This window comes from Yersinia nurmii (assembly GCF_001112925.1).
Lineage (GTDB): Bacteria > Pseudomonadota > Gammaproteobacteria > Enterobacterales > Enterobacteriaceae > Yersinia > Yersinia nurmii.
In genome coordinates this window covers 288358-343604 of the sequence record NZ_CPYD01000004.1, presented here as the reverse complement: position 1 = coordinate 343604, position 55247 = coordinate 288358, and the positions used below count along the sequence as shown (strand labels likewise).

Here is a 55247-nt window from a genome sequence, read left to right as displayed (position 1 = left end):
ACCTTGATTGGGTACTGCTCGTTATCGGCGGCATCATCGCCTACTGGTGGCTGTTCTGCTGGAAGGAGTGAATGTGTGACTCCTGAGGCCAACAACGCAGTACGCTAAATAGCTAAAAAACTACTCTCCGAACTCCGCAGTAAAGACAACAAATCAACCCTACGTCAGCTACTCGACAAATACGCATCTCAAGTTAAGCCATTCTGCCCGGGCAAGCATGAGCCTTGGATGTGGCTAAATGTGATTGTTCATCGAGTGACTGAGTGGAAATAGCAGAGGTAAGCATGGATAACGTTATTCAAATGAACCCAAGCAAATGGGTTTCAGAAGACCTGCTCATGTCTCTGAATGGCATGACAAAACACATGATCCAACACGCCCGCCGAAAGTCATGGATGGAAGGCCGTGAATACAGACACGTTGCACCTGACCTAAACCCAAAAGAGAACAGCCCAATAATGTACAACAGGCAGGAAATTGATAATTGGGTTGAAAGACAGCGACCGGCGATCCGCAGGAGGATTGGCGAGAGGATTTCTGCTTAAATACCCTCTCCTATCAACAAACGAGGAAAGAAGGATGGGTGATTATCCTACAGGGGTAGAAAACCACTGCGGATTGCTTCGCGTGTGGTTCATCTACCAGGGGCAAAGGGTTAGGGAAAACCTCGGCGTTCCGGACACGGCGAAAAACAGGAGGATGGCTGGCGAGTTGAGGGAATCTGTTCGCTACACCATCAAGATAGGCAACTTCAATTATGCGGCACAATTCCCAAACTCAAAGCAGTTGCACAAGTTTGGGGTAGCTCAACTCAACGTTACGGTTTCCCAACTCGCTGATAAATGGCTCGCATTGAAGGAGATGGAAATAACCAAAAATGGCATTAGCCGATATCGGTCATACATCAAAATCTGTGCAGGGATCATTGGGGAGGAAAGGCTTGTTTCATCTATTACCAATGAAATGGTTCTCAGCCTGCGGAAGGAATTGCTGACTGGGTTTCAGATTGCAGGTATCCACCAGAAAACTCGGCAACTGAAAAAAGGCCGGTCTGTCAGAACGGTAAACGTCTATCTTTCTTGTTTTGCCGCGATGATGGAGTTCGCTGTTGCGAATGGGTACATAGAGCGATCGCCTTTCGTCGGTGTTTCACCGTTGAAAAAGAGCAAATCTGAGCCTGACCCGTTAACGCGAGATGAGTACGCAAGACTTATGGAAGTTGCACCGTCACTTCAAGTGAAAAATATCTGGAAGCTGGCGGTAAGCACAGGGATGCGGCACGGAGAAATTTGCGCGCTGGCATGGGAGGATATTGATCTGAAGGAATGGACAATTACGATCAGCAGGAATATGGCCGTTGTTCACCACTTCACCCCGCCGAAAACTGAAAGCGGAAATCGCACTATTAAGCTGACGAATTCCGCAATCGAAGCACTGAAGGAGCAAATGGCACTTACGAAGATGGGGAAAAAAATAAAGGTAGATGTCCACCTTCGCGAATTTGGCAAAATCCGCAAAGATGATTGTACCTTCGTGTTCTCCCCTCGCCTTTCAGCTCGCAATGGGAAAGGAGGAGACTGGTACTCTCCTGGTGTCTTTAGCGGAACGTGGAACTTTGCATTGAAGAAAGCAGGTATTCGCCATCGGAAGGCATACGAGACCCGGCACACTTTTGCATGTTGGGCGCTTAGTGCAGGAGCCAATCCGAATTTTGTCGCCAACCAGATGGGGCACACATCTTCACAGATGGTGTACAGCGTTTACGGGAAGTGGATGAGTGAAAACAACAGTAATCAGATGGACATTTTAAACGCAAGATTTACGGGTGATGCCCCGTATATGCCCCGCGTCATATCACAGTGATGAGATTCTCTATTAACTTCAATCAGTTATCTCGCCCAGCTCGGCTTATTTAAAATATGGTCCTGCCAGTCGATAACTTCGCTTTCACGTACGGCAATATGGCGTACGGAAATACGCTCACCGTGCATCGCGGCTTTAGAGCCGGTTAATAGCGGATGCCAATCGGGTAATGCTTTACCCTCACCCACCAATCGATAGGCGCAGGTATGGGGAAGCCAATCAAAGGTCACCAGATTTTCACGGGTTAATTTGATGCAGTCTTCTTCATATTCAAAGCGACGCTCATAGTTGCGGCATTGACAGGTTTTAATATTTAGCTGATTACAGGCAACGTTAGTGAAATAAATTTCGTCGGTGTCTTCGTCAATCAGTTTGTTTAAACAACATTGACCGCAGCCGTCGCACAGAGATTCCCATTCTGCGTCTGACATTTCGGCCAGCGTTTTTTGTTGCCAAAAAGGAAGTTGTGACATATCGGTATCCGGTGTAAGTAAGTGGTGGCGGGTCGTTATAGACGCTTTAGAGCGAAGATGCAAGCCTCGCCACCCCGAGCTAACCGGAGCGACGAGTAAATCATTAGATAATACGAGTGTTTAACATTTTATCATTCAGAGCAATTTGTAACATATCCCCTGAATTTAACGGCCCTACGCCCTGTGGCGTTCCCGTCAGCACAATATCTCCGGCTCGCAGGGTAAAGAAACGCGTAATATAACTAATCAGAGGCAGAATTGGCGTGATCATATCCTCGGTATTGCCCCGTTGGCGAACTTCACCGTTGATCATTAGAGACAGTTCGGCATGTTGCGCATCACCAAATTCTGCCACGGGAATAAAACCGGATATGGGGCAAGAACCGTCAAAAGCTTTGGCTTTCTCCCACGGTTGACCGGCTTTTTTAAAACCCATTTGCAAGTCACGCAGCGTTAAATCCAGCGCTACGCCGTAACCGGCTATTGCGCGAGCGACCCGATCTTCATTGGCCTGCTTTAGTGGGGTTCCGATTAATACCGCCAATTCCACTTCGTGATGAACACCGCCCAACCCTTTGGGAATAGCAACCGGTTGGCGAATATCGCACAACGCGGTTTCAGGTTTAATAAACAACACTGGGTCAACGGGTACTTCGCTGCCCATTTCTTTAATATGATCTGCATAATTGCTGCCGACGCACACTACTTTATTTACTGGGAAATCTAGTAAGGCTCCCTGCCAGTCTCTATGTTGATACATGTTGCTTCTCCTGAAATCATCGACAGATAAACTCTAGAGCACATCGACAGTGAATCCCAATCGGGTCATCAATATTTCACTCTGCTACTGTACAATACCGTCAGCCATCATACCGATACTGAGTGCGAAATAGTAAGAGCGATTCCAATGCATGATAGTTCTAAAGTTATCATAAACTAGGAATGTTCGGCCTTGCATATCATCTGGTGTAATAACCCAGGCTCGTAATGCAGGATAACTGAACGCCTTTTTATTCAGTGGTAACACGCCCATTCGCTGCCACTCAGCCAAAGTGTGCACTTGCTCATTTTTCAAACCCACATATTGCGATTTGAAATTCGCCGGCAACAGAACCTCCTGCCCCCAACTTTCTCCAGTTTTCCAGCCTTCTTTAGCCAGATAATTGGCCGTTGAGGCAAAAACATCATCAACGTTGGTCCAGATATCAATCTTTCCGTCGTCGTCACCATCAACCGCATAATTCAGGAAAGAGGATGGCATAAACTGACTCTGCCCCATTGCTCCGGCCCAGGAACCTTTTAGCTTTTGGTTACCAACATGTCCTTGCTGAATAATATTTAAGGCAGCCATGAGTTCCTTGGTAAAAAAGGCTTCGCGCCGCCCTTCAAAGGCGAGTGTAGCTAGCGCCGAAATGACATCCTCTTTACCCTGAATTTTGCCGAAGCCACTCTCCATTCCCCATAGCGCTACAATATAGCGCTCAGGCACGCCGTAGCGTGCGCTAGCTCGGGCTAACTGAGGTTTATAACGGCGATGAAACAGTTTTCCCTGTTTGATTTTCCTCGCGGGCAATGTTCGCTGTAGATAATCATCCAACGTCACTTTCTTTTCTAACTGATTGCGATCGGATTTGATCACTCGGTCAACAAAATGAATGTCAGTAAACGCCTGATCTAACGTCCCCTGAGTGATTCCCTGTGAGCGAGCCAGGATTTTAAGTTGTTCGACATAAGCAGGAAATTCAGCGGGATCGCGACCTTGCTCCGCCAGCGTGGTGACGACTACCGACTGATCTGCAACCTTCGGCGAATCTGACGTCACTGTCGGAGCGGCTATAGCCGAATGGAACCCGCCACTCAAAACGGTCGAAGCGAACAACATTGTCAGTAACGACACCCTCATCATCCATTTCCTTTGGTTATTTACTGGCAATACACTGAGACAGCAAATCAATTTAATCCAATAGGAAAAATAAGAAGATCTGCGGAATACCCGGCGCAGCAAAGGCTGGCATCCGGGCGGCTCATCGGGGGATTAAGCTTTATCCGTCCCTAAATGCATTTTTAGCAGACTTTCTGGCGGTGGCGGAACTTGCAGATAGAAACCCTGCTCAATCAACGCAGTTTTTACTTTCTCAATATCTGCGGTAGCCAATTTTTTTCGCTCTGAAAGAGACAACATCATGGAGAACTGTGGTTGACCAAAGCTGGCCAGTAATTCAGGGGGAACCCGGGAAAAATCGTCTTTTTTTTCAATATAGAGGTAGGTTTGATCCCGTTTAGGGCTTCGATAAATCACACAATGCATGTTTTTAGCTCAACTCAAGTGGTCAATAACGTCCTGTATAAGCAGTGGACTATACCACGCCTGTATCAGAAAAAGTGACTTTAGCCCTTGAGCCAGCGGCCGTCAAATCAGGGTTATCCTTGCCCTCCTACACGGCGGCTAAGCACATTGGGTTGCTGGAAATATGCAGTATTCCCAAATAATTAAATGTCACCGAGCTCTGTCTATTGCTAGATAGACGGATTTCGATAGTTATAAGAAACGATTTTTCTGTTCCAATATGTTGTCGTGGCAATCCCGCATCCACCGTGCAACCGTCTTCAATGAAGGGAGAGTCATCGCAGAGAAAGTTCCGATATCATTTTCTCTGTCATCCCCCCATTCACTCAAGTGTTGTAATCCCCGTTCATAGTTTGCCAAATCAGTCACATTGGCATTCACAGGGATATAAGCGACTCCGCTGAACAGAATTAAGTAAAGATAGATTCCTTTCATTATTCTCTCCTAATCCAACGCGTGGTAGTAACGCCAAGACTACCACTCCCTATCACCGGCTATTACTCACTAATCCTTAAATAATAGGGATCTCGCCGCTATCTTTAGTGGGAGCTTGCTTCATCTAAAGTGGGAAAGGCAAAGAAGTACCATCCCAGCCAGGACTAAACTCACCATCACTCACCGCAGTTTCATTTGCCAAAACCAGAACCATCACCACATCCGAGATCTACAGCGGCGAACTGTGATCTTTATCTCAGATAATCCGTCAAATTAACTCGCTATTTGACTCAAGGCTGACAATAAATGCTCAGATTGATCTGAAATTATATGAATTGAAGATTTTATTATCACTAAAATACAACCGGAGAAACTTCTATTGAAAAAAACATCAATGGGATAAATAGACAAAATTGACTCAGTCACATTACTTTCTGTCTATTTTACATACAAGACAAACACAGATGAATTTGATTTGGCACTGGATCAATTATCACATAAAACGACCAGTAACAGCGATATAAAGCCGAGGTGGGCTAGCGAATACGCCAAAGTTGTGCTGTAATTTCCAATCGAATTTTAATAATTGTTGCTGAAGGGTTTCAATATATTGATACGGATAGATTTATCTTTATATTACCTATAACATGGATAGGTACATCGGAATATCGTACCCCGAATGGTATTCCGGGGATTTAACGTAGCTGAAACTGAGTCAGGATAGATGTCACAATCGCCAATTGAGTTAAAAGGCAGTAGTTTTACCCTATCGGTAGTGCATTTACATCATGCGCAGCCGGAGGTAATTCGTCAGGCTTTACAGGAAAAAGTGGAACAAGCTCCCGCTTTCCTGAAAAACGCCCCTGTTGTTCTTAATGTTGCTACGTTACCTAACGATGCTAACTTCAGAGATGTTCAGCAGGCTGTCACTTCAGCGGGCCTTCGTATTGTTGGCGTCAGCGGCTGTCGGGATGAACGACAAAAACGTGCGATTACCCGTGCGGGTTTGCCGTTACTGAATGAAGGTAAAGGCCAAAAGATGGCTCCCGAGCCAGTAAGCCCACCGGAAAATGCCCCCGTTAAGACGCGTATCATTAATACTCCTGTCCGTTCCGGCCAACAGATTTATGCCCGTAATTGTGATTTGATTGTTATCAGCAGTGTCAGTGCCGGTGCAGAACTTATTGCAGACGGCAATATTCATATCTATGGAATGATGCGAGGGCGTGCTTTAGCTGGCGCTTCTGGCGATGCTCAGTGTCAGATTTTTTGCACACATCTGAGCGCTGAGCTAGTCTCTATTGCAGGGCAATATTGGTTAAGTGACCAGATTCCAAGCGATTATTTTGGCCAGGCCGCACGTCTTCATCTGTTGGATAATGCTTTAACCATACAACCTCTAAATTAAGCCCTTTTAACAAGGAATCCATTTCATGGCACGCATTATTGTTGTTACATCGGGTAAAGGGGGCGTTGGCAAGACCACTTCAAGTGCGGCCATTGCGACCGGCTTGGCCCAAAAAGGTAAGAAAACCGTGGTCATCGATTTCGATATCGGCCTGCGTAACCTTGATTTGATTATGGGATGTGAGCGTCGAGTTGTTTATGATTTTGTTAACGTCATTCAAGGTGATGCCACCCTGAATCAGGCGCTGATAAAAGATAAACGCACGGATAATCTCTATATTCTACCCGCTTCACAAACTCGTGATAAAGATGCTCTGACCGTTGAAGGCGTTGAGAAAATCCTGAACGACCTTGGCGATATGAATTTTGACTTTGTGGTTTGTGACTCGCCTGCCGGTATCGAAAGTGGAGCGCTAATGGCCCTTTACTTTGCCGATGAAGCAGTGATTACCACTAACCCGGAAGTCTCTTCCGTTCGCGACTCCGACCGTATTTTGGGTATTTTGTCCTCAAAATCTCGTCGTGCCGAACGTGGCGAAGAGCCGATTAAAGAACACCTGCTGCTGACCCGTTATAACCCAGGCCGGGTGAGTCGCGGTGACATGCTGAGCATGGAAGACGTCCTGGAAATCCTTAGGATCCCACTGGTTGGCGTTATCCCGGAAGACCAATCCGTATTGCGCGCCTCTAACCAGGGCGAGCCGGTTATTCTGGATAAAGAGTCAGATGCGGGTAAAGCATATGACGATACCGTTGATCGTTTACTAGGAGAAGAACGCCCATTCCGCTTCATTGAAGAAGAGAAGAAGGGCTTCCTGAAACGCCTTTTTGGGGGATAAACCATGGCCTTGTTAGACTTTTTTCTGTCCCGCAAAAAACCGACAGCCAATATAGCCAAGGAACGGCTGCAAATTATCGTCGCTGAGCGTCGTCGTGGGGACAGTGAGCCCCATTATTTGCCCGATCTTAAGCGCGATATATTGGCGGTGATTTGTAAATATATTCAGATCGATCCTGAAATGCTACACGTTCAGTTTGAGCAGAAAGGTGACGATATTTCGGTATTAGAACTTAACGTGACATTACCGGAAACGGAAGAAACACCTAAATGACTTCGGCGCATTAATTACCCCCTGTATTTATTTACAGGGGGTATTTGAGTTCTCCTGGCTGTATATAAACACAGTGACAAGTAGTTACTGTGGAAATGTGTTTCGTCATTTCTGGCAAGAAAAGTCTTAATAGCTTGATGGGTTATTGATACCGATAAATAAATGGAATCCTAACGCATAAAAATATGTAGAGCAGAAGAAAGCTCCCCTGCCCTTAAATAGGATTAATACTGTTTAAGTATTTCTTCCAATTCACTACCTAACAAATCACCGCGCCATCCGGCTAATAACTCAGGACGATTTTCAATTGGCTTAAGTTTCCAATGCCAATTCAATAACTGATTAATTTGCCGACGTGAAGCCAAAAGCTCACTGCTTAATCCGCTGCGCTCACTCACTGCCTGAATCAATGCTTTAATATCTTTAAAGACTTTTTTGTAACCCGGCTGGTCGATAAGGTTGACGACCAAAGGTGGCAACTGATCTTCCGGTATTGCATTACCTTCAGCAACCAGCGCCAGCAAAGTGCGCCCGTGGTAGCGAATTTCCTGACCGCTTAAGCCTAGAGAGTCCAGTTCACCGAGTGATGTAGGCTGATAGCGAGCAACCTGCCACAGATTTTCCTCTCTGACCACAAAGTTGACCGCCAAATCACGCTCGCGCGCCTGACGTAAACGCCATGACGCCAGTTTTTGCAGACATGCCAACTGATGGCCCCGTAACTGCCAGGCGTTAGTGATCTCACGATAAGCCAGCTCAGGGTCTACCGTTTCACTGCGACGGCGACACAGTAGCAAGCATTCGTCCTGCGCGGCATCCATACGCCCTGCCGCCAACGTGGCATCCACCAGCTTTTTTGCCATAGGCAATAAATAGAAAACATCGGCCGCCGCATAATCGCACTGTTTTTCAGTCAAAGGACGAGCCAACCAATCGGTGCGGGACTCACTTTTATCCAATTCGACGCCTTCCAGCTCTGCCACCAGCGTAGCAAAACCACAGGAAAGCGTTTTACCCGTAAAGGCAGCTAATATCTGAGTATCAATCATTGGCGTAGGTAGTTGCTGAAATGCATTGAGAAAGACTTCAAGATCTTCACTGCCCGCGTGCAGAAACTTCACTACAGACTCGTCTTTCAGCAACTCGCGAAAAGGTTGCCATTCGGTGATCGGCAAAGGGTCGATCAGTGAAAGTTGTTCACCGTCAAACAGTTGAATCAGGCCCAACTGAGGATAGTAGGTACGCGTTCTGACAAATTCCGTATCCAAAGCCACCTGGGTATGGTTACGAGCTTGCTCGCAGACTTGCTGCAACGCAGCGTCGGTAGTGATCAACTGATAATTCAAAACATCATTCTCTTGGTCGTTAGCCTATGACAGACACAACAACGCCGGTATTGACCGGCGTTGTTGATGATGAGCCTGTAACGAAGCCTGTTAAGCAGCGTTTTTGCTACTCTCCTTAACAGTTTCATCACGCAGTTCTCTGCGCAATATTTTGCCTACGTTTGATTTCGGCAATTCGTCACGGAACTCGACAATTTTCGGTACTTTATAACCGGTAAGATAGCGGCGGCAATGGGTCAGTAGTTCGTCTCGGGTCAGAGACGGATCTTTTCTTACCACGAAAACTTTCACCGTTTCGCCGGAAACCTCGTTAGGCACACCGATCACCGCAGACTCCAGCACTTTAGGGTGCAACGCTACCACATCTTCGATTTCATTAGGATAAACGTTGAATCCAGAAACCAGAATCATATCTTTTTTACGATCAACAATACGTAAGAAGCCCATATCATCGATAGTGGCAATATCTCCGGTGGCCAACCACCCGTCTTTTAAGACTTCGTCAGTGGCTTCCGGGCGCTGCCAGTAGCCTAACATAACTTGCGGCCCGCGCACCCATAGTTCCCCCGGCTTGCCGGTTTCAACATCCTGCCCGTTATCATCAATCAGGCGAACATCGGTAGAAGGCACCGGCAGACCAATACTGCCACTGTAATGTTTTAAATCATAGGGATTACCTGTGACCAAAGGTGAACACTCCGTCAGCCCGTAGCCTTCCAGCAAGTGCCGGCCCGTCAGTTTTTCCCATTTTTCCGCAACGGCTTTCTGTACCGGCATTCCCCCACCGACGGACAGTCGCAAAGTGGAAAAATCGAGTTTGTTGAATTCTTCGTTATTCAGTAACGCATTAAACAAGGTATTCACCCCGGTCATCGCGGTAAAAGGATAACGGCTGAGCTCTTTCACCGTTCCCGGAATATCTCGAGGGTTGGTGATTAATAGGCTGCGGCCACCCAGCTCGATAAATAGCAGGCAGTTCATCGTCAGAGCAAAAATGTGGTACAGCGGCAACGCCGTTACCACTAAATCTTGCCCTGGCTGTAACAACGGCGCATAGGCCGCTTTAGCCTGTTCAAGGTTAGATTGCATATTCCGATGAGTTAGCATCGCGCCTTTGGCCACGCCGGTAGTGCCACCCGTGTATTGCAAGAAAGCCAGATCGGTATTGAGCACGTCCGGTTTGACATATTGCAGGCGACGACCTTTTTGCAATACCGTTCGGAAAGAAATGGCGTCAGGTAAGTGATATTTCGGCACCAAACGCTTGATATATTTCACCACAAAGTTGACCAATGTGCCTTTCGCTGCGGAAAGCTGATCGCCCATTCGGGTCAAAATAACGTGTTTAATCTGTGTGTTGAAAACAACTTTTTCCAATGTATGAGCAAAATTGGAAACAATCACGATTGCTGCTGCGCCGCTGTCATTCAGTTGATGTTCCAGCTCGCGGGGCGTATACAGCGGATTGACGTTAACCACCACCATCCCAGCCCGTAAAATGCCAAACAAAGCTATGGGATACTGCAACAGGTTCGGCATCATCAGTGCCACGCGGTCGCCCTTTTTCAACCCTAAACCATTTTGCAAATAGGCAGCAAAAGCGCGGCTACGCTCTTCCAGTTTACGGAAAGTCATGACTTCACCCATGTTGATAAATGCTGGCTGATCCGCATAACGTAGCGCCGCATTCTCAAACATTTCCACCAGAGAAGAGTAACGATCCGGATCAATTTCCGCTGGGACATCCGCCGGGTAACGTTTTAGCCATGCTTTTTCCAAGGTAGCACTCCTGAAATCATTGTTGATTATCATATCTTCACCCAAATCCACCCCAGGACTTTAACAATATTTTAACTCAGCGTACCAGTTTGCTTTTAAACAATTTTGAGGTTGAGAAGTACATCACTAATTTTTTTCATGTATCTCAACAAAAAAACAAGGCGGCCATCGCCGCCTCATTAATATAATGTAAATCAATATGTTACATAGATTCATGATTATGATAATTGTAACTCATTGATTATACATCGTTTTAGTCTGTTTATAATCTAAAGCTGAGGCGGGAATGATTATCCGGTGATAATTTCAACAAATCGGTTGAAGAATACCCATAATTTTTACTCATTTAGCGAATGAACCTTATACAACTCTTCATTGGCGGTTAAGCTGTCACCCTAATGTTAACGAGTGAATACCATGACCGAATATCGGATTGAGTTTGCTAAAAAGCAACATCTACCGTTTTTGGCAAGCATTGAGCAACAAGCAGCCAAACTTTTCCCTGCGCACTTGTTGCCTGATGATCTAAAAACAGAAACGCTGCCACTGATTGAATTTGTGGTAGCGCAGAGAGAAAAACGCCTGTGGGTAGCGAAAGATAGCCGCGGAATTCCCGTAGGTTTCGCTTTGGTGTACTGGTTGGAGCAGAAGGCTTTACTGGGGGAAATTGATGTTTTACCTCAGCACGGTGGACAAGGTATTGGCAGCCAATTATTGGCAGCGGTAATTGACCACCTGCGAAATCGCGGCGCTACCGCGTTGTATCTGACGACTTTTAGCCGTTTTGCTCCCAGCGTCGCGCTCTATGCCAAATTTGGTTTTATTCGCCTGAATTCACGTAATACACCGCCGTGGTTGGCGAAAATCCTGACGGATGAAGTAGCAAGTGGCATGACTGAGCGGGTGGCAATGGTGCGCCATCTCCCCTGATTTATTGTCATTTTTTTGAGCCTAATAGCGTTAATTCTCGCGAGATTACGGTCAAATGTATCGGCCAGTAACGGGCTAGATGACCCGAGCAGAAGATGATTTAGCGCCCTGACTGTCGAATTAAAACAATAAAAAAGGGTGTCGATCGCTCAACACCCTTCTCTATATTATTTTATTGGCAACGGCGTACCGTTTCAGCAACGCTATTCGGTTACGATAGTCTGAATTTGCGCTGGCCCGGTATCATACCACCCCCAGCCTGGCCCCCATCCCGGATGACCGCGGAAGCCCCAAGGCCCCATTGGCGCAGGCGGCATCATCACCTGCTGGGTAATATTCCAGCGTTTGTAACCGGTGGCGTTAATTACCACGAAGTTATAGGGCGTCATGCCTATTTTGCTTGCCTCGCTGCCGACAATTGGCCCGACGACTGTTACTAGATGGCCTCGGAAATCTACCGGATCGAGAAAACCATCCACATAGGCGATCACTCGCCCTTGAGAAGGTTCACCGAGAATAGGTCGGGCGCCTGAATCCAGCGGCACGCTGGCAATCTCCAGACGAGTGCGCTGTTTTTCGTTAACCACATTGACTACCGTGCCGCCAAAACGTGCCTCCTGACCAGCAAAAACCTGCGGTGCATTACGTACCGCGTTAAGGTTTTGCTGTGGCGTAGCCGTGGTGCCTTTTATAGCATCAGGAATAGTTACGCAGCCAGTCAATAGTAAGGCACTCAGTCCTACTAGCCCGAAAAGCCATTTACGCCTTAATTCACTGGGTGTCATCGCCGTTATCTCCTTAATGAATCTTTAACTTTAAGACCAGTAATTCAGAGACAAGTTGCCATATTTTATCGTCCGGGTAACTTTTTCCAAGTCACTTCATTACGCAGGTAAACCGGTTCAGCCTGTTCAACCGGTAAAGCCGCACCGTTGTTCCACTGTTGAATAGCCAGAGGCAGCATATCTTCCGCCTGCGGCAACAACATTTGCCCATCAGTCAATGTAGCCGTACTGCCCGCGACCAGATCGGGATAAGTCTGCCAACCGGTGCCGACAAAAGCCCAATCGCCACTCAAATCCTGTGTCATCTCTTGTACTTGCACCGGTGTCAGAACCGCTTCAGTTTCTTCGCCTAACCAGCTACCGTCAGTCTGGCGTTCAAACTGCCCCCAATACACTTCGCCCATACGCGCATCAATTGCCGCTAATACGCGAGTTGCCCCGATTAAACGAAATGCACCTTGCGCCATGGTTTGCAGCGTGGAAACGCCAATCATCGGCAGATTGGCACCCAACGCCAATCCTTGCCCGATACCGATGCCAATACGCACACCGGTAAAACTGCCCGGCCCGCGCCCAAAGGCGAGCGCGTCCAACTGAGTTAACGCTACATTGGATTCGGTTAAAACTTGCTGCACCAGCGGAAGAATTCGCTGAGTGTGTTCTCTGGCACAAAGTTCAAAATGGGCGTGGATCGCGCCGTCGTTCCAGAGTGCAACAGAACAGGCTTCTGTTGCGGTATCGATCGCTAAAATTCGCGTGGACATGCCAACCTCGGCAGGAAAAAGAATCTATATTCAACACAGGGCGCGCATAATACCACACCCCACAAGGCTTTACCCTCACTCCTGCCGTTTCAGGAAAGCGATGGCTTTGGTTAAATCACGTGTACGCGGCGTGGGCGGCAGGCTATTGAGGAATACCGCGCCATAAGGCCGCATCACCAGACGGTTATCACAGATCACCAACACGCCGCGATCGTCAATATCCCTAATCAAACGCCCAACGCCCTGTTTCAGAGTAATCACCGCATCGGGTAACTGCACGTCGTTGAATGGATCACCGCCGCGCAAACGGCAGTCTTCAATCCGCGCTTTCAATAGCGGATCGTCCGGTGAAGTAAAGGGCAATTTGTCGATAATCACGCAGGAGAGCGCATCGCCGCGCACGTCTACCCCTTCCCAGAAACTGCTGGTTGCAACCAGTAACGCATTACCGGCAGCAACAAACTGGGCCAATAACTGGCCTTTACTGGTTTCCCCCTGTACCAGCACTGGCAACGTCATGCTGGCGCGAAACTCTTCCGCTAGACCACGCATCATCTGATGAGAAGTACAGAGGAAAAAACAGCGCCCCTGATTAGCATCAATCAAGGGTTTAAGCATTTGCGCCAATTTACGTGCCCCACCCGGCTCATTGGCATTGGGCAAATTTCGCGGTACGCACAACAATGCCTGATTGGCGTAGTCAAACGGGCTGGGTAGCAGTAGGGTTTTGGCATCGGTTAAACCGAGACGTTGAGTAAAATGCCCGAGCTGATCGTTCACCGATAAGGTGGCCGAAGTGAAAATCCAGGTACCGGCTTTTTCTTCTATTAACTCGCGGAAACGATCGGAAACCGACAGGGGCGTGAGAGCCAGCACGAAATGACGCGCATTACATTCATACCAATAGCTATAACCCGGAGTGGTAACTTCTTTCAGTCGTTTCAAACGGTTGCGATACAACGTGGCTCGCTCGAAGGCCGCATCCAGCATGGCGGAGCGACCTAGCGACAGCTTCATCACGTCATAGCACAGCTCTAAAGCATCGTCTAACAGCAGCAAAGCCCGCTGGATCGCCGGTTGCTGGAGCACGTCTCGCAGATTGCCACGGAATCCAGGATCGCCAAGCACCAATCGGAAATCCTGCGCACTTTGGCTTAGTCGGTCGGCGCTTTTTTGTAGCTGTACCGAATCTCGCACCTCGGTGCGATAGGCAATGGTGATATCTTTAGCCAAGTCCATCAACTGGCGGCTAGTGAGCTGCTGGCCGAAATACTGGCTGGCGATATCAGGAATCTGATGGGCCTCATCGAAAATCATTACGTCAGCGCTGGGGATCAGCTCGGCAAAACCGCTTTCTTTCACCACCATATCCGCCAGGAATAAGTGATGGTTAACCACCACCACATCCGCATCCATCGCGCGGCGGCGCGCTTTCACCACAAAGCAGTCCTGATAAGCCGGGCAATCACTGCCCAGACAGTTATCATTGGTACTCGTGACTAACGGCCAGACGAAACTGTCTTCCGCCACATCGCCGCAGGTGCTGATATCTCCGTCTACCGTTTGCGATGACCAGCCGCGCAAATGGACTAAATCCACCAGCGTTTCTCCCGCCAGCTCACCGCCAGCCAGAGTTTGCTGTTCCAACCGTTCCAGACACAAATAGTTGGAGCGTCCTTTCAGCAACGCCAGTTTGCCTTTATATTTCAACGCTGTGGCGACCGTAGGCAGATCGCGAGAATACAGCTGATCCTGCAAGGCTTTAGAACCAGTAGAAATGATGACTTTGCAGTCTGCACGCAGCGCCGGTGCCAGATAAGCATAGGTTTTGCCAGTACCGGTACCGGCTTCCACCACCAATTGTTGTTTGGCCGTAATGGCTTCGCCGATCGCCTGCGCCATCTGACGCTGTGACTCTCGTGGGTTAAAACCGGTTATCGCCTGCGCTAAAGCGCCGTCTATTGCAAAATCGTCTGTCACACTTTCTCTCTACCGAATCAAATCAGCGCTGATTATGCCAAGCATGAGGCTGAGGCACCACACACATTATCGCGATCACTTATGTTACCCTTATAGAGATAGCAGATAATGATATTCACACAGAGGAGTGAGAATGAGCATTGAACGAATTAACCCAGAAAAACGCTGGTCAGATGCGGTGGTGCATAACGACACTATTTATTACACCGGCGTGCCGGAAAATCTGGACGCTGACATTACCGCGCAAACGGCCAATACGCTGGCCGCTATCGATATGCTGCTGAATCATCTGGGTTCAAGCAAGAGCAAAATCCTCGATGCAACCATTTTTCTGGCCGACGCCGCAGATTTTGCCGGTATGAACGCCGCCTGGGATGCTTGGGTGGTTGACGGCAGCGCACCGGTACGCTGCACCGTGCAGGCTAAGTTGATGAATCCTCAGTATAAAGTTGAAATTAAAATTATCGCCGCGCGTTAAATCGTAAAAAGGGTAGCCCGCATTCACCGGCTACCCTTTTGTTTTTATGTCATTTCTATGTGACTTTTTTGTAGTTTATCTCTGAATCAATGAGTTTCTCGGTGTTACGCCATTTTAATCATCACCATACCAGCCAGCAGCAGAATCAGACCAATCCAGCCTTTATAATTCAATCGCTGGTTAAACAAAATCCAACCGGCCGCGACGGTAGCGGCAATACCAAAACCGCCCCATAACGCGTAAGCCACCGAAAGATCGATACCTTTTACCGCCTGCGCTAAAGCGCTGAACGCCCCGAGCACCGACAGCAGGGAGAGAATCCCTAACCAAACCCGACGGAAGCCGTCTGACATTTTCAACAGAATGTTAGCAAGAATTTCTAAAATCACCGCCAGAATCAAAAAGCCAATGTGGTAAAACTCAAGCTGTTGCATGATCCCCACCTGACTTAACCGTTAATGTCGGCTGGCCAGTGACTTTGGCTTTTAGCGCTCCGGGGAGCTTGATACCACCGCCCTGACCCGATTTTTTTGGCTTACGGGTACCGGATTTAACCAGCATAATTCCCCCGACCAAGGTCACCAAACCGGCGATTTTCAACGGAGACAGCGTTTCACCAAACCACAGCACGCTAAACAGGGTAATAATCAGAATCCCGATCCCTTCCCACAGCGCGTAAGCCACACCCAGTGCCACTTTCTTAATCGCCATCGCCAATAAAATGTACGAACCCGTGATCATCACATACATCACCAAATGGCCGGTTAATTCGCCGCTGACGCTGGCGTATTTCATTGAAAGGGTACCAATAATTTCTGCAACAATAGCTAAGCCTAAAAAAATCCAATAAATCATAAAATCTCTCCTAACACGCGAAAACGCACGCTAAGGTCTATTTGTTACGGTTATCCTCATGCACAAGCTGAAATCACAGATCGCAGACGTGTACAGGCCGTAAGAAATAGATACTCACTTGGCGTATAAAAAATGCTATGCCCGGATTATGCGGAGTTAAATGCCGCGCCGGTTAAGGGAGAGTGACGCTAAAGCTCGCTGCACCAGTGATGCTCACTGGCCAGAATGGCAGACAGGAAGAGTTGGCAGGTAGAAGTTTTGAGAGTAATTCCGTTAGTTTTAATCATAATGTTTTCTCTTTTTTAGCCGCACATATTTCGTGAAACCGAGTGCGATTTGCCTCAAATCCTCATCAAATTAGAATAATTAACTGAGCTATTTGTACCATAGGCAAAAATAGAAAGCAAACCGCCAATTTGAAAAAATTAGAGAGAAAAAAGTTTAAAAAAGAGTAATTTAGTTATTTCAAAAATACAAAACCCCCAAATTATGGGGGTTTTCGATTCTAGCAAAAAGCAGAAATTATCTCGCCGGTTCAGGGGCTTAGACAGCTTATGCCGCTGCGCCTTCTACGGCCTGTTTCGCCAGCTCGGTTATGCGAGCATAATCACCTGTTTCCAGCGCATCGGCCGGAACTAACCAAGAGCCGCCGATACATAAGACACTCTTCAGCGCTAAATAATCACGGTAATTATTTGGCGTGATACCACCGGTTGGGCAGAAGCGAACCTGAGAGAACGGGCCGCCGATAGCCTGTAGCGCCTTCACGCCACCGTTGGCTTCCGCTGGGAAGAATTTGAACTCTTTCAGACCGTAACTCATGCCTAGCATCAATTCTGAAACAGTACTAATACCTGGAATCAATGGAATCGTACCTGCGGTGGCCGCCTGCAACAGATCGGCGGTTAAGCCAGGGCTAATAGCAAACTGGGCGCCCGCTTCGGTCACGGCTGCCAATTGCTCAGGATTCAGCACGGTACCGGCGCCAATAATCGCTTCAGGTACTTCCCGCGCAATGGCGCGAATCGCTTCAACTGCACATGGGGTACGTAAAGTCACCTCCAGTACGCGCACACCACCGGCAACCAACGCTTTAGCCAAAGGCACCGCCTGTTCAAGTTTATTGATGACAATCACCGGGACCACCGGACCTGCGGTCATAATCTGTTCTGCGCTCGTTTTCCAGCTTTTCATCGGTCGTTATCTCCACTTATGCCGTCTGCTGTAGGCTTGATGCCTATCCATTCAGGGCTATGTTGGTTGCCGTCAAGGCATCGGTTAAAAAATGGCACCCAGCCGAAGACCCACGGAAAGTGACCCGCCTCTTCAATACTGCCTACCATGAAACAAAATCAGAACTAAGCCTTTGAATGGCCCTTATAATCGCGCAGGTGCTCCGTCCGTGAGTTCATCCAGGCATTCCCTGATGGATGCACTACCCCGCCGGTCAGCGGCCGGCGGTGCCTGTGGCACCGGGGTAGTGAGGTTACTGATAGTTATGCTGTTAAGCGATTACTCGAATTCGTTCCATGAACGACCATCGCGAGTAATCATGGCTACTGAGGCGACAGGCCCCCAAGTACCGGATTGGTAAGGCTTCGGCGCTTCATTATCCGCCGCCCAAGCTTCCATGATGGAATCAACCCATTTCCAAGCTTCTTCCACTTCATCACGACGCACAAACAACGCCTGAATACCGCGCATGGTTTCCAGCAACAAACGTTCATAGGCATCAGCGATATGCTCTTCGTTGAAAGTCTCGGAGAAACTCAAGTCCAGCTTAGTCGTTTGCAAGCGGTGCTTATGATCCAGACCCGGCACTTTATTCAACACCTGAATCTCAATGCCTTCGTCCGGCTGTAAACGAATGGTCAGCTTGTTCTGCGGCAACTGTTGGTAAGATTCGCGGAACAGGTTCAGCGCGGGGTTTTTAAAGTACACCACTACTTCCGAACATTTGGTCGGCAAACGTTTACCGGTACGCAGGTAGAACGGCACGCCGGCCCAACGCCAGTCATCAATATCCACGCGGATAGACACGAAGGTTTCGGTATTACTACTCTTATTCGCCCCTTCCTCTTCCAGATAGCCCGGTACTTTATGACCCTGAACGAAACCGGCGGTGTACTGACCGCGAACCGTGGTCTCACGCACGTTGGTCTGATCGATACGGCGCAGTGAACGCAGCACTTTCACTTTTTCATCGCGAATACGGTCGGTGGTCAAATCTGCCGGTGGCGACATAGCGATCATGGTCAAAATTTGCAGCAAATGGTTTTGAATCATATCTCGCATCTGACCAGCCTGATCGAAGTAACCCCAACGGCCTTCGATACCCACTTCTTCCGCAACGGTAATCTGCACGTGATCGATAGTGCGGTTATCCCAGTTGGAAGCAAACAGTGAGTTGGCAAAACGCAGCGCCAACAGGTTTAGAACCGTTTCTTTACCTAAATAGTGGTCGATACGGTAAACCTGACACTCGTTAAAGTATTCAGCAACCTGATCATTAATGACCCGTGAGGACGCCAAATCGGTTCCCAAAGGTTTTTCCATCACTACGCGCGCCGGTTCTTTATTCAGCTTGGCTTCGCCTAAACCTTTGCAAATGGCACCGAAAGTACTTGGCGGCATGGCAAAGTAGTTAATGGTAGTGCGGTTTTTTTGATCGAGCATTTTGCCCAATTTAGCAAAGTGCTTGCTGTCGTTGACATCCAGATTACAGAAATCCAGTCGGCTGCTGAGCTTCTGCCAAAGTTCGTCATCCAGCTTTTCTTTCATGAAGGTGTCGAGGGCTTCCTTCACCACGCTGATATACGCGTCTTTATCCCAGTCAGCCCGACCTACACCGATAATGCGTGTATCAGGATGGATATGACCCGCTTTCTCTAACTGGTAAAGGGAAGGCAGCAGCTTTCGGCGTGCCAGATCACCTTTAGCGCCGAAAATAACCAGGTCGCATGCCTGGGCTGTATTAGTTACCGCCATGTGTTTCTCCTCGTTGCAGGATATTTGTAATTTTCTTACATCTATAATGTACTCTCTTTGACTATAGCCAGTAAACCCGGATAAAAAGGCGATAAAAACGGTTACAAAACATCCTGTCAGGCGCTAAGCCCCGTCAAATAAGGCGGCGTCAGATGAAAATGTAATTTTATGACTTTTTTGATCGTCTTTTACCATTCTGAAAATTAGACACAGGTCATATTCTGATGAAAAAGGGCTGCTTCCTCATCAATGCCTCTGCCAACGGGTCCCGGCTCGTAGTATATTTCCATTAAACCGGCATAGATTTCTCCTTTGAATGAAATCGACAAAACCCATGGGTGACTCTCGTTATATGAATACGCTGGAAAAGATCCAAAATAATCTGGACCTCCTGAGCAAATCTGAAAGGAAAGTCGCCGAGGTGATCCTTGCCTCCCCACAAACTGCCATTCACTCTAGTATCGCCACGCTGGCGAAAATGGCCAACGTTAGCGAACCAACGGTTAATCGTTTCTGTCGCCGTCTGGATACCAAAGGCTTCCCTGATTTTAAACTGCATTTAGCCCAAAGTCTGGCAAATGGCACACCTTATGTGAACCGTAACGTCGAAGAAGATGATAGTGTTGCTGCCTATACAGGTAAGATTTTCGAATCGACGATGGCCAGTCTAGATATGGTGAAAACCAATCTGGATATTGCAGCGATAAATCGGGCGGTGGACTTACTGACTCAAGCCAAGAAAATTTCCTTCTTTGGCCTGGGCGCTTCCGCCGCCGTCGCCCATGATGCAATGAATAAATTTTTCCGCTTCAATATCCCGGTCATTTATTTCGATGATATCGTCATGCAGCGCATGAGTTGCATGAACTCCGGTGAAGGTGACGTCGTGGTGCTGATCTCCCACACTGGCCGTACCAAGAACTTGGTAGAAATGGCCCGCTTGGCACGCGAGAACGATGCGACCGTTATTGCCATTACCTCGCGAGACACGCCGCTGGCACACGAGGCAACGCTGCCATTGCTGCTGGACGTCCCGGAAGATACCGATGTTTATATGCCGATGGTGTCACGAATTGCTCAACTGACGCTGATTGACGTACTGGCAACCGGATTTACTTTACGCCGCGGCGACAAATTCAGGGATAACTTGAAGCGGGTCAAAGAAGCGTTGAAAGAATCGCGCTTTGATAAAGGCGCGTCTTTACAGGGCCTGATTGAATAAACGCCCGACGCTAAAAATATCGCTTAAGACTGATTTATTTCAGTTTTGCGCCGATAACCTATGACACAGCTATCGTTTCTACATTCGCATGCGGTTAATTTGGATGACACAATTTCAGAGTAAAACTCATCACTCAGTGACATTTTGCTCTAGGGTTAATTATCCGCAGTTTTAACAACACCAATGCTTCACAAGTCAACGGAGTAATGCATGTCCAGACGGCTCAGAAGGACCAAGATTGTTACCACACTGGGGCCGGCTACCGACCGCGATAATAACCTGGAAAAGGTTATTGCTGCGGGTGCAAACGTAGTCCGCCTGAATTTTTCCCACGGCACCGCTGAAGACCACATGTTACGCGCCAATAAAGTGCGCGAAATCGCCGCTCGTTTGGGGCGTCACGTGGCAATTCTTGGCGACTTACAAGGGCCAAAAATCCGTGTATCCACCTTCAAGGAAGGTAAAGTCTTCCTGAATATTGGCGATAAATTCTTGTTAGACGCCAATCTGGGTAAAGGCGAAGGCGACAAAGATAAAGTCGGTATCGATTACAAAGGATTACCTGCAGACGTGGTGCCGGGCGATATTCTATTGCTCGATGACGGCCGCGTTCAGCTCAAAGTGCTGGAAGTTCAGGGCATGAAAGTGTTCACCGAAGTCACCGTCGGCGGCCCTCTCTCCAACAATAAAGGCATCAACAAACTGGGCGGTGGTTTATCCGCTGAAGCGCTGACCGAGAAAGACAAAGCCGATATTGTGACTGCCGCAAAAATTGGCGTCGATTATCTGGCCGTCTCCTTCCCGCGAACTGGCGAAGATTTGCATTATGCCCGCCGTTTGGCGCGCGATGCTGGCTGTAACGCGAAAATTGTCTCCAAAGTCGAACGTGCCGAAGCCGTAGCCACTGACGAAGCGATGGATGACATCATCCTCGCCTCTGACGTGGTCATGGTTGCCCGTGGCGATTTAGGTGTAGAAATTGGCGATCCAGAGCTGGTCGGTATCCAGAAAAAGCTAATTCGTCGTGCCCGTCAGCTGAACCGTGCGGTCATTACCGCCACGCAGATGATGGAATCAATGATCACCAACCCAATGCCAACCCGCGCTGAAGTCATGGACGTAGCAAACGCCGTGTTGGACGGAACCGATGCGGTGATGCTGTCAGCAGAAACGGCGGCGGGTCAATATCCGGCTGAAACCGTAGCCGCTATGGCGCGAGTCTGTTTGGGTGCAGAGAAAATCCCAAGCATTAACGTTTCCAAGCACCGTTTAGATGTGCAATTCGATAACGTCGAAGAAGCCATCGCGATGTCCACGATGTACGCAGCTAACCACCTAAAAGGTATCACGGCGATCATTGCCATGACCGAATCTGGTCGTACTGCCTTAATGATGTCGCGTATCAGCTCAGGTTTACCGATCTTTGCTATGTCTCGTCATGAGCATACGCTGAACCTGACCGCGATCTATCGCGGCGTCACGCCGGTTTATTGCGCCAACCACACCGATGGCGTAGTGGCAGCCAATGAAGCGGTTAACTGCCTGCGTGATAAAGGCTTCCTGGTTTCTGGCGATCTGGTTATCGTCACTCAAGGCGATGTGATGGGGACCATAGGTACCACTAACACCAGCCGTATTATTCGCGTGGAATAATTATTCTGCACCAATAAAAAAGCCAGTCAGCGCTAAGTTGACTGGCTTTTTCTTTATCTGCATCTTATTTCACTACTAAACCCATGTTCCTGTTCCGCTCACGCAGGATTATAGGTCCTTGCGTACGTAAGGCTCGATTTCACCTTCTTTACGGGTTTTCAGCAGTTTCAAAATCCAGGTGTACTGCTCCAGATTAGGGCTAACCAAAGCCTCAACTTCTTCGTTCATGCGACGAGCAATGTAAGCGTCATCCGCATCCGCTAAATCATCCATTGGTGGACGAATATAAATATCCAAACGATGTTCACGGTAATTATAAACAGGAAACATCGGCACAATGGCCGCACGGCACACTTTCATCAAACGTCCTACCGCAGGCAGCGTGGCTTTATAGGTCGAGAAGAAATCAACGAACTCGCTCTGCTCTGCGCCGTAATCTTCATCCGGCAGATAATAGCCCCAATACCCCTGACGCACAGAGCTGATAAAAGGCTTTATGCCGCTTTCGCGAGCATGAATGCGACCACCAAAACGCAGGCGAGCGCTATTCCACAGATAATCCACCAGCGGGTTGCGCTGATGATGGAACATTCCGGCGACCGGTTTCCCCTGCCCGGCCAATAACATGGCGGGAATATCGATAGACCACGCGTGGGGCACCAGCAGGATAACGTTGCGCCCTTGTTGCTGGAGTTCATCTAAAACAGATTCACCGTGCCAATGAACACGGGACAACACGTGCTTAGGATCGCGGAAACACAGTTCGGCCATCAGCATCATCGGCTGTGGCGCGGTGGCAAACATCTCATCGATAATTTGCTCACGCTCGGTCTCACTGATATTCGGCAAACAATAAAGAAGGTTTATCCGCGCCCGCCGACGAGCGCCTTTGGCGAATTTACCGGCCAGACGGCCTACACTGGCTAAAAAAGGATCGCGAATTCTTGCCGGTAAATAAGCCAGCGCGGCCATCACGCCAATACCTAGCCATACGCCCCAAAAACGCGGATGAAGGAATGATTTTTGGAATACCGGAATAAAACCCGCGCTGTCGTTCTTCTCTTTTTGCATCAGGAAACTCTTCGAATAGGCCAATCAGCTAATCATAATTGCGAAGATAAAGAATGCAATTGTCCTTCTGACTGTAAAAACTGATATCAGGCTGAAATACCTGATCTGTTGATAACCAACGTGGCCGTTACAATGAATATCACCATAACGACCACATTAGATTTTATTTATTCCTCTCAAGAATTCCTGAGAGGAATTACCGGCTAGTCGAGCTGCAACTGCGGGATGACTTCTTTCGCAATAGCCAGATAATCGCTACGATCTTTACCGCTCAATCCTTCGGAACGAGGCAGTTTAGCCGTCAGCGGGTTAACCGCCTGCTGGTTGATCCAGAATTCATAGTGCAAATGCGGGCCAGTGGAACGACCGGTATTACCAGACAGCGCGATACGATCGCCCCGTTTCACTTTTTGACCGGGTTTAACCAGCAGCTTTTTCAAATGCATATAACGCGTGGTGTACTGGCGACCGTGACGAATAGCCACATAGTTGCCCGCCGCGCCGCTGCGTTTCGCAATCACGACTTCGCCATCGCCCACCGCCAGTACCGGAGTACCGACCGGCATAGCAAAATCGACGCCTTTGTGCGGCGCAACACGACCGGTAACCGGGTTAATACGACGTGGATTAAAGTTGGAAGAGACGCGGAACTGCTTCATGGTTGGGAAACGCATAAAGCCACGGGCCAAACCGGAACCCTGACGATCATAGAACTTGCCGTCTTCGGCGCGAATAGCATAGTAATCTTTGCCGCCAGAGCGCATACGCACGCCGACCAGTTGGCTTTGCTCACTGCGCCCGTCGAGCACTTCACGCGACATCAGCACGGCGAACTGGTCGCCTTTGCGCAATTTACTGAAATCTAACTGCCACTGTAAGGCTTTAGTCACAGCGCGGATTTCCGAGTTGTTCAACCCAGCTTTCTTAGCGCTATTAACGAAACTGCCGTCCAAGCGACCGGTCAGTACGCTGTTACGCCACTCACCCTTTTGCAGCTCTTTGGTTTCTTTAAAAGTATTGCCAACGCGATCGTAAGTCCGCGTCTCACGGCGAGACACTTCCCAAGTCAGGCGTTGTAAGTCGCCGGAATCGTTCACCGTCCAAGAGATTTGCTGCCCGATCTTCAGATTACGCAGGTCGCGATTTTGCGAAGCCAGTAACGCCACATCGGACATCTCGATGCCGTACTGAGTCAGAATATTGCCAAGGGTATCGCCGGTAGAAACCACATATTCATGAACGCCACTTTCATTAACATCTTTAGCGTCCAGTTCGTCCTGAGGAATCTCATCGTCCGGACTCGGTTGGTCTAGCGGTTCACTGGCCTCGGGAGCCAGAATCCTCGCCTGGCTGGTATCAAGAATAACGCTTTTCGCAATGGGATCGTGTTCTGGGTGATAAACAAATGGCCGCCAAACGGCAACGGCCAAGGTCATTACGGTCAACGACCCCAGCATCACTCGATGGGGCCGCGGTAAGTTGTTATACGCCAGAGCGATAGTTCGGACTATCTGCTGCACTTATGAGTATCCTTATAAGTCTCACTTCAGGCAGCTCACGTATTGATTAGACAACTGAGACAGAAACTCTGTGTAGCTATCTTTATCCAATGCGATGCCGCTACCCAATGGATCCAGCGTGCCTGAACGCACCTGAGTTCCCTTGGCAACGGCATTAATTACGGCCGGCCTGAATTGTGGCTCAGCAAAAACGCATACCGCCTTTTGCTCAACCAACTGTGTTCGAATTTGATGTAAACGCTGTGCGCCGGGTTGTATTTCGGGGTTGACTGTAAAGTGACCCAATGGAGCCAAGCCAAAGTGTTTTTCAAAGTAGCCATAGGCATCATGAAAAACAAAATATCCCTTACCCTGCACAGGCTTCAGCATATTAGCAATTTTTTTGTCGCTTTGCGCTAGTTGATCCTCGAATCGGCGCAGGTTTGCATCTAGTTTGTCCCGATTTTGTGGCATAAGTTCCAATAATCGGTCGTGAATAGCAATTGCCGTCAACTTAGCAATCTCTGGCGAAAGCCAAACATGCATGTTGTACTCACCGTGGTGATGCCCATGTTCATCATTATTCGCTGCATGATCATCATGATGCGCATCATGCTCACCCTCATGTTCATCATGCTCGTCACCTTTCATTAAAAGCGCTGAAACCTGGGGCAATTGGGAAACAGCAATCTGTTTGCTGGCAGGGACTTGCGTCAATGGCTTGCTCAGAAAGGCCTCCATTTCCGGTCCCACCCAAATTACCAGCTCAGCCTGACGTAAACGCTGGACATCGGACGGACGAAGGGCATAATCGTGTGGCGAAGCGCCATCGGGCAGTAAAACCTCCGTTGGTAGCACGCCGTCAGCGATAGAAGCCGCAATAAATCCCAACGGACGGACGGAGGTTACTACCGCTGCTGATGCGCTATGTACCACACCTGCCATCAAAACGGCGCTGGCTAATAAGGTTCTTCGTAGCCATTGGTTTTTTTGTAACATAACGTTATTTCTCTTGAACATGGTAAGTTATCTCGTCCTTTTCACTGGAAAAGCGTAATATTATAACATTCACTTAATTCTGCAAACGTAATCATCATGTCCACATTGGTAAGTCTGAACAAAATATCCGTTACCTTCGGGAATCGGCGGGTACTCGCTGATATTTCCCTCTCATTACAGCCGGGAAGAATCCTCACGCTGCTTGGGCCAAACGGCGCGGGAAAATCGACGCTGGTTCGTGTGGTACTGGGATTGATCGCCCCTACCGGCGGTTCCGTGGTGCGGGAGCCTGGATTACGTATTGGCTATGTGCCGCAAAAATTACATCTGGACGCCACTCTACCGCTGACGGTGAGCCGTTTTATGCGCCTTAAACCCGGTGTGAAGCAAGCAGATATTTTACCGGCACTGAAACGCGTCCATGCTGCCCATTTATTAGATCAGCCCATGCAGAAACTGTCTGGCGGAGAAAATCAGCGGGTGCTGCTAGCCAGAGCTTTGCTGAATAAGCCTCAGTTACTGGTGCTGGATGAACCAACACAGGGTGTCGATGTCAACGGGCAGCTAGCGCTGTACGATCTGATTGAACAGCTGCGTACCGAACTGGGCTGCGGCGTACTGATGGTGTCCCACGATCTGCATCTGGTTATGGCGAAAACCGACGAAGTATTATGCCTTAACCAACATATTTGCTGCTCTGGCGCGCCAGAAGTGGTTTCTACCCATCCAGAATTTATCGCTATGTTCGGCAATCGCGGTGCCGAAAAACTGGCCGTTTACCGTCATCACCATAATCATCGTCACGATTTGCATGGCAAAATTATTCTAAAAAATCCAGGGAGCCGTGACGCATGATCGAATTACTTTTACCCGGCTGGTTAGCGGGTGTACTGCTTGCCTGCGCCGCTGGCCCACTGGGGTCATTTGTGGTTTGGCGTCGAATGTCTTATTTCGGTGATACTTTGGCTCACGCCTCGCTACTCGGCGTGGCATTTGGCTTGCTGTTGAATGTGAATCCGTTTTACGCCGTGATCGCCATGACGCTGATATTGGCTCTGGTTCTCGTGTGGCTGGAACGTCGCCCGCAGTTGGCCGTCGACACCTTACTCGGCATCATGGCGCACAGCGCATTATCGCTCGGTCTCGTTGTCGTCAGCCTAATGTCAAATGTACGGGTCGACCTGATGGCCTATCTGTTTGGCGACCTGCTTTCAGTCACCCTAAATGATATCTGGATGATTGCCATCGGCGTTGCCGTGGTATTACTGGTGCTGTGCTGGCAGTGGCGGCCGTTGTTATCGATGACCATTAGCCCTGAACTGGCACACGTTGACGGGGTTAATCTACAGCGCGTCAAAATGCTATTGATGCTCATTACCGCGCTGACCATTGGTTTATCAATGAAATTTGTCGGCGCACTGATCATCACGTCATTGCTAATCATTCCCGCCGCCGCCGCCCGTCGTTTTGCTCGCACACCGGAGCAAATGGCCGGGATAGCCGTGGTGATTGGCATTCTCGCTGTAACCGGCGGTCTAGCCTTCTCTGCGCTTTACGATACGCCAGCCGGTCCATCCGTGGTTCTCTGCGCCGCGGTGATGTTTGTGCTCAGCCTCTCGCAAAAGCCTAGAGGATAAAGCTCGACGGAGGGAGCCGGTTCACCGCTCCCTCCGTCGCGTTTATATTTACTTCTTACTTCTTACTTCTTACCTTTTATTTAACCCACTTATTTATATCGTATTTTTCCTTATATTCACTTTTCTCCGAGATAACCTTATTGGCATAACTGCTTAGCCGGGGTTATTTCGCTTCTCTTTTTCTGCATTTGATAACATTCTGCATTTGATAAAATTCCGCACAAAATAAACATGTCGGATACAAAAACCATCCGTTAAGTTTTAATTAGTGTGATCAGCCACAAACATAATATTCATCCAGTGTAATACTCTGCCGTCGTTGCTTTTTGAGAAAACACTTTCACTATTCTATTCGGCTTTCTTTCTCGCGCCGGGACGGATTTGTGCGCACCTTACTCACTCATAACGATTATTCAGAGGCAAACCATCATGGATAAACCCACACCAACCGGTTTATTACAGCAGCCCAAACCTTTCTTTATGATCTTCTTTGTCGAACTGTGGGAAAGGTTTGGCTACTACGGCGTGCAGGGCATTCTCGCGGTTTTCTTTGTTAAACAGCTAGGCTTCTCGCAAGAACAAGCATTTGTGACTTTCGGGGCTTTTGCCGCTTTGGTTTATGGCCTGATTTCTATTGGTGGCTACGTCGGCGATCATTTACTGGGAACTAAGCGCACCATGGTCCTGGGTGCAGTGGTGCTCGCCATTGGTTACTTCGCTACCGGTTTATCCTTGTACCAGCCTAATCTGATTTTTATCGCCTTAGGAATTATTGCCGTTGGGAATGGTTTGTTTAAAGCCAATCCTGCTAGCTTATTGTCTAAGTGCTATCCGCCAAAAGATCCGCGTTTGGACGGCGCTTTTACCCTGTTCTATATGTCAATTAACGTCGGTTCATTACTTTCTCTGTCGTTAGCCCCAATTATCGCCGAACGTTATGGTTACACCGTCACTTACTATCTATGCGGTATCGGCCTGATCTTTGCTTTGCTGGTTTATTTCTGCTGCCGTCATATGGTTCGCCATATAGGGTCCGAGCCTGACACCCAGCCACTAAACTGGAAAAATCTGTTTCTGGTGCTAGCCGGTACGGTCGTCATGGTATTTGTTTGTGCCTGGCTGATGAATCACGTCATGATCGCCAATCTGGTGTTAATCGTGCTGTCATTAGTGGTAGTTTTCATTTTCTTCAAAGAAGCGTTCAAGCAGGATACCTTGGGGCGCAATAAGATGTTTGTGGCCTTTATTCTGATGTTGGAAGCTATTGTTTTCTACGTGCTGTACGCGCAGATGCCAACCTCGCTGAACTTCTTTGCAATTAATAATGTTCATCACGAAATACTGGGTTTTGCCATTAATCCAGTCAGTTTCCAGGCACTCAATCCGTTTTGGGTGGTAGTTGCCAGCCCTATTCTCGCCAGCCTCTATACTCGTTTTGGTAGTAAAGGAAGAGATCTGACTATGCCAGCCAAATTCACTTTGGGCATGTTCTTATGCTCACTGGGATTTTTGACCGCGGCGGCAGCAGGGATGTGGTTTGCCGATGCCCAGGGCCTGACATCACCTTGGTTTATCGTTCTGGTTTATCTATTCCAGAGTCTCGGGGAATTAATGATTAGCGCTTTGGGCTTGGCGATGGTCGCGGCGTTAGTACCACAGTATTTGATGGGCTTTATTCTGGGGATGTGGTTCCTGACACAGGCAGCATCCTTCCTGATTGGTGGCTACGTTGCGACCTTCACCGCAACCCCGGAAGGCATTACCGACCCATTGGAGACCCTGCCTATCTACACCGATGTGTTCGGTAAGATAGGCTTGACTACGCTAGGGATTGCAGTCGTGATGGGGCTGATGATTCCATGGTTGAACCGAATGGTGAATACGCCAGTAGCTGAGAAAGCCACGGTTTAAAACCTAATTCAGGTAAACTCATTCGGCGGAGCTGCCTCATTCAGGCAAGACTCCGCCGCTAACAACATTACACTTCTCGATCGATACCAAAATGCTTGTAGGCATGATGAGTGGCAATACGCCCACGCGGAGTCCGTTGGATAAAACCTTGCTGAATCAGATAAGGTTCCAGCACGTCTTCGATGGTTTCACGCTCTTCCCCGATAGCCGCCGCCAGATTATCCAACCCTACCGGCCCCCCCATAAACTTATCAATTACCGCCAGCAATAGCTTACGATCCATGTAATCAAAGCCTTCCGCGTCCACATTCAGCATATCCAAGGCTTTCATCGCCACATCGCCGTTAATGGCACCATCGGCTTTCACTTCAGCGAAATCCCGAACCCGTCGCAGCAGGCGATTGGTAATACGCGGCGTGCCCCGTGACCGACGCGCCAGCTGATGGGCACCTTCCGGCGTTAATTCCAATCCGAGGCATTGGGCGCTACGGCTGACAATATGCTCCAGATCTGCGACCTGATAAAACTCCAGCCGCTGCACAATCCCGAAGCGATCCCGCAACGGTGAAGTCAGAGAACCGGCACGCGTCGTGGCTCCAATCAAAGTAAAGGGCGGCAAATCCAGCTTGATCGAACGCGCCGCTGGCCCCTCACCGATCATGATGTCCAACTGATAATCTTCCATCGCCGGGTAAAGAATCTCTTCGACTACCGGAGATAGGCGATGAATTTCATCAATGAACAGTACGTCATGAGGCTCAAGGTTGGTCAGCATCGCCGCCAGATCGCCAGCTTTTTCCAGTACCGGGCCGGAAGTGGTGCGCAGATTCACGCCCATCTCGTTAGCCACGATATTAGCCAGCGTAGTTTTACCTAGACCCGGAGGGCCAAATATCAGCAAATGATCCAGCGCATCGCCGCGCTGTTTCGCCGCCTGAATAAAGATTTCCATCTGCTCGCGGACATGGGGCTGCCCGACATATTCGCTTAATAGCTTGGGGCGAATCGCTCGGTCAATGATCTCTTCTTCACTGATAACGCCAGCCGAAATCAGGCGGTCTGCTTCAATCATCCTCTACCTCTTGCTGTCACTATAAGGCTGCGCGCAACGCGTCACGAATTAATGTCTCACAGTCTGCGCCCGGCTTGGCAATTTTGCTGACCAAACGGCTGGCTTCCTGGGGTTTGTATCCCAACGCCACCAGTGCTGAAGCGGCCTCTGCCTCCGCATCTGCGGCAGAAATCTGCGCCGAAGTGGTAGGCAACGGGATCTCGCCGGTATGATTAAACAGATCGCCGTTCAAGCCTTTGAAGCGGTCTTTCATTTCCACCACCAAACGCTCGGCGGTTTTCTTTCCTACGCCCGGCAGTTTCACCAGCGTGGTGATCTCTTCACGTTCAACGGCGCTGACAAACTGCTGTGCCGACATACCGGACAGAATTGCCAGCGCCAGCTTTGGCCCAACACCGTTGACTTTGATCAGTTCACGGAATAACGCACGTTCCTGTTTATCATTGAAACCATAGAGTAACTGCGCGTCTTCCCGTACGATAAACTGAGTAAAGATAATGGCTTCCTGCCCAATCTCCGGCAGTTCATAAAAACAGGTCATTGGCAGTTGGATTTCATAGCCAACCCCGTTGGTCTCCAGCAGCACCAGCGGCGGCTGTTTTTCCAGAATGATACCTCTGATGCGCCCTATCACCTTAACTGTCTCCTTGCCCGGCAGGTATATCGATAAATATATTTTATAGCTGTTTATAACATAAAAAAGGCTGGATGGATATCCAGCCCTCAGCGATTAATCCGGCTTTATCGGGTCTTTGCGCGCCTTTGCACAAAATTAACGCAAACGACCACGTGCCATGACCAATTGGTTATTCCCCAATCGCACCGTATTTTGGCTGAGATGACAGTGGGTAATCGCAATCGCCAAAGCATCGGCGGCATCGGCCTGCGGATTAGCTGGTAACTTCAGTAACGAACGCACCATATGTTGTACCTGGCTTTTCTCTGCCGCGCCTGTGCCGACGACCGTTTGTTTCACTTGTCTTGCCGCGTATTCAGACACCGGCAAATCCAGATTGACCGCCGCAACAATGGCCGCGCCTCTTGCCTGTCCTAGCTTCAACGCCGAATCAGCGTTTTTTGCCATAAACACCTGTTCAATGGCAAAAAAGTCCGGGTGGAACTGAGTAATGATTTCAGTCACACCGGCGTAAATCAATTTCAACCGGGTCGGTAAGTCGTCCACCACGGTTCGGATACAACCACTGCCCAGATAGGTCAGCTGACGCCCTTCCTGGCGGATAACGCCATAACCGGTGACACGAGAACCGGGATCGATACCTAATACGATCGCCATACCAGTTTTCACCTTATCCGTTATCGTTGGGAACCACACCCACCTAAAAATAGGCCGTGCCCAATAATGAGCACGGCGACTTTACTGCTTTACTATGTTACCGCGACGACTTACACGGAATCACGCTGACTGTCGCTCATTACAGCGTAGCAGCGACTTCGTCGGAGATCTCACCGTTATGGTAAACCTCTTGCACGTCGTCAGAATCTTCCAGCATATCGATCAATCGCAGCAGTTTTGGCGCAGTCTCTGCATCCAAATCGGCTTTCGTTGATGGGATAAGCGACACTTCCGCCGCTTCAGCCACCAGACCAGCCGCATCCAGCGCGTCTTTTACCTGACCCAGAGATTCCCACGCAGTGAACACGTCAATAGCACCATCATCATATACAGTCACATCATCGGCACCGGCTTCCAGCGCCGCGTCCATCACCGTATCTTCATCCAGACCTGGCGCGTAAGAAATCACACCTTTTTTGGTGAACAGATAAGAAACGGAACCATCGGTACCCAAGTTACCACCGGTTTTGGTAAAGGCATGGCGAACTTCAGATACGGTACGGTTACGGTTATCACTCAGGCATTCAACCATTACCGCAGTGCCACCCGGACCATAACCTTCATAAATGATGGTTTCCATGTTGTTATCTTCGTCACCGCCCACGCCGCGTGCAATAGCCCGGTTCAGGGTGTCGCGCGTCATGTTATTGGACAATGCTTTATCGATAGCCGCACGCAAACGTGGGTTAGCAGCCGGATCGCCACCGCCTAATTTGGCAGCCGTAACCAGCTCACGGATAATTTTGGTGAAAATCTTACCGCGTTTGGCATCCTGTGCCGCTTTGCGGTGTTTAGTGTTGGCCCACTTACTATGACCTGCCATAAGAATCTCCGAAAATAGCCTAATTAGACCTAATAAATAACAAACTCTTCAATCGCTAGCTTATTACTCCAGGACTTAGTCAATGCCGCCGCTTCCGGCGAGTTGAGCCACTGGTACGCATGATGTTCGGTAAGTTTGACATCACGCTCTTCGGGTAACGCCAGACAGAACCAGTGTTCTTTATTATGCGTAGTACCCGGTGCATAGCGAGGACGGAAATGCGCGAAGAGTTCAAACTCCACGCAGCGCTGACAGTCGAGCAGCGTCAGGTTTTCACCTGTAATATCAATGCCCACTTCTTCCTTTACTTCACGCTGCGCGGCATACAATGGGGATTCCCCTTCCTCCAAGCTGCCGGTAACCGACTGCCAGAATTCAGGGTCATCACGCCGCTGTAACATCAGCACCCGACCCGTAGATTGGGCATAAATCAGCGCCAAAATTGACTCGGGGCGTTTGTATTTCATTACTCTTTCTCTTCTGCCGGAGTATCGGTTGCGGTTTTCTTCGCTACGACGCTGATCGACAGCTCTTGCAAAGAGGCCGGATTGGCAAAACTCGGCGCGTCGGTCATCAGACAGGCCGCGGCGGTCGTTTTAGGGAAAGCAATCACGTCGCGAATGTTATCCGTACCGGTCAGCAACATCACCAGACGATCCAGACCAAAGGCCAGACCGGCGTGCGGTGGAGTACCGAATTTCAGCGCATCCAGCAAGAAGCCGAACTTCTCACGCTGTTCGTGTTCATTGATGCCCAGAATGCCAAAGACCTGCTGCTGCATTTCGGTGCGGTGAATACGCACTGAACCGCCGCCGACTTCATAACCGTTAATCACCATATCGTAGGCGTTAGCGATAGCAGAAGTCGGGTTCGCTGCCAGCTCTTCCGGGCTCATGTCCTTCGGCGCGGTGAACGGGTGGTGCATCGCCGTCAGGCCACCTTCACTGTCGTCTTCGAACATTGGGAAATCAACCACCCACAGCGGCTCCCAGCTATCCAGCTTAGTCAGTTCCAGATCGCGGCCCAGCTTCAGACGCAGCGCCCCCATAGCATCGGTAACGATTTTGAAGCTGTCTGCGCCGAAGAACAGAATATCGCCGCTTTCAGCCTGAGTGCGAGCCAGAATGGCCTCCAACACTTCCGGACTAAGGAATTTGGCAATCGGGCTTTGCACCCCTTCCATACCGGCGGCACGGTCATTGACTTTCAACCACGCCAGACCTTTTGCACCGTAGATACCGACAAACTGACCGTATTCGTCGATCTGCTTACGAGTCAGTTGCGCGCCACCTGGAACGCGAATAGCAGCAACGCGACCTTTCGCGTCGTTCGCCGGGCCGGAGAACACTTTAAATTCAACGTCTTTCACTAAATCAGCAACATCAACCAGCTCCAACGGGTTACGCAGATCCGGTTTATCGGAACCGAAACGACGCATAGCTTCCGCAAAAGTCATGATCGGGAAATCACCCAGATCAACGCCTTTGGTGGTTTGCCACAGCTGACGAATCATTTTTTCCATGATTTCACGCACTTGATCGGCGTTCATAAAGGAAGTTTCCACATCGATCTGGGTAAATTCTGGCTGGCGATCGGCGCGCAAATCTTCATCACGGAAACATTTTACGATCTGATAGTAACGGTCGAAGCCGGACATCATCAGCAACTGTTTGAACAGCTGAGGAGACTGAGGCAACGCGTAGAATTTGCCTTTATGAACTCGGCTGGGTACCAGATAATCACGCGCACCTTCCGGCGTCGCCTTGGTCAGCATCGGGGTTTCGATATCGAGGAAACCGTGATCGTCCATAAAGCGGCGCACAAAGCTGGTGATTTTAGCGCGGGTTTTCAAGCGGTCGGCCATTTCCGGACGACGCAGATCCAGATAGCGATATTTCAAACGCTGTTCTTCGCTGTTGATCTGGTTGGAATCCAGCGGCAATGGCTCAGAACGGTTGATAATATTCAGTGAATTAGCAAAGATTTCCACTTCACCGGTAGACATATCTTTATTGATCTGACTTTCCGGACGCGCACGCACAGTACCGGTAATCTGAATGCAGAACTCATTGCGCAGCTCAGAAGCCTGCTCAAAGGCCGCTTTATGGTCAGGATCGAAGAACACCTGAACGATGCCATCACGATCGCGCATATCAATAAAAATCAGGCCACCCAGGTCACGGCGACGATTTACCCAACCACAAAGTGTGACGCTTTGTCCCACGTGGGACAGATTCAACTGCCCGCAATACTCAGTACGCATACAATGTCCTTTTACTCAGCCGATGCCGCGCCCGTCGAGTGTTCTGCACTGTTCGCGCGGCTATTATTCTGGTGAACCCTTACTCTGGTGAACCCTGTTTTTTGGCACCCGGTTTGAAATCAGTGGCGTACCAGCCGGTGCCTTTCAGCTGAAAACCGGCCGCAGATATCTGTTTCGATAACGCAGGTTTCCCACACGCCGGACAGTCTGTCAGTGGCGCATCAGAAAATTTTTGTAGTTTCTCTAATCGATGTTGGCACGCGCTACACGCATATTCATAGATTGGCATAGGTATTTTGGATTAAAGAGTGTTGAAAAAAGGGGGTCATTATAAAGGAAATTCATGGCATAGATAAGAGCGAACGCACAGGTCAGGTACGACAAAGTCACTCTCGACGGTGATTTAACACATCATTTAACAAAATTATCCCCGTGATAAGACTGTTCGGCAACATTTGTTGGCATAAACTCGGAGGCACCAGAGGCTACAAACCCCATTTAGCCCATTCATGTTCGAGGCCAAAGATGATGAAAATTGAAGCAAAAACCAGCGCACTGGTGCTGATCGACCTGCAACAGGGAATTTTGCCTTACGCCGGTGGCCCTTACAGTGCTGAACAGGTTGTCAATAATGGTGCACACCTAGCCGAACAGTTCCGTCAATTGGGCGCTCCGGTGTTTTTGGTCCGCGTTGGCTGGTCAGGAGATTTTGCCGAAGTATTGCATCCGCCGGTCGATCGCCCAAACCCGGCGGGAAGTTTACCCGCGAACTGGGGGGAATTTCCGCCGCAGTTAATGGTTCGCGATAGCGATATTCTGGTGACCAAACGCCAATGGGGGGCTTTTTACGGCACGGAACTGGATCTGCAACTGCGCCGCCGCGGAATAAAAACCATCGTGCTGGGTGGGATTGCTACGAATCTCGGCGTTGAATCCACTGCCCGCTCCGCTTGGGAACACGGCTACGAGCTGATAATTGCCGAAGACGCCTGTAGCGCATCGGACACCGAGCAGCATCAAGCCAGCTTCCGCCACATTTTCCCGCGTATTTCTCGCGTTCGTAGCAGCAATGAAATTATTGCCGCGCTAACCGCCTGACGCTAAGGTAAGGGTATGTTTTAGCGGCTTCGTTTGTGAACTGAGCCGCGTTGATCCTTTCTTTCGCAGCGGCTGACTTATGTATATTGGATTACCTCAATGGCAACATTCGGCATGGAGCCGGTTAGGTTTGCGGGATTTGGCGGATTACAGCCGCTATTTCAACTGCGTGGAAGGCAACACCACTTTTTATGCTCTGCCAAAACCGGAAATTGTGCTGCGCTGGCGGGATATGACGCCGGAAAGTTTTCGTTTCTGCTTCAAATTCCCCGCCACAATCAGCCATCAGGCGGCACTCAGGCAGTGCGAGCAGGAATTATTAACCTTTTACCAGACGTTGGAACCGCTCAATCAGCGTATCGGCCAACTGTGGCTGCAATTGCCCGCCGCCTTTGGGCCGAATGAATTGCCGCGGCTGTTTCACTTTCTCGACCGATTACCCCGTGACTTTAACTATGGTGTGGAAGTTCGGCATCCGGCTTTTTTTGCCAAAGGCGAGGCAGAGCGGGCGCTCAATCAAGGTTTGCACCAACGACAAGTTAACCGGGTGATTCTCGATAGCCGGCCAATCCACAGTGCCGCGCCCACTACCGCCGCGGTGCGGGACGCGCAAAATAAAAAGCCCAAACTGCCGGTGCATGCGGTGGTTACCGGTCATCAGCCTCTGGTGCGGTTTATCGGCGGCGATCGGCTGGATGAAAATCTGAATCTTTTCGCCCCCTGGCTGCAAAAACTGCCGGTATGGGAACAGCAGCATCAGACTTACTTGTTTATTCATACGCCGGATAACGGGGATTCACCGCAGCAAGCGCAAAAGATCTGGCAACGGCTATCAACGTTAATACCTTCCTTACCTCCCTCACCGGATTGGCCAGAGCAAAACACATTGTTTTAGCAGAAAATTCCATTGTCCAATCAAGGCAATTTGTAATGATTTGCATGAAAATGAGGTGCGAGACGTCGCACATTGAAAAGAGTAAAAATGCCAGGAACCGGTTAAAATTGAGAACTAACGCGCATTTCGACAAAATGTAAGGCTGAATGGTGGCGGGTATTTATTTCTGCTCTATAAACAACAACGATCATAGAGAGTAGACTTTCGATTTTTCTAGCGACAGTGACGACGTTGACGGTTATCATTATTCAGCCAGTTATGGTTGGGCTATGGAGTTAAAAATGGTTAGCTCGCTTTATGTTGTGTTGGGCGCACTATTACTAATTAAGCTTTCATTTGATGTGGTGAGATTAAGAAACCAGTACCGGGTCGCCTATGGCGACGGTGGGTTTTATGAGTTGCAAACGGCCATTCGGGTACACGGCAACGCCGTAGAATATATTCCGATCGCCGTGGTATTGCTGGTTATGATGGAAATGAACGGCGCAGAGACCTGGATGATTCATCTGTGTGGATTAATGCTGATTGTCGGTCGTTTATTACACTATTACGGGTTACGTCACAGGGAAATTCGCTGGCGACGTTCAGGGATGAGTGCAACATATGTTTCATTGATACTAATGATAATTGCTAATATCTACTATTTACCGTGGGAACAGATTTTTAGCTTAACTTAATCCCCGGTTTCACTGTTTACGCGTTCTTTTATCGGAACCACAGTTAGTTCGGGCGGCTCATCACCGCCTTCATGTTTCCGCTTCTCTCACCTCAGTTTATCCAGCGTTGCCCCTCCCGTTTTACCCCGCGCCTTTCCTTCCCGCTGTTCAGAGATACTTTAATGCGGTTAACCACGATTCTATTTTCAGTTTTTATCCAAACAGAATTGGGTCCATACCGCGGAAAAACTTTCTGTTTGCAGCTGTAAATAGGTACCGGATGGCGTGCCATTAGAAACATAGCGATAGTAATCATCGTCTTCACCTGCGGGGTCCTGATAGTTCAGGTAGCCGCAAATCACCCCTAACCCCTCGGAGGGACTGATATAATCTCCGATAAATTCCGCTCGTTCTGGGTGTTTTACTTTCTTCAATACCGCTTTATGTACTTGGGCAATTTTCCGGCTAGTGGCGGTCAGCGTATGCGTCTGGTAGCCGTTGCTATCTTCCCGATACCAAGGCTTGGTCGACATATAATAAGCCCAACCTAGAGTTGAACTGCACGTCACTAAGATTAAAAATAAAACGCTCAAAGAGACTGCCGTCGCACCATTGATCTGGCATTTCTGCCCAAGACGCCAGTTCGAGGTCGTTAATCTGGGGTTAAAGTAGATGCCTGCGCCATAAATTATCAGGCAAATAAAAAGCATGAATACTAGGTAAAGCGGCATATAGCGCAGTACATAGCCGCTCAAAACCACCGTCACTAAGCCGATTAAAAAGATAATCTTTCTCATCATCCATCCCTGAATTATTCTCGCAACGGATAATAACACCGGATATCACTGGTTGCTGTTAAATCCACCGGTTACGTATTCAACGATAATCGAAGAGAAAGAGCAGCATCTCAGACCGCTATAGCCAGAAATAACAAGGAGTCATCGAACAATCCCCTTAAATTATCAAGGACAAATTTTCCTGTCACTAAGGTTTAACCGGTTTTAGCAAAAACCGGTTGTGTCTGTTAGAATACGCGCCTTCATTTTCCAGCAATCTCAATGACCGTCATGCCAAATCGCGATACCAAACCAGCAACTGATGCTATGCCGGCAAACCAGCCGCACACAGAATCCACGCAACCGCCGCGGGATAGCCTGTTTTCTGCGCCGATTGCCAAATTGGGTGATTGGACTTTCGACGAACGCGTCGCGGAGGTTTTCCCCGATATGATCCAGCGTTCGGTGCCCGGTTATTCCAATATTATTTCGATGATTGGCATGTTGACTGAGCGCTTTGTGCAACCTAACAGTCAGGTTTACGATCTGGGCTGTTCTTTGGGCGCGGCAACCTTGGTCATGCGTCGTAATATTCAGGTTCCCGGCTGTAAAATCATTGCCGTGGACAATTCCCCTGCCATGGTTGAACGCTGCCGTCGCCATATAGACGCTTTCCGCGCCGATACACCGGTGGAAGTCGTCGAGGCGGATATTCTGGATGTGAAACTGGAAAACGCCTCAATGGTGGTGCTGAATTTCACTCTGCAATTCCTTGAGCCAGCAAATCGCCAGCAATTGCTCAATCAGGTATACGCGGGGCTGCGTCCCGGTGGCGCACTGGTGCTATCGGAAAAATTCAGTTTCGAAGATGCCAACGTCGGCGACCTGCTGTTTAACATGCACCACGATTTCAAACGGGCCAACGGCTACAGCGAACTGGAAATCAGTCAAAAACGCAGCATGCTGGAAAACGTTATGCTGACCGATTCGGTGGAAACCCATAAAACGCGTTTGCACAGCGCCGGTTTTGAACACGCCGAAGTATGGTTCCAGTGTTTTAATTTTGGCTCATTGATTGCTTTGAAAGCGGGAGAAGCCCAATGATTGAATTCGGCGATTTTTACCGACTGATTGCCAAAGGGCCACTTAGCCCATGGCTGGAAACCCTGCCGGCGCAGCTAAGCTGCTGGCAGCGTGAATCCCTGCACGGTAAGTTCAAAACCTGGTTTAACGCCGTTGAGCATCTGCCGCTGTTGACACCTACCAAACTGAATTTGAAAGACGGCGTACACGCGGAAATCACTCCGCCGCTGTCAGCCGGTCAGCGCGAGGGCATGGAAAAAATGCTGCGCGCGCTGATGCCGTGGCGCAAAGGCCCGTTTTCATTATACGGGTTGGATATCGATACTGAATGGCGCTCAGACTGGAAATGGGATCGCGTTCTGCCCCATATCAGCCCGCTGGCGGGTCGAACTATTCTCGATGTCGGCTGTGGCAGCGGCTATCACATGTGGCGCATGATCGGTGAAGGCGCGCATTTGGCTGTGGGCATTGACCCAATGCAGCTGTTTTTATGTCAGTTCGAAGCGGTACGAAAACTGCTGGGTGGCGATCAGCGCGCCCATCTGCTGCCGCTAGGCATTGAACAATTGCCGGAGCTGATGGCCTTTGACACCGTTTTCTCTATGGGTGTGCTGTACCATCGTCGTTCACCGCTGGATCACTTATATCAGTTGAAGAATCAGTTAGTCAGCGATGGCGAATTAGTGCTGGAAACCATCGTGGTCGAAGGTGATAGCCAGCAAGTTCTGGTGCCAGGCGATCGTTACGCGCAAATGCGTAACGTGTATTTTATTCCTTCGGCGCTGGCTCTGAAAAGCTGGCTGGAAAAATGCGGTTTTGTCGATGTAAGAATCGCCGATGTGGCGGTCACCACCACCGACGAGCAGCGTCGTACCGATTGGATGACTAGCGAGTCCCTAGCGGAATTCCTCGATCCTAACGACAACAGCAAGACCGTTGAAGGCTATCCGGCGCCGATGCGAGCGGTACTGATTGCCCGTAAGCCTTAATCACACACGGCTCTCTTTTGGCACAAAAAAGGCCCCGAACAACACGCGTCGGAGCCTTTTTTATTTAGGGCTATCAGGCAGAACGTGGCAACTGTTCGGTAATACATAACAGGCTTTTCATCGCCTCCACCACTTCTTCATCCACGCAATAGCGAGCAAATTCATCCACATCGTTATCTGCACACATGGTGACACCGGCTTTACGGTAACGCATAGTCGAAGGTCGAGTGCAGCCTGCAGAGCTGTGTAATTCAGTAACGCCAATTTCTAAGAATTTCTGCATATTTGACAAGCGCACACCGGCGCCGGCCATAATAATCGGCCCTTGGGTCGCGTTCACCAGATCGCGCAGTAAGGTTAACCCCAGCTCGGCATTTTGTTGTTGGCCGGAGGTCAAAATCCGCGCCACGCCCAACTGCGTTAACTGTTCCAACGCCACCATCGGATTCAGGCACATATCAAATGCCCGATGGAAAGTGACCGCCAGTGGGCCGCTGATTTCCATGATTTTACGCATTCGCGGCAAATCAATGTGCCCTTCTTCATCCAGTACGCCAACGACAACTCCGGCAAACCCCATATCCCGAATTTGTGCGATGTCATTTTTCATGATCGCAAAATCACTCTCGCTATAGCAAAAATCGCCACCGCGCGGCCGGACTATCGGGTGTACCGGAATGGTTACCGTGGCGCGAGCCTGCATCAGCGCGCCCAAACTTGGCGTCAGGCCGCCTTCAGACTGGCCTGAGCACAACTCAATTCTATCGGCTCCAGCGCGCTCAGCGGTCTGCGCGCAATCGACGCTATAGCAACAAATTTCTAACTTAGTCATTATCTCTCCCCTTTTGACAAACACATCTGCTACAGCTCATTTCACCACCCGTAAATCAATCATTCGATCGTCTGATAGATTGAATGCAGAACTTATCACTCAAGCCCAAAGGTCATTTAATCAAGACTGCCGAAAGCCTTACTATGGCATTCAATTCAAAATAATGACTAGAGGTCAGTCACAGTGATAACCATAAGTGATAATCCTGAGCGAGATAAATAACCTAAACACGTTAACTATTGTGCTCACTGTCAATAATTTGCCTTAATGTATACGGATGAAATTTAATGGTAATCGCCCCATTACTTACCGCCAGCGTGGGATTAGCCAAACGTTCGGCCTCCCCTTTCGGCGAACTGAATTTAAAGGTCACGCCTTCCGGTAGGTCAGGCTCTGCCGGTAACAAGCTCAAAGCGCGCTGATACAGGGTTTTCGGGTCGCCAGACAATACCAGTTCGATATGCTCCCAGCCTTCATGGGGATAACGCTTGCTTCCCGGATAAGGCAATTCTACGCAATCAATTTCCCACGGCCCAACGGGCAACGGTAGCGCTAAATCAAACAGGCAAATCGGACGACCATTGATAAGATTTTCTGACATCAGGCTGCCGCACTGGAGCAAACCGCTGCGCCAGCGATCGGCTGTCGCGGCTTGGTAGCAGCGTAGAGAAATGTGGTCGGCGGTGAACTGGCTAAGATCCAAATTAAGCCGTTGGGCAAAATCCGTCAGCTGTTGTTCAAAACGGGGTAAATCCTGCACCAAATCCTGCAATTCGGTAATGTGTGCCAAGGCTTGCATAAGGTTTTCTCTCCGTTCATCGGGGGTGAAAGCGAACCCGCCATAATTTACCGTTTTCACCGACGAACAACAGAATTTTGTCGATGAATCTCCGCCATTGATGCTGAAATAACCGATAAAAGCACTGTTTTTGTTCATTAGGAAAATAGCGCTGAGATACGACGAGCGGAAGGCTTTCCCCCTGCTGACGTCGGCGGGCAAATATGATATAAACCCAGCAGTTTTGTGGTTGGCCCTCCCGCGTAGAGAAACCGCACGCGTGACGCCAGACCCGTTGATATTAACAGGGCGCATTTTTGCGTCTCATGTCCGTAATTAAGGTAACCCGGTGAATATTCAGGCTCTTCTTTCAGATAAAGTCAGCCAGGCGCTGATTGCAGCAGGTGCCCCCGTCGACAGCGAAGCGCAAGTTCGCCAGTCCGCAAAGGCCCAATTTGGCGATTATCAAGCAAATGGCGTGATGGCCGTTGCCAAAAAACTCGGTATGCAACCCCGACAACTGGCTGAAAAAGTGGTTGAGCTGCTGGATCTTGAGGGTATTGCCAGCAAAGTCGAGATCGCCGGCCCCGGTTTTATCAACATTTTCCTCGACCGCCAATGGGTTGCCGATAAAGTCGAATTTGCCCTGACTGCGCCAAAACTGGGGATTGCTCCGGTTAAGCCTCAGACCGTGGTTATCGACTATTCCGCACCAAACGTAGCGAAAGAAATGCACGTGGGTCACCTGCGTTCCACCATTATCGGTGATGCCGCCGCACGTACTCTGGAATTTTTGGGTCACAAAGTTATTCGCGCTAACCACGTCGGAGATTGGGGCACCCAGTTCGGGATGCTGATCGCCTATCTGGAAAAAATGCAGAATGAAAACGCCAGCGATATGGGTCTGTCAGATCTGGAAGCTTTCTATCGCGAAGCGAAGAAAAACTACGATGAAGACGAAGAGTTTGCGGCTCGCGCTCGCGCTTACGTCGTAAAACTGCAGGGCGGGGATGAATATTGCCGCGCCATGTGGCGTAAATTGGTGGATATCACCATGACGCAAAACCAGATTTCCTACGATCGTCTGAATGTCACTCTGACTAAAGACGACGTCATGGGTGAAAGTCTGTACAACTCAATGCTGCCGGGCATTGTGGCCGATCTAAAAGCAAAAGGCCTGGCGGTTGAAAGCGAGGGTGCTACCGTTGTATTCCTCGATGAATACAAAAATAAAGATGGCGAGCCTATGGGCGTCATTATCCAGAAAAAGGATGGCGGCTACCTTTACACCACCACTGACATCGCCTGCGCCAAATATCGTTACGAAACGCTGGGTGCCGATCGCGTGCTGTATTACATCGATTCCCGTCAGCATCAGCATTTAATGCAAGCTTGGACCATCGTGCGTAAAGCCGGTTATGTTCCAGAATCCGTGCCGTTAGAACACCACATGTTCGGCATGATGCTGGGCAAAGACGGCAAACCGTTCAAAACCCGCTCTGGCGGTACCGTTAAGCTGTCCGAGCTGTTGGACGAAGCGATCGAACGCGCAGGTAAGCTGATCGCGGAGAAAAATCCGGATATGCCTGCGGATGAACTGGCCGAAGTGGTGAATGCGGTCGGTATTGGCGCAGTGAAATACGCCGATCTGTCAAAAAGCCGGACTACCGATTACGTCTTCGACTGGGATAATATGCTGGCATTGGACGGCAATACCGCGCCTTACATGCAATATGCTTATACCCGCGTAGTTTCGGTGTTTAAACGCGCTGGCGTGGTAGACGCGAGTAGCCTAACGCTGCCGTTAGTCATCACTGAAGACCGCGAAGCCGCATTGGCGACCCGTTTGCTTCAATTTGAAGAGACCATTACTAACGTTGCCCGCGAAGGCACTCCGCACGTGATGTGTGCCTATCTGTACGATGTGGCCGGTTTGTTCTCCAGCTTCTACGAGCACTGTCAGATTCTGAACGCCGATAGCGAAGAAAGCCGTCAAAGCCGACTGAAACTGGCGATGCTCACCGCCAAGACGCTGAAGCAAGGTTTGGATACTTTGGGTATTGAAACCGTAGAACGGATGTAAAACCCAATGGCTCGCGGACATTGATTGTCTGCGGGATATTGATGATGTAACAATTGATAATGCAATAGAAATAGCCCACTTAACGAATGACTCCGTTAGCGTGGGCTATTATTTATCAGCTTTAAAGAGAATAATCTCTTATAGCTCCCGCTTATTTAACCGTTTTATGGCTGATAATCGCGCCGCGAGCGTCGCTAACCTCAGTTGTCCCTTTATCCACTTTAATAAACGGTGAATCCCCAGAGAGGATATCTTTGGTGCTACCGCTCAACAGGCTGCCTACGGTGGCTGCCACATCGGCGCTGCCGCCGCCGTGATAGCGTTTGCCGTTCATATCACTTTGCTCAAGACCGCCGCTGTTCAGGTCAACTTGCCCTTTCTGGCTACCGATCTGGCCGCCGATCAGCTGAGTTTTACCCTGTACGGTTAGGTTAACGCCTTGCTTGCCACTTAGCGCAGTTTGTTCACCAACGGCATCGTTTTTCACCACATCGGCGGTGACCTTAAAGTGCCCATCACGCCCTGCCGGGCCTAACAGACTATCTTTGGCCGCATTGCCCGCTTTACGTGCACCTTTATCCCACAGCGCGCTGCCCTCTTTCTCATTGGCGAGCGTTTCTGGCAAGGTCACTTTTTCATCAGATCTACTGAAGCTGACGCCGTTGGTGGTATCTTGTTTGCTGTCCAGGCCGCGAGCGGTTTGGTTATATTTCTCTTCGGCTTTATCGAAGACTTTGTTAGCACCACCTTCCAGCGTTTCTTTCACTTTACCCGCATAACGTGGCGTACCGACTTTAGAAACTTTGGAAACCACGCTGCTATTCGGATCGTTGGTATGACTTAATCCAACGTCAACGCCAACTTTCAGACTTTGTTCGGTGTCTCTGCGGCTTTCAATACGCAAATCCCCGCCCACGCTACCGTCCACTTTATCCGCTTTGACCTTCGCCCCGGCCAGAACCGTATCCGCATCGCTGGAGAAGCTCAGATCGCCGGTCGCAATCTGCGTATTTTGCTGAGTGCCCGCCTGTTTACGATCAAGACCGAAGGTCGCACCGATGCCCGCCGTGTGGGTTTTCTTCTCGCTGGCGCTGTCTACTACACCCTGCTCATCCTTACCGAAACTTTGACCGAGTTTACCGTTGGCTTTGCCTCCCAGATTCCAGTTATCTTTGTGCTCTCCGCTTTTCGCGGATTCCAGCACAATTCCGCCATTATCCGCGTTCAAAACGGTATTTTTGCTGCTCACCTGTGTACCTTGCAAGTGAATAGCTTGCTCATTATCACCGTTGGCCTGAATGTGTAGGTTGCCGCTACTAGTGATACCACCACCTTGGGCATCGGTGGCCGATTGATCGACTTTGGCGTAATCTGCGGCAAAGCCGAAGTTACCGCCAGCGCTGGTTTTTTTATCGGTTTCCCCTTTGCTACCACCGGCGTCCAGATTGCCGGAGAACTTAGTGCTTTTCTCCCAATGGCTGGACTGTGCGGCCTGCAAGTCAACCTTATTCCCATTCAGCGTTACATCGCCCACCGGTCGATCTTTGCTGCCGATCTGACTGCCTTGCAGCGTTAAATCCTGTCCGGCATTCAATTCTACGCCTTGCTGGCCCTGTAATTGGCTCACATTAGCGTGAGAAGTCTTGCTTTCCCCTTTGTCATAGTCGCCGCCCAAACCGCCGCCGAAACTTTTGCTATCGGCGGTGACCCCCCCTTTTCCAGAAGCCTTCACGTTGAAGCCGCTATGATTCTCGGTTTCACGGTCGGTCGCCTGCTCAAAAGCTATATCGCCACCGGCATTAACGTTGACTTTACCTTTTCCAGCATCGAGAGCGGTTCCGGTATAGCGCGCATCGTCTTTAACCCGAATCGTGATACCGTCTACCGCGCTGATGCTACCGGCAACGGCTTGATCATGGGTTTTATCGCTGCGAGTCGTACCGCCCTGACCTTTAGCATCCACGGCCACATCGCTACCGGTCGTGGTGTAAACCCGCACACCGGCGCTGCCATTCGTTTCACGGCTAACAGTCTGATCGTGATTCACCGCGGCTTCGTAGCTATGACTTTCCGCATCTAGGTTGACGCCGCCCTGATTCGCTTTGTATTGCGTTCCCTGATCGCGGATTGCCCCACTAGCCTTGATCGAAATGTCACCCGCAGTCACCGTATTCACTACCGCTTGCTCGCTGTTTTTACGCACATCGCTGCTGCTACCGCTGGCGTTAACATCAATACCGACGTTCGGCGCACCTATTCCGCCGATATCATTAAGCGTACCGCCAGCATCTAGGCTAGCAACTTTGCCACCCGCGCGCTCCAGCGGGCGAGTAATGGCGCTGTAATCGACGTTTGCACCGATATCAACGCCCACTTTTAACGTAGTTGTTGTGCTGTTTTCGCTATTTTTAGCCGCCAGATTGTGAACATTCTCGGCCTCAACCTGATACTTCCCGCCCACCTGTTGCTGGGTACCTTGATGCGTCAAGTCACCCTTAGCCGCAATCACCAAATCTCCGCTGACCTGAGTCCCAGAAACCAGCGCTTTGCTGCTATCACTGTGCGTTTTGCTGCTTTCATGCCCCACCTGAATACCACTGCCGGCTTTATCCATCCCGCCCACGTAATAGAAACCGCCGCCGGTTTTGGCGTGGCTGCTTTCACCGATGGTTTGATCTTCCGCGGTGGTAAAGGCGACATTGTTGCCGCTTATTTTGGCATCGCCGTGATGGGCGACCAGCTGAGAGCCGGTGAAAGTTACATCTTTACCCGCTGCTAATGTCACACTCCCGCCGCTCAGGGTTGAAGCTTTGTTTTCAGTGCGTTCGGTATTTTCGGTATCGCGAGTGTGATCCAGATTGACGCCAGCGCGATATTGTTTATCTCCGGTTTTCTCCGCGTGGCCTTTCAGGCTTAAAGCGGTTTTCTCTTCATCGATTTTGTGTTGCAGCTCGGCTGCTTTCACATTGACATCACCCAGTGCATCAATGCCCAGCTCGCCCGCGCTTTTGACCAAACTGCCTACCACGGTAATATCCTGCTGGCTGAACAGTTTTAAATCCGCATCAGATTTCAGCTCACTACCTACAGACTGCTGCGTGGAGTTATTGGTTTTTTGCGAACCGTTGGTAATGTTGAATACGGTTCCTGTGCGGCTATTCACTTTATCGGTCGTGGTACTCACGGCATTATCAATCACCAAATCGCCGTGTAGGGTTTGCACAAAACCGCCCTGTGTCCCCTGCACTTTACTCCCAGTAATCGTGACGCCTTGATTACCGGACACCAGCAGTTTACCGCCTGCCGTCAGCTCTGAAGCCTGACTGATTTCTTGTAAATTGGCATTGTCTTTATTATCACCGCCGCCAATTCCGCCCCAGGCCGTTTTGTTATCTTTCTGAATTTTGCTATTGGCGGTTTTCTGCACGCCAATCTGCACCTTTTCCGCTGTGACCAGCAAATCTTTACCGGCTTGCACATGGCCTGCATGAGTGACCACCGTGTTGCCCGCCGTTAGTCCCAGATTATCGCCAGCTCGCAATTGGCTTTTCTTCAGACTTTCACTTTCGCTGCTTTCCTGCCAGTTTCCCGTCAGTAAGCTGGCAGTATGATTTTTACGATAGCCGGTTTCAGTTGATGTTTTCTGCTCCACCAAACCCGTCAGCTGAATGTCGCCGGTAGCGTTGAGTGCCAGATTTTTACCCGCCTCCACGCTGCTGCCTTTCAACTGAATATCGCCGCCGGTGGCCTTCAGAGTCGCGTTCTCACGCGCTTTGACCGAAGTACCGATCTGCTGACGCTGTTCGCTTTCCGTTGTGACATTGTGCCGCCAGGTTAACTTATCCTGATTATGCGTATGGCCCTGAGTCTGGGTAAGCATCTGCCCGTCTAGCGTCAGTTCGCCACCTTGCAGGGTGATATTATCCCCTTGAATATCTGTCGCCGTCAGTCGGTTACGATCGCTGGCGTTCAGCGTGATATTTTTGCCGGTTAGCACCGTACGCTGTAATCGTTGCGTGGTACTACGATCATTAACGTACTGGCCGCTCCAGGTGCTGTTGTAATTCTCACTGCCGTCACGATTCGTACTGCTGTTTTTCACGACACCTTGAGCATCGATATTTTTCCCCTGCAGACCGATATCGCCGCCGCGCAGATTCGCTGCCTGTAAGCCCAGATTGCCCTGAGAGCGCACCTCAATGCCATCCAACCCGGTGAATTCTCCGGCCAGATTTACGCCGCTGCCCACAGCAGTATTCACCAGGCGAATACGACCCGCCTGCATACTGCCGAGATAGTAGCTGTCCAGACTACTGTTCGGGACATCCTCCGCTCGGACTAAACTGCCGTCGGCCCCAGTTTGATTGTGGCCACTGAGCGCGTTAATTTGTTGCGTGGCAATCACTTTGCCGCGACTGTCAATTTTGGGCGCGATCAGATCCAACACACTGTTGGCCTGTAATCCGCCGGAGCGAATGCTCAACGTATTATCATTGCCGAATGTGTTGAAACCGGTTAAGGCTCCTTTTTCAAGCAGCGGGTTTCCCACTACTAAAGCGGAGCGATTAGTGTTGATGAACCCGCAGCCATCACAGGCAATACCGTTCGGGTTAGCCAGCACATAATCTGCCGCCATACCGAATATTTCCTGTTTACCCAGTAATAACGATGGATTGCGGCTAATGACCTCGTTCAAAATGACGTTGGCGGCCTGTCCGTTCAGGTTGGGGTTAGCATTCAGCTGACCGGCTAACTGAGATTGTCCGTCGATCAAGGCGTTATTCAACACCGCACCCGGTTTGTTAACGTTGAAATCCTGATATTGGTTATGAGACAGGCCCGAGGCGTTCGGAGTGACGATATTCACCACCGCCGCACCGTTTGCCGCCTGACTGATGCCCGGATTATGCCCGGCATCGCCCGCACCGATAATATCTGCTGCCTGAGTTGTGGTTAGCGAGGCAATGATAATCGCCAGCGACGCGGCAAGCTTTCCTGAAGGGGAAAGGCGGAACTTACTTTTTTTCATCCATGTGTCTCCAAATATTTCCATTCATTGAAAGGTAAAAGCACTGCAACACTGACGAATGGAAAGTCAGCTAAAAGCTGTAGCTCAGGCGAGCTAACACCTGAATCGGGTCGGTGGGACTTTTTTGATCGGAAAGTAGCCATCCTCGGCTCACATCCAAATCAATCACCGCCTGCGAATATTTGAAGGAAACACCGGCACTCAGCCCCATATTGCTCTGCCAGCCAACGGCATCGCGATGGGCTTGAACACGCCCTACGTCAACGCCTATGCGCGGCGTCAAGCTAGCATTACCGAGTGTGATCGGTCGTGACAATGTATTTTGCAGATACCAGCCGTTATCCGCCGAAAGGGTGTTGCGGCTAAAACCACGCACCGCGCTGCTATCGGTCAGGCTTAGCCATTCGACCCCAGGCAAGGGATCGCGACTGTACTGGCCGTAAAACAAATGAGTAAGTTGGTAAGGCTGCTCCCACAGGCTAAAACGCTGGCTGAGAGTGGCAAACATCTTCGCTTTGGTAAATTGAGGGTCAGGGTAGTTGGCCGCCCAATGCGAACTGGCTTTATCCGCACCAAACCAACTGAGTCCCCGTTCAACGCTGGCATTCAGGCTGATCACGCCGCGCGGAAGAATTTGCAAATGATTGGCCCCCAACTCCAATACCGTCAGGGTGGTACTGCTGATACCTAAACGGGAAGACTCAAGGTAGTTATTCACATTCTTATAGGTCAGCTGCGCATTCAGGGAATCGATCTGCTCTTGGTCACGATAAAACATATAATCTGCGCGCCCACCATACTGCTGGGTATTGCCATCCAGTTTCACGGTATTGAGCGGTAAGCGCTGGTAATTCAAGTATTCGGAATAACTGGCAAAACTGCTGAACGTCCAGGCTCCGTAGGGCAAAGAATAAAGAAAGGTATAAGCCCGATTATGATGACGCGATTCATCTTTGATCGTACTGCTGATGTTCATGCTAACAAAGTCAGATAAACCAAACGGACTATCAACGCTGGCGGTAGTACGGACCAACCACTTTCCGGTATTTTTCTGACCATAGTTATCCAACGTTCCTGTCAGCAACCAAGGCTTTTTATGGGTATTGTTTAAACGAATAATAGAACCGCCGGTACTCTTCCCCGGTAAAATATCTAATTTCGTCTGATTGGATTGCAATCGATTGGCTTGATCTAAGCCTTGATCAAGCTGCGATAATTTGAGCGGTTTACCTACAACATCAGGGAATAATAATCGGCTATTCACCCAATGATCGCCCCCTTCTATTTTCTCTACCACTCCCTCAATAACATTGATGCCTAATTCACCGTCAGTATTCAGCGGAACAAAATTCACGCGAGCGGTGATATAACCCTGCCTGACATAGAGACGGGTTAATTCATGAGTCAGGCGATTGATATCATTACTGGTAATGCAATCTGAAGGTAAAGCAGTCAGTTTATTCAGTTCACCTACCCCTAAAAGGGTGATTCCCTGTAAATAAACACCGTTTATCGCCAGACAACGATCGGATTCTGGCAACGCCACCTGGGCAGGAATCACATCCTCTTCAATCGCCTTAGGTTGGCGCAATTGTTGATAGCGACGCTGTTCCATTAGCTCATTAACCTCACGGGCGCTGTTCTGCAATGAACGGCGCGCTTCGCTTTCACCTAGCGGTAAAAAATTCCCCATGATGGGCTGAGTAGCTGCCTGAACGGGGCTACTGACGAGCAGAAAATAGAGTCCGATTCTTTTTATCATAGATTCCATTATGAGGAATAGCCTAGGCTATTGAGTAAATAACCAGCCCTACTCATCCTTGAGTTAAATATATGTGAATATATTTCATTCTAAATTGACTAAACCCTGAATCCAGCGAGACGCAAACGGTTATATCACTGTTATTCAGCCAAACTTAAACGCAATCAGAATGTTATTAAACCAGTAAATAAATCAATTATTTTTCAACACTAAGTCAAATTAATATGCACAGCGTTAGTAATGAATATCATCATTCAGAAGATTCTTATGAAATATTAAATAATCCAGAAAACCCCGTCTTAATACACTTATCGGCATGAATCAGAAAAATATTAGCTTTAATGACTAATCTCACAAGGATTGATCTAAAAATAATGGTGATAATTAATATAAAAGAATTTTTGAGGGATTTTGTAGTGCGGATAATAAAACTGAGATATTGATCTCATGAGATATAAAAAAACACCCTGTCAGCGTACCGCTAACAGGGTGGAGGTGACTATCTCATGTATAACCGATAACAAATCGGGCTTCACATCTAGATGATATGAGCATTTTTCCCGTTTAGTTATCAGGCAACCCGGCGGGCAAAGTCGCGCAGTTTGAAGCCCAGTAGCGCCAGAACGCCAAAGTAGGCCACCACGCCGGCCATCACTACCGCAAACAGACGTAACAGTCGGTAGGCCATGCCGCCGACGTCCCAAGCGGGCATCAGCCACAACATGCCAACCAGCACCGAGGACATTGCAACCACGCCTACAATCAGTTTGGTCATAAATATCCCCCAACCCGGCTGAGGTTGGAAGATTTTCTGTTTACGCAACTGCCAGTACAGTAGGCTAGCGTTCAAACAGGCACCCAAACCAATAGAGAGAGATAAACCCGCGTGCTTCAACGGCCCGATAAACATCAGGTTCATCACCTGAGTCATGATCAAAGTGACGATGGCAATTTTCACTGGTGTTTTAATATTTTGTCGAGAGTAAAAGCCGGGCGCCAATACCTTCACCACAATGAGTCCAATTAAACCAACCGAATAGGCCACCAATGCACGTTGGGTCATTACCGCATCAAAGGCATTGAATTTACCGTATTGGAACAGGGAAACCACCAGCGGCTTGGCCAAAATACCCAAGGCAACCGCGCTGGGAATAGCCAGCAGGAAGCACAGACGCAGCCCCCAATCCATCAGGCGGGAATACTCATCGTGGTTGCCGCTGGAGAAACTTTTCGCCAGCGATGGCAACAAAATAGTGCCTAACGCCACGCCCAACACGCCAGAAGGAAACTCCATCAAGCGATCGGCGTAATACATCCATGAAACCGAACCAGACACCAGAAAAGAAGCAAAAATGGTATTGATGATCAGGGATATCTGGCTAACGGAAACCCCTAAAATTGCAGGTCCCATCTGGCGCATCACCCGCCACACGCCAGCGTCGCGCAGCGCCAAACGAGGCAACACCAGCATACCGATTTTCTTCAAATGCGGCAGCTGATAGCCCAATTGCAATACGCCGCCCAAAACGACTGCCCAGGCCAAAGCTAAAATCGGCGGATGGAAATACGGTGCGGCAAACAAAGCGAAGCCGATCATACTGACGTTCAATAACGTCGGTGCAAAGGCCGGAATGGAGAAGCGGTTCCAAGTATTCAGTATCGCACCCACCAGCGAGGCCAGTGAGATCAAGAGGATATACGGGAAAGTAATGCGCAACAGCGCAGAGGTCAGAGCAAATTTATCCGGCGTATCGGTAAAACCAGGGGCAGTAATGTAAATCACCCAAGGCGCAGCCAGCATCCCCAATACCGTGACCACAGCCAATACCAGCGTTAACAGGCCGGAAACATAAGCCACAAAGGTGCGTGTCGCCTCTTCCCCCTGCTGACTTTTGTATTCTGCCAGAATCGGTACGAAAGCCTGCGAGAACGCCCCTTCAGCAAAAATACGCCGTAGCAGATTAGGCAATTTGAATGCGACAAAAAACGCATCGGTAGCCATACCGGCACCAAAAATTCGCGCGACAATCGCATCCCTGGCAAAGCCCAACACGCGCGAAAACATGGTCATCGAACTGACCGCAGCCAGTGATTTAAGTAAATTCATATATTTTTCTGATTCGTTACGCTGGAAATATCAACGCCTGCGATTAGCAGGCGTCAGCTCAACCCGATGACGGGTTTTTAGTATGACAATAGTCTACGTATCCGCCGACTAATAGCCACTGCTTGTTGTAACAATCTGCATCTCGCGCCCTCGCGGGCCTCTCAACGCTTTTCCAGCAGTTTTTCCACCCTTCGCTGAGCGCTAATAGCCTGTTCACCGGAAATCAACGTTGGGGTTTGATGGCTAACGGAATCAATAAAATGACGTACCGCGCCGACAAACCCGCGCTGTTCTAACGTTGTTTGCCAGCCAGGTGCCGGAGTTTCGAACATCTGGCCAGCAGACTCCTGCTGCCAGCGCCGCATATCGGTTATCTGGTAGCAATGCCCTTCCGTCACTGCCTGTACGCTTTCCCGCTGGGTTCCCGCCCGCCGATGCATACTGCTGGTAATCAGGCAGTTTCCGGCCTGAAAATAATGTTCGGCATACAGCATCTGCCCCGCGTCATTAGTGGCGATATGCCCTCCCAATAGGTTGGCGTTTTCGCCTCCCAGCCACAGGACAGTATCCAGCACGTGCAAATAATCATCCAGCAGGGTAAACCCCAGGCCGTTTGGGCCAACGCTATCCTGTCGGTGTTTTTCCATGCGCAGGGAAGCTGGCTGAATCATTTCCCGCTTGAGTTGCTGATACAGCGGCGCAAAACGGCGATTGAAGCCAACCATCAGTGCCTTGCCCTGTTTTTCCGCTAGTTCAATTAGCTGTTCCGATTGTTCCACGGTTTCGGCCAATGGTTTATCCACGTAGACGTGAACGCCAGCGCGTAGTAGCTCGCCGATCACCTCAAAATGGCTGGCGGTGCTGCTGTGAACAAAAATCGCGTCACAGGCCGTCGCGATCTCATTCAATCGGGAAAAATACGGTATTCGGTAGCTGTCACACAGCGGCTGAGCTTTGCCCTGGTTGGGCGAAAAAGCGCCTACCAGCGTCCAGTCGTCGGCGCGGCTTAAAATGGGTAAATAGGCTTTCTGCGCAATACCGCCAAGCCCGACCATACCTACGCGAAGTTTTTTCATAGTGACCTTATTAGTCATCCAACTGGGTCATGACTTCATCCAAACGGCGAGTCAGTTCAGCTACCTGATATTCCAGTTGAGTAATTCGGGTTTCCAGCGCGCCGTTGACCGCTTCATTTGTCAGCTCGTCCGCAGGCGCAGCGGCAATCTCACCGCTAAACAGATGCATATAGCGGCTTTCTCTCTTGCCTGGTTCGCGAGGCAAACGCACCACAAAAGGCCCGTCCTCACGTGCAGCGAGCCTTTCCAACGTTGCCTCTACCTCACTCACATCGCTGAATTCATGCATACGATTGGTGCGGGTACGCAACTCTCCTGGCGTTTGCGCGCCGCGTAGCAGTAACGTGGTGACTATCGCGACCTCGGCAGAAGAAAACTTCAGATTACCGAACTCCGAGTTGCAAAAGCGGTGTTCATATTTCATTACCCGGCTATTCACCAGACTTTGGCTACGAATAAAGTGTTTTTTCGTCAGCAGGTCGAGCGTTTGCTGCACTTCGCTCTCGGACAGTTCCATCACCGGCTCGCGGTTGGTTTTCTGGTTACAGGCGGTAGTAATGCCGTTCAGAGACATTGGATACTGCTCCGGCGTTGTCACCTGTTTTTCCAGCAAACAGCCCACTACTCGGGCTTCTAACGGGGTTAAACTGTATTTCATCCTAACCTCAGCGCGTTGATTTCCATTCAGTATCGGTCAATGCCGTCAGCACGTGATCGCGCCACTGGCCATCGATGAGCAAATAATCTTTCGCATAACCTTCCCGTTCAAAGCCCAATCTGGCCAGCAGATCGCCGCTGCGGCGATTATGCGGCATATAGTTAGCCATGATTCGGTGCATTTTTTCCTGCCGCTGCATATAGCGAATCAGGGGTTGCAGTGCTTCAAACATTAAGCCCTTTCCCTGCCAGCGCTCGCCGAGAGAATAGCCGAGGAAACAGGCATGGAATGAACCGCGCATCACATTGCTGAAATTGGCAACGCCGCGCACCTCATTTTCTTCCGGATCGAGCAGAATAAAATAATAGGCGCTGCCCTG

51 protein-coding genes (1 of these 51 running past the window's edge) are annotated in these 55247 nt (G+C 49.6%); 18 read left to right on the top strand and 33 right to left on the bottom strand.

The annotated features are described in order from the left end of the window. Nucleotides 1–284 precede the first annotated feature (284 nt). Together AD970_RS07670 and AD970_RS07665 are read left to right on the top strand one after the other, a co-directional pair. Entirely contained in the window at nucleotides 285–545 is a 261-nt protein-coding gene (locus AD970_RS07670) for an excisionase family protein (protein WP_049597712.1), read from the top strand. A gap of 34 nt (nucleotides 546–579) precedes the next feature. Further along, nucleotides 580–1863 (top strand): tyrosine-type recombinase/integrase, encoded by a 1284-nt coding sequence (locus AD970_RS07665; protein WP_049597711.1) that lies wholly within the window; start codon nucleotides 580–582, stop codon nucleotides 1861–1863. 26 nt (nucleotides 1864–1889) lie between these two features. Here AD970_RS07665 and AD970_RS07660 read toward each other — a convergent pair whose 3' ends face one another. The 5 genes from AD970_RS07660 to AD970_RS07640 all read right to left on the bottom strand — a co-directional run bounded on the left by AD970_RS07660 (nucleotide 1890) and on the right by AD970_RS07640 (nucleotide 5118). Further along, a complete protein-coding gene (locus AD970_RS07660) occupies nucleotides 1890–2336 on the bottom strand; it encodes a YcgN family cysteine cluster protein (RefSeq protein WP_049597710.1) in 447 nt (148 codons plus the stop codon). Nucleotides 2337–2439: 103 nt separating this feature from the next. Continuing rightward, nucleotides 2440–3096: a fumarylacetoacetate hydrolase family protein gene (locus AD970_RS07655; protein WP_049597709.1), complete on the bottom strand. Its 657-nt coding sequence runs from the start codon at nucleotides 3094–3096 to the stop codon at nucleotides 2440–2442. 84 nt (nucleotides 3097–3180) lie between these two features. After that, nucleotides 3181–4239, bottom strand: a complete 1059-nt coding sequence (locus AD970_RS07650; RefSeq protein WP_049597708.1) for a lytic murein transglycosylase — start codon at nucleotides 4237–4239, stop codon at nucleotides 3181–3183. A gap of 132 nt (nucleotides 4240–4371) precedes the next feature. Continuing rightward, on the bottom strand, nucleotides 4372–4644 hold the full coding sequence (locus tag AD970_RS07645) for a YcgL domain-containing protein (RefSeq protein WP_049597707.1): 273 nt from the start codon (nucleotides 4642–4644) through the stop codon (nucleotides 4372–4374). A 231-nt stretch (nucleotides 4645–4875) separates the two neighbouring features. Further along, nucleotides 4876–5118, bottom strand: a complete 243-nt coding sequence (locus tag AD970_RS07640; protein ID WP_049597706.1) for a hypothetical protein — start codon at nucleotides 5116–5118, stop codon at nucleotides 4876–4878. A 724-nt stretch (nucleotides 5119–5842) separates the two neighbouring features. On the opposite strand from AD970_RS07640, the gene minC reads away from it, so the two are divergent. The 3 genes from minC to minE are packed head-to-tail and all read left to right on the top strand — an operon-like array spanning nucleotide 5843 to nucleotide 7637. Continuing rightward, complete coding sequence (minC, locus tag AD970_RS07635; RefSeq protein ID WP_049597705.1) at nucleotides 5843–6526, top strand: septum site-determining protein MinC; 684 nt, start codon at nucleotides 5843–5845, stop codon at nucleotides 6524–6526. Between the two features lie 25 nt (nucleotides 6527–6551). Further along, on the top strand, nucleotides 6552–7364 hold the full coding sequence (gene minD, locus AD970_RS07630; RefSeq protein WP_049597704.1) for a septum site-determining protein MinD: 813 nt from the start codon (nucleotides 6552–6554) through the stop codon (nucleotides 7362–7364). Between the two features lie 3 nt (nucleotides 7365–7367). Continuing rightward, complete coding sequence (gene minE, locus AD970_RS07625; protein WP_002211180.1) at nucleotides 7368–7637, top strand: cell division topological specificity factor MinE; 270 nt, start codon at nucleotides 7368–7370, stop codon at nucleotides 7635–7637. Between the two features lie 224 nt (nucleotides 7638–7861). On the opposite strand, the gene rnd is transcribed toward minE, so the two are convergent. Both rnd and fadD read right to left on the bottom strand, forming a co-directional pair. Next, entirely contained in the window at nucleotides 7862–8983 is a 1122-nt protein-coding gene (rnd, locus tag AD970_RS07620; RefSeq protein WP_049597703.1) for a ribonuclease D, read from the bottom strand. A gap of 90 nt (nucleotides 8984–9073) precedes the next feature. After that, nucleotides 9074–10762: a long-chain-fatty-acid--CoA ligase FadD gene (fadD, locus tag AD970_RS07615; protein ID WP_049597702.1), complete on the bottom strand. Its 1689-nt coding sequence runs from the start codon at nucleotides 10760–10762 to the stop codon at nucleotides 9074–9076. Between the two features lie 417 nt (nucleotides 10763–11179). Between fadD and AD970_RS07610 the strand changes: the two genes are divergently transcribed. Then, a complete protein-coding gene (locus AD970_RS07610) occupies nucleotides 11180–11692 on the top strand; it encodes a GNAT family N-acetyltransferase (RefSeq protein WP_049597701.1) in 513 nt (170 codons plus the stop codon). Nucleotides 11693–11895: 203 nt separating this feature from the next. Here AD970_RS07610 and AD970_RS07605 read toward each other — a convergent pair whose 3' ends face one another. The 3 genes from AD970_RS07605 to AD970_RS07595 form a co-directional block, all read right to left on the bottom strand. After that, the gene (locus tag AD970_RS07605) at nucleotides 11896–12477 is read right to left on the bottom strand and encodes a Slp family lipoprotein (RefSeq protein WP_049597700.1); all 582 of its coding nucleotides are present in this window, start codon (nucleotides 12475–12477) and stop codon (nucleotides 11896–11898) included. A gap of 65 nt (nucleotides 12478–12542) precedes the next feature. Beyond that, on the bottom strand, nucleotides 12543–13241 hold the full coding sequence (gene tsaB, locus AD970_RS07600; protein WP_049597699.1) for a tRNA (adenosine(37)-N6)-threonylcarbamoyltransferase complex dimerization subunit type 1 TsaB: 699 nt from the start codon (nucleotides 13239–13241) through the stop codon (nucleotides 12543–12545). 75 nt (nucleotides 13242–13316) lie between these two features. Further along, a complete protein-coding gene (locus tag AD970_RS07595; protein ID WP_049597698.1) occupies nucleotides 13317–15221 on the bottom strand; it encodes an ATP-dependent DNA helicase in 1905 nt (634 codons plus the stop codon). A gap of 133 nt (nucleotides 15222–15354) precedes the next feature. On the opposite strand from AD970_RS07595, the gene AD970_RS07590 reads away from it, so the two are divergent. Then, nucleotides 15355–15699, top strand: coding sequence for a RidA family protein (locus tag AD970_RS07590; protein ID WP_049597697.1), 345 nt, complete (start codon nucleotides 15355–15357; stop codon nucleotides 15697–15699). 104 nt (nucleotides 15700–15803) lie between these two features. Here the strand turns inward: AD970_RS07590 and mdtI are convergent, their stop codons facing one another. The 4 genes from mdtI to zwf form a co-directional block, all read right to left on the bottom strand. Further along, on the bottom strand, nucleotides 15804–16133 hold the full coding sequence (gene mdtI, locus AD970_RS07585) for a multidrug/spermidine efflux SMR transporter subunit MdtI (RefSeq protein WP_049597696.1): 330 nt from the start codon (nucleotides 16131–16133) through the stop codon (nucleotides 15804–15806). Further along, on the bottom strand, nucleotides 16120–16554 hold the full coding sequence (gene mdtJ / locus AD970_RS07580; RefSeq protein ID WP_049597695.1) for a multidrug/spermidine efflux SMR transporter subunit MdtJ: 435 nt from the start codon (nucleotides 16552–16554) through the stop codon (nucleotides 16120–16122). The genes mdtI and mdtJ overlap by 14 nt, the downstream gene beginning before the upstream one ends. 552 nt (nucleotides 16555–17106) lie before the next feature. Next, on the bottom strand, nucleotides 17107–17748 hold the full coding sequence (locus AD970_RS07575) for a bifunctional 4-hydroxy-2-oxoglutarate aldolase/2-dehydro-3-deoxy-phosphogluconate aldolase (RefSeq protein ID WP_049597694.1): 642 nt from the start codon (nucleotides 17746–17748) through the stop codon (nucleotides 17107–17109). 318 nt (nucleotides 17749–18066) lie between these two features. After that, nucleotides 18067–19542, bottom strand: coding sequence for a glucose-6-phosphate dehydrogenase (gene zwf, locus AD970_RS07570; RefSeq protein WP_049597693.1), 1476 nt, complete (start codon nucleotides 19540–19542; stop codon nucleotides 18067–18069). 334 nt (nucleotides 19543–19876) lie between these two features. Here zwf and AD970_RS07565 point away from each other — a divergent pair, with 334 nt between their 5' ends. Further along, nucleotides 19877–20764 (top strand): MurR/RpiR family transcriptional regulator, encoded by an 888-nt coding sequence (locus tag AD970_RS07565; RefSeq protein WP_456294427.1) that lies wholly within the window; start codon nucleotides 19877–19879, stop codon nucleotides 20762–20764. 210 nt (nucleotides 20765–20974) lie between these two features. Continuing rightward, on the top strand, nucleotides 20975–22417 hold the full coding sequence (gene pyk / locus AD970_RS07560) for a pyruvate kinase (RefSeq protein ID WP_049597692.1): 1443 nt from the start codon (nucleotides 20975–20977) through the stop codon (nucleotides 22415–22417). Nucleotides 22418–22525: 108 nt separating this feature from the next. Here pyk and lpxM read toward each other — a convergent pair whose 3' ends face one another. From lpxM to znuA, 3 genes are all read right to left on the bottom strand, one after another. After that, nucleotides 22526–23488, bottom strand: a complete 963-nt coding sequence (gene lpxM, locus AD970_RS07555; protein WP_049597691.1) for a lauroyl-Kdo(2)-lipid IV(A) myristoyltransferase — start codon at nucleotides 23486–23488, stop codon at nucleotides 22526–22528. A 203-nt stretch (nucleotides 23489–23691) separates the two neighbouring features. Beyond that, on the bottom strand, nucleotides 23692–25008 hold the full coding sequence (mepM, locus tag AD970_RS07550) for a murein DD-endopeptidase MepM (protein ID WP_049597690.1): 1317 nt from the start codon (nucleotides 25006–25008) through the stop codon (nucleotides 23692–23694). A 21-nt stretch (nucleotides 25009–25029) separates the two neighbouring features. Next, entirely contained in the window at nucleotides 25030–25986 is a 957-nt protein-coding gene (znuA, locus tag AD970_RS07545) for a zinc ABC transporter substrate-binding protein ZnuA (protein ID WP_049597689.1), read from the bottom strand. A gap of 96 nt (nucleotides 25987–26082) precedes the next feature. Between znuA and znuC the strand changes: the two genes are divergently transcribed. From znuC to dtpB, 3 genes are all read left to right on the top strand, one after another. Then, the gene (znuC, locus tag AD970_RS07540; RefSeq protein ID WP_049597688.1) at nucleotides 26083–26841 is read left to right on the top strand and encodes a zinc ABC transporter ATP-binding protein ZnuC; all 759 of its coding nucleotides are present in this window, start codon (nucleotides 26083–26085) and stop codon (nucleotides 26839–26841) included. After that, nucleotides 26838–27623 (top strand): zinc ABC transporter permease subunit ZnuB, encoded by a 786-nt coding sequence (gene znuB / locus AD970_RS07535; protein WP_049597687.1) that lies wholly within the window; start codon nucleotides 26838–26840, stop codon nucleotides 27621–27623. Before znuC ends, znuB begins: the two co-directional genes overlap by 4 nt. A gap of 429 nt (nucleotides 27624–28052) precedes the next feature. Continuing rightward, nucleotides 28053–29534: a dipeptide/tripeptide permease DtpB gene (dtpB, locus tag AD970_RS07530; RefSeq protein WP_049597686.1), complete on the top strand. Its 1482-nt coding sequence runs from the start codon at nucleotides 28053–28055 to the stop codon at nucleotides 29532–29534. 67 nt (nucleotides 29535–29601) lie between these two features. Here the strand turns inward: dtpB and ruvB are convergent, their stop codons facing one another. From ruvB to AD970_RS07495, 7 genes are all read right to left on the bottom strand, one after another. After that, on the bottom strand, nucleotides 29602–30606 hold the full coding sequence (gene ruvB, locus AD970_RS07525) for a Holliday junction branch migration DNA helicase RuvB (protein ID WP_049597685.1): 1005 nt from the start codon (nucleotides 30604–30606) through the stop codon (nucleotides 29602–29604). Nucleotides 30607–30625: 19 nt separating this feature from the next. Continuing rightward, nucleotides 30626–31240: a Holliday junction branch migration protein RuvA gene (ruvA, locus tag AD970_RS07520; RefSeq protein WP_049597684.1), complete on the bottom strand. Its 615-nt coding sequence runs from the start codon at nucleotides 31238–31240 to the stop codon at nucleotides 30626–30628. Between the two features lie 138 nt (nucleotides 31241–31378). Continuing rightward, nucleotides 31379–31900, bottom strand: coding sequence for a crossover junction endodeoxyribonuclease RuvC (ruvC, locus tag AD970_RS07515; protein ID WP_049597683.1), 522 nt, complete (start codon nucleotides 31898–31900; stop codon nucleotides 31379–31381). Between the two features lie 139 nt (nucleotides 31901–32039). Continuing rightward, nucleotides 32040–32783, bottom strand: coding sequence for a YebC/PmpR family DNA-binding transcriptional regulator (locus tag AD970_RS07510; protein ID WP_049597682.1), 744 nt, complete (start codon nucleotides 32781–32783; stop codon nucleotides 32040–32042). A gap of 29 nt (nucleotides 32784–32812) precedes the next feature. Continuing rightward, on the bottom strand, nucleotides 32813–33250 hold the full coding sequence (gene nudB / locus AD970_RS07505; protein WP_049597681.1) for a dihydroneopterin triphosphate diphosphatase: 438 nt from the start codon (nucleotides 33248–33250) through the stop codon (nucleotides 32813–32815). Next, complete coding sequence (gene aspS, locus AD970_RS07500) at nucleotides 33250–35046, bottom strand: aspartate--tRNA ligase (protein ID WP_049597680.1); 1797 nt, start codon at nucleotides 35044–35046, stop codon at nucleotides 33250–33252. Before aspS ends, nudB begins: the two co-directional genes overlap by 1 nt. Before the next feature lie 79 nt (nucleotides 35047–35125). After that, entirely contained in the window at nucleotides 35126–35335 is a 210-nt protein-coding gene (locus tag AD970_RS07495; RefSeq protein WP_049597679.1) for an FmdB family zinc ribbon protein, read from the bottom strand. Nucleotides 35336–35574: 239 nt separating this feature from the next. On the opposite strand from AD970_RS07495, the gene AD970_RS07490 reads away from it, so the two are divergent. From AD970_RS07490 to AD970_RS07480, 3 genes are all read left to right on the top strand, one after another. Next, entirely contained in the window at nucleotides 35575–36144 is a 570-nt protein-coding gene (locus tag AD970_RS07490; RefSeq protein WP_157045480.1) for a hydrolase, read from the top strand. Between the two features lie 79 nt (nucleotides 36145–36223). Next, complete coding sequence (locus AD970_RS07485; protein WP_049597677.1) at nucleotides 36224–37039, top strand: DUF72 domain-containing protein; 816 nt, start codon at nucleotides 36224–36226, stop codon at nucleotides 37037–37039. A gap of 281 nt (nucleotides 37040–37320) precedes the next feature. Continuing rightward, nucleotides 37321–37716, top strand: a complete 396-nt coding sequence (locus AD970_RS07480) for an MAPEG family protein (protein WP_049597676.1) — start codon at nucleotides 37321–37323, stop codon at nucleotides 37714–37716. 185 nt (nucleotides 37717–37901) lie between these two features. On the opposite strand, the gene AD970_RS19825 is transcribed toward AD970_RS07480, so the two are convergent. Beyond that, entirely contained in the window at nucleotides 37902–38228 is a 327-nt protein-coding gene (locus AD970_RS19825; RefSeq protein WP_162199318.1) for a hypothetical protein, read from the bottom strand. A gap of 570 nt (nucleotides 38229–38798) precedes the next feature. Between AD970_RS19825 and cmoA the strand changes: the two genes are divergently transcribed. Both cmoA and cmoB read left to right on the top strand, forming a co-directional pair. Beyond that, nucleotides 38799–39575, top strand: a complete 777-nt coding sequence (gene cmoA / locus AD970_RS07470; protein WP_235786920.1) for a carboxy-S-adenosyl-L-methionine synthase CmoA — start codon at nucleotides 38799–38801, stop codon at nucleotides 39573–39575. After that, nucleotides 39572–40543, top strand: coding sequence for a tRNA 5-methoxyuridine(34)/uridine 5-oxyacetic acid(34) synthase CmoB (gene cmoB / locus AD970_RS07465; protein WP_049597674.1), 972 nt, complete (start codon nucleotides 39572–39574; stop codon nucleotides 40541–40543). The genes cmoA and cmoB overlap by 4 nt, the downstream gene beginning before the upstream one ends. Before the next feature lie 73 nt (nucleotides 40544–40616). On the opposite strand, the gene cutC is transcribed toward cmoB, so the two are convergent. Together cutC and AD970_RS07455 are read right to left on the bottom strand one after the other, a co-directional pair. Beyond that, nucleotides 40617–41375 carry a copper homeostasis protein CutC gene (gene cutC / locus AD970_RS07460; RefSeq protein ID WP_049597673.1) on the bottom strand — a complete coding sequence of 253 codons (759 nt, stop codon included), beginning with the start codon at nucleotides 41373–41375 and terminating at the stop codon, nucleotides 40617–40619. Nucleotides 41376–41607: 232 nt separating this feature from the next. Continuing rightward, a complete protein-coding gene (locus AD970_RS07455; protein WP_049597672.1) occupies nucleotides 41608–42174 on the bottom strand; it encodes a VOC family protein in 567 nt (188 codons plus the stop codon). A 328-nt stretch (nucleotides 42175–42502) separates the two neighbouring features. Here AD970_RS07455 and argS point away from each other — a divergent pair, with 328 nt between their 5' ends. Next, nucleotides 42503–44236 (top strand): arginine--tRNA ligase, encoded by a 1734-nt coding sequence (gene argS, locus AD970_RS07450; RefSeq protein ID WP_049597671.1) that lies wholly within the window; start codon nucleotides 42503–42505, stop codon nucleotides 44234–44236. A gap of 151 nt (nucleotides 44237–44387) precedes the next feature. Here argS and AD970_RS07445 read toward each other — a convergent pair whose 3' ends face one another. The 6 genes from AD970_RS07445 to rimJ form a co-directional block, all read right to left on the bottom strand. Further along, complete coding sequence (locus tag AD970_RS07445) at nucleotides 44388–49265, bottom strand: hemagglutinin repeat-containing protein (RefSeq protein ID WP_049597670.1); 4878 nt, start codon at nucleotides 49263–49265, stop codon at nucleotides 44388–44390. A gap of 70 nt (nucleotides 49266–49335) precedes the next feature. Continuing rightward, nucleotides 49336–51027 (bottom strand): ShlB/FhaC/HecB family hemolysin secretion/activation protein, encoded by a 1692-nt coding sequence (locus AD970_RS07440; RefSeq protein ID WP_049597669.1) that lies wholly within the window; start codon nucleotides 51025–51027, stop codon nucleotides 49336–49338. Between the two features lie 571 nt (nucleotides 51028–51598). Continuing rightward, nucleotides 51599–53134, bottom strand: coding sequence for a murein biosynthesis integral membrane protein MurJ (gene murJ, locus AD970_RS07435; protein ID WP_049597668.1), 1536 nt, complete (start codon nucleotides 53132–53134; stop codon nucleotides 51599–51601). 161 nt (nucleotides 53135–53295) lie between these two features. Next, nucleotides 53296–54210, bottom strand: coding sequence for a Gfo/Idh/MocA family protein (locus tag AD970_RS07430; RefSeq protein ID WP_072080613.1), 915 nt, complete (start codon nucleotides 54208–54210; stop codon nucleotides 53296–53298). 10 nt (nucleotides 54211–54220) lie between these two features. Then, complete coding sequence (locus AD970_RS07425) at nucleotides 54221–54868, bottom strand: YceH family protein (protein ID WP_049597666.1); 648 nt, start codon at nucleotides 54866–54868, stop codon at nucleotides 54221–54223. Between the two features lie 7 nt (nucleotides 54869–54875). Continuing rightward, on the bottom strand, nucleotides 54876–55247 hold the 3' portion of the coding sequence (rimJ, locus tag AD970_RS07420) for a ribosomal protein S5-alanine N-acetyltransferase (protein WP_049597665.1). Its footprint extends 213 nt past the window's final position; the window shows 372 of its 585 coding nt (coding positions 214–585); its start codon lies beyond the right edge, outside the window — the gene reads right to left on this strand; the stop codon is at nucleotides 54876–54878.

Bases quoted from the DNA above. Each gene is read 5' to 3' on its own strand.
- AD970_RS07640 (WP_049597706.1), bottom strand. From the start codon at position 5,118: ATGAAAGGAATCTATCTTTACTTAATTCTGTTCAGCGGAGTCGCTTAT.
- dtpB (WP_049597686.1), top strand. From the start codon at position 28,053: ATGGATAAACCCACACCAACCGGTTTATTACAGCAGCCCAAACCTTTC.
- AD970_RS07485 (WP_049597677.1), top strand. From the start codon at position 36,224: ATGTATATTGGATTACCTCAATGGCAACATTCGGCATGGAGCCGGTTA.
- minC (WP_049597705.1), top strand. From the start codon at position 5,843: ATGTCACAATCGCCAATTGAGTTAAAAGGCAGTAGTTTTACCCTATCG.
- ruvC (WP_049597683.1), bottom strand. From the start codon at position 31,900: ATGGCGATCGTATTAGGTATCGATCCCGGTTCTCGTGTCACCGGTTAT.
- AD970_RS07445 (WP_049597670.1), bottom strand. From the start codon at position 49,265: ATGAAAAAAAGTAAGTTCCGCCTTTCCCCTTCAGGAAAGCTTGCCGCG.
- murJ (WP_049597668.1), bottom strand. From the start codon at position 53,134: ATGAATTTACTTAAATCACTGGCTGCGGTCAGTTCGATGACCATGTTT.
- AD970_RS07565 (WP_456294427.1), top strand. From the start codon at position 19,877: ATGGGTGACTCTCGTTATATGAATACGCTGGAAAAGATCCAAAATAAT.
- znuC (WP_049597688.1), top strand. From the start codon at position 26,083: ATGTCCACATTGGTAAGTCTGAACAAAATATCCGTTACCTTCGGGAAT.
- AD970_RS07670 (WP_049597712.1), top strand. From the start codon at position 285: ATGGATAACGTTATTCAAATGAACCCAAGCAAATGGGTTTCAGAAGAC.
- ruvB (WP_049597685.1), bottom strand. From the start codon at position 30,606: ATGATTGAAGCAGACCGCCTGATTTCGGCTGGCGTTATCAGTGAAGAA.
- AD970_RS07430 (WP_072080613.1), bottom strand. From the start codon at position 54,210: ATGAAAAAACTTCGCGTAGGTATGGTCGGGCTTGGCGGTATTGCGCAG.
- AD970_RS07645 (WP_049597707.1), bottom strand. From the start codon at position 4,644: ATGCATTGTGTGATTTATCGAAGCCCTAAACGGGATCAAACCTACCTC.
- AD970_RS07655 (WP_049597709.1), bottom strand. From the start codon at position 3,096: ATGTATCAACATAGAGACTGGCAGGGAGCCTTACTAGATTTCCCAGTA.
- AD970_RS07495 (WP_049597679.1), bottom strand. From the start codon at position 35,335: ATGCCAATCTATGAATATGCGTGTAGCGCGTGCCAACATCGATTAGAG.
- pyk (WP_049597692.1), top strand. From the start codon at position 20,975: ATGTCCAGACGGCTCAGAAGGACCAAGATTGTTACCACACTGGGGCCG.
- zwf (WP_049597693.1), bottom strand. From the start codon at position 19,542: ATGGCGGTAACTAATACAGCCCAGGCATGCGACCTGGTTATTTTCGGC.
- znuB (WP_049597687.1), top strand. From the start codon at position 26,838: ATGATCGAATTACTTTTACCCGGCTGGTTAGCGGGTGTACTGCTTGCC.
- AD970_RS07590 (WP_049597697.1), top strand. From the start codon at position 15,355: ATGAGCATTGAACGAATTAACCCAGAAAAACGCTGGTCAGATGCGGTG.
- AD970_RS07455 (WP_049597672.1), bottom strand. From the start codon at position 42,174: ATGCAAGCCTTGGCACACATTACCGAATTGCAGGATTTGGTGCAGGAT.
- AD970_RS07425 (WP_049597666.1), bottom strand. From the start codon at position 54,868: ATGAAATACAGTTTAACCCCGTTAGAAGCCCGAGTAGTGGGCTGTTTG.
- AD970_RS07575 (WP_049597694.1), bottom strand. From the start codon at position 17,748: ATGAAAAGCTGGAAAACGAGCGCAGAACAGATTATGACCGCAGGTCCG.
- AD970_RS07650 (WP_049597708.1), bottom strand. From the start codon at position 4,239: ATGAGGGTGTCGTTACTGACAATGTTGTTCGCTTCGACCGTTTTGAGT.
- lpxM (WP_049597691.1), bottom strand. From the start codon at position 23,488: ATGCAAAAAGAGAAGAACGACAGCGCGGGTTTTATTCCGGTATTCCAA.
- cmoA (WP_235786920.1), top strand. From the start codon at position 38,799: ATGCCGGCAAACCAGCCGCACACAGAATCCACGCAACCGCCGCGGGAT.
- tsaB (WP_049597699.1), bottom strand. From the start codon at position 13,241: ATGTCCACGCGAATTTTAGCGATCGATACCGCAACAGAAGCCTGTTCT.
- AD970_RS07510 (WP_049597682.1), bottom strand. From the start codon at position 32,783: ATGGCAGGTCATAGTAAGTGGGCCAACACTAAACACCGCAAAGCGGCA.
- aspS (WP_049597680.1), bottom strand. From the start codon at position 35,046: ATGCGTACTGAGTATTGCGGGCAGTTGAATCTGTCCCACGTGGGACAA.
- AD970_RS19825 (WP_162199318.1), bottom strand. From the start codon at position 38,228: ATGTCGACCAAGCCTTGGTATCGGGAAGATAGCAACGGCTACCAGACG.
- AD970_RS07480 (WP_049597676.1), top strand. From the start codon at position 37,321: ATGGTTAGCTCGCTTTATGTTGTGTTGGGCGCACTATTACTAATTAAG.
- mdtI (WP_049597696.1), bottom strand. From the start codon at position 16,133: ATGCAACAGCTTGAGTTTTACCACATTGGCTTTTTGATTCTGGCGGTG.
- mdtJ (WP_049597695.1), bottom strand. From the start codon at position 16,554: ATGATTTATTGGATTTTTTTAGGCTTAGCTATTGTTGCAGAAATTATT.
- nudB (WP_049597681.1), bottom strand. From the start codon at position 33,250: ATGAAATACAAACGCCCCGAGTCAATTTTGGCGCTGATTTATGCCCAA.
- cmoB (WP_049597674.1), top strand. From the start codon at position 39,572: ATGATTGAATTCGGCGATTTTTACCGACTGATTGCCAAAGGGCCACTT.
- minE (WP_002211180.1), top strand. From the start codon at position 7,368: ATGGCCTTGTTAGACTTTTTTCTGTCCCGCAAAAAACCGACAGCCAAT.
- cutC (WP_049597673.1), bottom strand. From the start codon at position 41,375: ATGACTAAGTTAGAAATTTGTTGCTATAGCGTCGATTGCGCGCAGACC.
- AD970_RS07665 (WP_049597711.1), top strand. From the start codon at position 580: ATGGGTGATTATCCTACAGGGGTAGAAAACCACTGCGGATTGCTTCGC.
- AD970_RS07490 (WP_157045480.1), top strand. From the start codon at position 35,575: ATGAAAATTGAAGCAAAAACCAGCGCACTGGTGCTGATCGACCTGCAA.
- znuA (WP_049597689.1), bottom strand. From the start codon at position 25,986: ATGTTACAAAAAAACCAATGGCTACGAAGAACCTTATTAGCCAGCGCC.
- AD970_RS07660 (WP_049597710.1), bottom strand. From the start codon at position 2,336: ATGTCACAACTTCCTTTTTGGCAACAAAAAACGCTGGCCGAAATGTCA.
- AD970_RS07605 (WP_049597700.1), bottom strand. From the start codon at position 12,477: ATGACACCCAGTGAATTAAGGCGTAAATGGCTTTTCGGGCTAGTAGGA.
- AD970_RS07440 (WP_049597669.1), bottom strand. From the start codon at position 51,027: ATGATAAAAAGAATCGGACTCTATTTTCTGCTCGTCAGTAGCCCCGTT.
- AD970_RS07610 (WP_049597701.1), top strand. From the start codon at position 11,180: ATGACCGAATATCGGATTGAGTTTGCTAAAAAGCAACATCTACCGTTT.
- minD (WP_049597704.1), top strand. From the start codon at position 6,552: ATGGCACGCATTATTGTTGTTACATCGGGTAAAGGGGGCGTTGGCAAG.